This is a genomic window from Acinetobacter sp. DSM 11652 (genome assembly GCF_900109815.1).
Taxonomy (GTDB): Bacteria; Pseudomonadota; Gammaproteobacteria; order Pseudomonadales; family Moraxellaceae; genus Acinetobacter.
This window is the reverse complement of record NZ_FOBK01000010.1, coordinates 57,672-115,342: the sequence shown is the minus strand read 5'-3', so window position 1 is coordinate 115,342 and position 57,671 is coordinate 57,672. Positions and strand designations below refer to the sequence as shown.

Annotated in this window: 48 protein-coding genes (2 of these 48 cut by a window edge); 26 read left to right on the top strand and 22 right to left on the bottom strand. The window is 38.1% G+C overall.

Features of this window, described 5'->3' with window-relative positions:
- From BMW42_RS10875 to BMW42_RS10855, 3 genes are all read left to right on the top strand, one after another.
- A protein-coding gene (locus tag BMW42_RS10875) for a Maf family protein (RefSeq protein ID WP_092767817.1) crosses the window boundary here: on the top strand, positions 1 to 544 show its 3' portion. 68 nt of this gene lie to the left of the window's left edge; only the last 544 of its 612 coding nucleotides appear in the window; its start codon lies beyond the left edge, outside the window; the stop codon is at positions 542 to 544.
- Between the two features lie 1,176 nt (positions 545 to 1,720).
- Positions 1,721 to 2,887, top strand: a complete 1,167-nt coding sequence (locus BMW42_RS10860; RefSeq protein WP_092767811.1) for a ribosomal protein uL16 3-hydroxylase — start codon at positions 1,721 to 1,723, stop codon at positions 2,885 to 2,887.
- Positions 2,888 to 2,997: 110 nt separating this feature from the next.
- Entirely contained in the window at positions 2,998 to 4,668 is a 1,671-nt protein-coding gene (locus tag BMW42_RS10855) for an FMN-binding glutamate synthase family protein (RefSeq protein WP_092767809.1), read from the top strand.
- 36 nt (positions 4,669 to 4,704) lie between these two features.
- Here the strand turns inward: BMW42_RS10855 and BMW42_RS10850 are convergent, their stop codons facing one another.
- The 4 genes from BMW42_RS10850 to BMW42_RS10835 are packed head-to-tail and all read right to left on the bottom strand — an operon-like array spanning position 4,705 to position 8,442.
- Complete coding sequence (locus tag BMW42_RS10850; RefSeq protein WP_035266046.1) at positions 4,705 to 5,733, bottom strand: alpha/beta hydrolase; 1,029 nt, start codon at positions 5,731 to 5,733, stop codon at positions 4,705 to 4,707.
- Positions 5,733 to 6,863 (bottom strand): YdcF family protein, encoded by a 1,131-nt coding sequence (locus BMW42_RS10845; protein ID WP_092767807.1) that lies wholly within the window; start codon positions 6,861 to 6,863, stop codon positions 5,733 to 5,735. The genes BMW42_RS10850 and BMW42_RS10845 overlap by 1 nt, the downstream gene beginning before the upstream one ends.
- Before the next feature lie 10 nt (positions 6,864 to 6,873).
- A complete protein-coding gene (murB, locus tag BMW42_RS10840; protein ID WP_092767856.1) occupies positions 6,874 to 7,908 on the bottom strand; it encodes a UDP-N-acetylmuramate dehydrogenase in 1,035 nt (344 codons plus the stop codon).
- 12 nt (positions 7,909 to 7,920) lie between these two features.
- A complete protein-coding gene (locus BMW42_RS10835; protein WP_092767805.1) occupies positions 7,921 to 8,442 on the bottom strand; it encodes a low molecular weight protein-tyrosine-phosphatase in 522 nt (173 codons plus the stop codon).
- Between the two features lie 113 nt (positions 8,443 to 8,555).
- Here BMW42_RS10835 and BMW42_RS10830 point away from each other — a divergent pair, with 113 nt between their 5' ends.
- The gene (locus BMW42_RS10830) at positions 8,556 to 9,716 is read left to right on the top strand and encodes an iron-containing alcohol dehydrogenase (RefSeq protein WP_092767803.1); all 1,161 of its coding nucleotides are present in this window, start codon (positions 8,556 to 8,558) and stop codon (positions 9,714 to 9,716) included.
- A gap of 37 nt (positions 9,717 to 9,753) precedes the next feature.
- Positions 9,754 to 10,197: an acyl-CoA thioesterase gene (locus BMW42_RS10825; protein WP_092767801.1), complete on the top strand. Its 444-nt coding sequence runs from the start codon at positions 9,754 to 9,756 to the stop codon at positions 10,195 to 10,197.
- Here the strand turns inward: BMW42_RS10825 and dnaX are convergent.
- The 7 genes from dnaX to BMW42_RS10790 all read right to left on the bottom strand — a co-directional run bounded on the left by dnaX (position 10,194) and on the right by BMW42_RS10790 (position 19,132).
- Entirely contained in the window at positions 10,194 to 12,320 is a 2,127-nt protein-coding gene (dnaX, locus tag BMW42_RS10820) for a DNA polymerase III subunit gamma/tau (RefSeq protein WP_092767799.1), read from the bottom strand. The two genes, BMW42_RS10825 and dnaX, sit on opposite strands and share 4 nt — an antisense overlap.
- Positions 12,321 to 12,438: 118 nt before the next feature.
- Positions 12,439 to 12,897 carry a copper resistance protein NlpE N-terminal domain-containing protein gene (locus BMW42_RS10815; RefSeq protein WP_092767797.1) on the bottom strand — a complete coding sequence of 153 codons (459 nt, stop codon included), beginning with the start codon at positions 12,895 to 12,897 and terminating at the stop codon, positions 12,439 to 12,441.
- Positions 12,898 to 12,957: 60 nt separating this feature from the next.
- Positions 12,958 to 13,575, bottom strand: coding sequence for a metalloprotease secretion chaperone CpaB (gene cpaB / locus BMW42_RS10810; RefSeq protein WP_092767795.1), 618 nt, complete (start codon positions 13,573 to 13,575; stop codon positions 12,958 to 12,960).
- A 3-nt stretch (positions 13,576 to 13,578) separates the two neighbouring features.
- Entirely contained in the window at positions 13,579 to 15,309 is a 1,731-nt protein-coding gene (cpaA, locus tag BMW42_RS10805; protein WP_416224325.1) for a metalloendopeptidase CpaA, read from the bottom strand.
- Positions 15,310 to 15,417: 108 nt separating this feature from the next.
- Positions 15,418 to 16,677: a serine hydrolase domain-containing protein gene (locus tag BMW42_RS10800; RefSeq protein WP_228143123.1), complete on the bottom strand. Its 1,260-nt coding sequence runs from the start codon at positions 16,675 to 16,677 to the stop codon at positions 15,418 to 15,420.
- A 68-nt stretch (positions 16,678 to 16,745) separates the two neighbouring features.
- Positions 16,746 to 17,600: a MaoC family dehydratase gene (locus BMW42_RS10795; protein WP_092767854.1), complete on the bottom strand. Its 855-nt coding sequence runs from the start codon at positions 17,598 to 17,600 to the stop codon at positions 16,746 to 16,748.
- 140 nt (positions 17,601 to 17,740) lie between these two features.
- Positions 17,741 to 19,132, bottom strand: coding sequence for a 3-oxoacyl-ACP reductase (locus BMW42_RS10790; protein ID WP_092767789.1), 1,392 nt, complete (start codon positions 19,130 to 19,132; stop codon positions 17,741 to 17,743).
- Between the two features lie 240 nt (positions 19,133 to 19,372).
- Here BMW42_RS10790 and BMW42_RS10785 point away from each other — a divergent pair, with 240 nt between their 5' ends.
- Together BMW42_RS10785 and BMW42_RS10780 are read left to right on the top strand one after the other, a co-directional pair.
- A complete protein-coding gene (locus tag BMW42_RS10785; protein WP_092767787.1) occupies positions 19,373 to 20,902 on the top strand; it encodes an acetyl-CoA C-acetyltransferase in 1,530 nt (509 codons plus the stop codon).
- A 177-nt stretch (positions 20,903 to 21,079) separates the two neighbouring features.
- Positions 21,080 to 22,078: an OmpW/AlkL family protein gene (locus tag BMW42_RS10780; RefSeq protein ID WP_092767785.1), complete on the top strand. Its 999-nt coding sequence runs from the start codon at positions 21,080 to 21,082 to the stop codon at positions 22,076 to 22,078.
- A 43-nt stretch (positions 22,079 to 22,121) separates the two neighbouring features.
- Here the strand turns inward: BMW42_RS10780 and aceI are convergent, their stop codons facing one another.
- Positions 22,122 to 22,553 (bottom strand): chlorhexidine efflux PACE transporter AceI, encoded by a 432-nt coding sequence (gene aceI / locus BMW42_RS10775; RefSeq protein WP_092767850.1) that lies wholly within the window; start codon positions 22,551 to 22,553, stop codon positions 22,122 to 22,124.
- A 97-nt stretch (positions 22,554 to 22,650) separates the two neighbouring features.
- Here aceI and BMW42_RS10770 point away from each other — a divergent pair, with 97 nt between their 5' ends.
- The 4 genes from BMW42_RS10770 (at position 22,651) to BMW42_RS10755 (ending at position 26,566) form a co-directional block, all read left to right on the top strand.
- Positions 22,651 to 23,535, top strand: a complete 885-nt coding sequence (locus tag BMW42_RS10770) for an HTH-type transcriptional regulator AceR (RefSeq protein WP_092767852.1) — start codon at positions 22,651 to 22,653, stop codon at positions 23,533 to 23,535.
- A gap of 94 nt (positions 23,536 to 23,629) precedes the next feature.
- Complete coding sequence (tal, locus tag BMW42_RS10765) at positions 23,630 to 24,616, top strand: transaldolase (protein ID WP_092767783.1); 987 nt, start codon at positions 23,630 to 23,632, stop codon at positions 24,614 to 24,616.
- 67 nt (positions 24,617 to 24,683) lie between these two features.
- The gene (gene leuE / locus BMW42_RS10760) at positions 24,684 to 25,334 is read left to right on the top strand and encodes a leucine efflux protein LeuE (RefSeq protein ID WP_092767781.1); all 651 of its coding nucleotides are present in this window, start codon (positions 24,684 to 24,686) and stop codon (positions 25,332 to 25,334) included.
- A gap of 53 nt (positions 25,335 to 25,387) precedes the next feature.
- Complete coding sequence (locus BMW42_RS10755; protein ID WP_092767848.1) at positions 25,388 to 26,566, top strand: benzoate/H(+) symporter BenE family transporter; 1,179 nt, start codon at positions 25,388 to 25,390, stop codon at positions 26,564 to 26,566.
- Positions 26,567 to 26,585: 19 nt separating this feature from the next.
- On the opposite strand, the gene map is transcribed toward BMW42_RS10755, so the two are convergent.
- A complete protein-coding gene (gene map, locus BMW42_RS10750) occupies positions 26,586 to 27,380 on the bottom strand; it encodes a type I methionyl aminopeptidase (RefSeq protein ID WP_092767779.1) in 795 nt (264 codons plus the stop codon).
- A 344-nt stretch (positions 27,381 to 27,724) separates the two neighbouring features.
- Between map and brnQ the strand changes: the two genes are divergently transcribed.
- Both brnQ and BMW42_RS10740 read left to right on the top strand, forming a co-directional pair.
- On the top strand, positions 27,725 to 29,017 hold the full coding sequence (brnQ, locus tag BMW42_RS10745; protein ID WP_092767777.1) for a branched-chain amino acid transport system II carrier protein: 1,293 nt from the start codon (positions 27,725 to 27,727) through the stop codon (positions 29,015 to 29,017).
- Positions 29,018 to 29,437: 420 nt separating this feature from the next.
- The gene (locus BMW42_RS10740) at positions 29,438 to 29,689 is read left to right on the top strand and encodes a hypothetical protein (protein ID WP_035266079.1); all 252 of its coding nucleotides are present in this window, start codon (positions 29,438 to 29,440) and stop codon (positions 29,687 to 29,689) included.
- Positions 29,690 to 29,780: 91 nt separating this feature from the next.
- On the opposite strand, the gene BMW42_RS10735 is transcribed toward BMW42_RS10740, so the two are convergent.
- Positions 29,781 to 30,236 (bottom strand): hypothetical protein, encoded by a 456-nt coding sequence (locus BMW42_RS10735; protein ID WP_416224324.1) that lies wholly within the window; start codon positions 30,234 to 30,236, stop codon positions 29,781 to 29,783.
- Positions 30,237 to 30,380: 144 nt separating this feature from the next.
- Positions 30,381 to 31,913: a TerC family protein gene (locus tag BMW42_RS10730; RefSeq protein WP_092767773.1), complete on the bottom strand. Its 1,533-nt coding sequence runs from the start codon at positions 31,911 to 31,913 to the stop codon at positions 30,381 to 30,383.
- Positions 31,914 to 32,469: 556 nt separating this feature from the next.
- On the opposite strand from BMW42_RS10730, the gene BMW42_RS10725 reads away from it, so the two are divergent.
- Complete coding sequence (locus tag BMW42_RS10725; RefSeq protein WP_035266085.1) at positions 32,470 to 32,934, top strand: MarR family winged helix-turn-helix transcriptional regulator; 465 nt, start codon at positions 32,470 to 32,472, stop codon at positions 32,932 to 32,934.
- Between the two features lie 17 nt (positions 32,935 to 32,951).
- On the opposite strand, the gene BMW42_RS10720 is transcribed toward BMW42_RS10725, so the two are convergent.
- The 5 genes from BMW42_RS10720 to BMW42_RS10700 all read right to left on the bottom strand — a co-directional run bounded on the left by BMW42_RS10720 (position 32,952) and on the right by BMW42_RS10700 (position 39,987).
- On the bottom strand, positions 32,952 to 33,617 hold the full coding sequence (locus tag BMW42_RS10720; RefSeq protein WP_092767771.1) for an SOS response-associated peptidase: 666 nt from the start codon (positions 33,615 to 33,617) through the stop codon (positions 32,952 to 32,954).
- Between the two features lie 59 nt (positions 33,618 to 33,676).
- Positions 33,677 to 35,125, bottom strand: coding sequence for an aldehyde dehydrogenase family protein (locus BMW42_RS10715; protein ID WP_092767769.1), 1,449 nt, complete (start codon positions 35,123 to 35,125; stop codon positions 33,677 to 33,679).
- Positions 35,126 to 35,216: 91 nt separating this feature from the next.
- Positions 35,217 to 37,379, bottom strand: coding sequence for a malate synthase G (locus tag BMW42_RS10710; protein WP_092767767.1), 2,163 nt, complete (start codon positions 37,377 to 37,379; stop codon positions 35,217 to 35,219).
- A 354-nt stretch (positions 37,380 to 37,733) separates the two neighbouring features.
- Positions 37,734 to 38,876 (bottom strand): cell division protein ZapE, encoded by a 1,143-nt coding sequence (gene zapE / locus BMW42_RS10705; protein ID WP_092767765.1) that lies wholly within the window; start codon positions 38,874 to 38,876, stop codon positions 37,734 to 37,736.
- A 100-nt stretch (positions 38,877 to 38,976) separates the two neighbouring features.
- Positions 38,977 to 39,987 (bottom strand): AraC family transcriptional regulator, encoded by a 1,011-nt coding sequence (locus BMW42_RS10700; protein WP_092767763.1) that lies wholly within the window; start codon positions 39,985 to 39,987, stop codon positions 38,977 to 38,979.
- 155 nt (positions 39,988 to 40,142) lie between these two features.
- Between BMW42_RS10700 and BMW42_RS10695 the strand changes: the two genes are divergently transcribed.
- Entirely contained in the window at positions 40,143 to 41,663 is a 1,521-nt protein-coding gene (locus tag BMW42_RS10695) for a flavin-containing monooxygenase (protein WP_092767761.1), read from the top strand.
- Between the two features lie 38 nt (positions 41,664 to 41,701).
- Here the strand turns inward: BMW42_RS10695 and BMW42_RS10690 are convergent, their stop codons facing one another.
- Positions 41,702 to 42,184, bottom strand: a complete 483-nt coding sequence (locus tag BMW42_RS10690; RefSeq protein ID WP_035266096.1) for a glutathione peroxidase — start codon at positions 42,182 to 42,184, stop codon at positions 41,702 to 41,704.
- A complete protein-coding gene (msrB, locus tag BMW42_RS10685) occupies positions 42,181 to 42,600 on the bottom strand; it encodes a peptide-methionine (R)-S-oxide reductase MsrB (RefSeq protein ID WP_035266138.1) in 420 nt (139 codons plus the stop codon). Before msrB ends, BMW42_RS10690 begins: the two co-directional genes overlap by 4 nt.
- Before the next feature lie 151 nt (positions 42,601 to 42,751).
- On the opposite strand from msrB, the gene BMW42_RS10680 reads away from it, so the two are divergent.
- From BMW42_RS10680 to BMW42_RS10630, 11 genes are all read left to right on the top strand, one after another.
- Entirely contained in the window at positions 42,752 to 43,987 is a 1,236-nt protein-coding gene (locus BMW42_RS10680) for a pyridoxal phosphate-dependent aminotransferase (protein WP_092767759.1), read from the top strand.
- A gap of 186 nt (positions 43,988 to 44,173) precedes the next feature.
- A complete protein-coding gene (locus BMW42_RS10675; protein WP_092767757.1) occupies positions 44,174 to 45,232 on the top strand; it encodes a type II asparaginase in 1,059 nt (352 codons plus the stop codon).
- A gap of 173 nt (positions 45,233 to 45,405) precedes the next feature.
- Positions 45,406 to 48,984 carry a DNA polymerase III subunit alpha gene (dnaE, locus tag BMW42_RS10670; protein ID WP_092767755.1) on the top strand — a complete coding sequence of 1,193 codons (3,579 nt, stop codon included), beginning with the start codon at positions 45,406 to 45,408 and terminating at the stop codon, positions 48,982 to 48,984.
- 13 nt (positions 48,985 to 48,997) lie between these two features.
- Positions 48,998 to 49,840, top strand: coding sequence for an RNA methyltransferase (locus tag BMW42_RS10665; RefSeq protein WP_092767753.1), 843 nt, complete (start codon positions 48,998 to 49,000; stop codon positions 49,838 to 49,840).
- Complete coding sequence (gene cysE / locus BMW42_RS10660) at positions 49,833 to 50,645, top strand: serine O-acetyltransferase (RefSeq protein ID WP_035266113.1); 813 nt, start codon at positions 49,833 to 49,835, stop codon at positions 50,643 to 50,645. Before BMW42_RS10665 ends, cysE begins: the two co-directional genes overlap by 8 nt.
- Positions 50,646 to 50,755: 110 nt before the next feature.
- On the top strand, positions 50,756 to 51,673 hold the full coding sequence (locus tag BMW42_RS10655) for an ABUW_2363 family tetratricopeptide repeat lipoprotein (RefSeq protein WP_092767751.1): 918 nt from the start codon (positions 50,756 to 50,758) through the stop codon (positions 51,671 to 51,673).
- A gap of 112 nt (positions 51,674 to 51,785) precedes the next feature.
- Positions 51,786 to 53,789, top strand: a complete 2,004-nt coding sequence (locus BMW42_RS10650; RefSeq protein WP_092767847.1) for an esterase/lipase family protein — start codon at positions 51,786 to 51,788, stop codon at positions 53,787 to 53,789.
- 230 nt (positions 53,790 to 54,019) lie between these two features.
- Positions 54,020 to 55,456 (top strand): anthranilate 1,2-dioxygenase large subunit, encoded by a 1,437-nt coding sequence (antA, locus tag BMW42_RS10645; protein WP_035266117.1) that lies wholly within the window; start codon positions 54,020 to 54,022, stop codon positions 55,454 to 55,456.
- 2 nt (positions 55,457 to 55,458) lie between these two features.
- Positions 55,459 to 55,950, top strand: coding sequence for an anthranilate 1,2-dioxygenase small subunit (gene antB / locus BMW42_RS10640; protein WP_035266119.1), 492 nt, complete (start codon positions 55,459 to 55,461; stop codon positions 55,948 to 55,950).
- An 11-nt stretch (positions 55,951 to 55,961) separates the two neighbouring features.
- Positions 55,962 to 56,996, top strand: coding sequence for an anthranilate 1,2-dioxygenase electron transfer component AntC (antC, locus tag BMW42_RS10635; protein ID WP_092767749.1), 1,035 nt, complete (start codon positions 55,962 to 55,964; stop codon positions 56,994 to 56,996).
- Positions 56,997 to 57,094: 98 nt separating this feature from the next.
- Positions 57,095 to 57,671, top strand: the 5' end (the start) of a protein-coding gene (locus BMW42_RS10630) for an MFS transporter (RefSeq protein ID WP_092767747.1). 767 nt of this gene lie beyond the right edge of the window; only the first 577 of its 1,344 coding nucleotides appear in the window; its start codon is at positions 57,095 to 57,097; the stop codon falls past the right edge of the window.

Below are 57,671 nucleotides of genomic sequence, written 5' to 3'. Positions count from 1 at the left end.
ACTACTTAATCGATTACATATCGATTTTGAACAAATATCACCCGATATCGATGAAACTCCGCGTGGGGAAAGCCATGCCGATGATCTTGCCTATCGACTCGCATATGAAAAAGCAAAATATTTTGCTGAGAAATATCCAGATGCGATCGTTATTGGTTCTGATCAGGTAGCTTGGCGTGAAGGCGCACCTGACATATTTATTGGAAAACCTTTATCTCCTGAAAAAGCAATCAAACAGCTTCAAGCAAATTCAGGAAAAATTGTTTATTTCAGTACTGCATTGAGTGTTCAACACGCTTCATCTGGGTTTGAAGAAACCATTGTTGAACATTATAAGGTCAAATTTAGGCATTTGAATCTGGAAGAAATTCAGCGTTATGTCGCACTTGAACAACCTTTACAGTGTGCTGGAAGTTTCAAATGCGAAAGTTTGGGCATCAGCTTATTTGAAGAAATGATTGGGCAAGACCAAACCACGTTGATGGGCATGCCGATGATTCAATTGTGTAAAATTTTACGTGAATTGAAAATTCTAGTGCCTTGATACGTTGCTTATTAATCAATAAGACCGAGTTCAATAACTCGGTTTTTTTTTGGAATTATTTGTTACTAGCAACTGATGAATGAAATAAATACCCTATTTTTAGCTCAAATAATTACAACTGAGCTAAATTAATTTATCTACACAAAGCTGTGGAAAATTGATCGATAAGCGATCTCAAAACATAGAAGTTGTAAAAAAGTTCAAATGATCATATTTGGGTTGTTCATTTCAAGTTATGAATATGAATTACATGAACAAGTTAAGAAACTTTGTATAACATCCATTATCTTAGTTTAAGTTTTTTTCAATTTTGGATACTATCTTTAGGGGGATACATATGCATGATAACTTCTGGAATAGATTTCTACATATAGAAAAAAACTAAAAGAATTTAGTACTCACGTAGATTTTGACATTAGAAACAATGAAACTTTTTCTATAGAAATAATGAATTTGTATCTTACAATTTGTTCAGAAATTGAAGCAATTTTTTAAAGCTTGTACATCTAATATTGGTAATTCATTCAACTTTAGAGATTTTCGTGAATACTATAAAGATGAAACACAACTACAAAGTCTATCTCTCTTAAAGTCTGACGTAATAATTAAATATACATCTTTAAAATTCACTCCATTTGATAAGATAGATAGCGATGAAACAATTTTATGGTGGAATCACCATAATAAAATTAAGCATGATCGTGAAATTAATAGAAATCTCGCGAACTTAAAAAATCTATTAGACTCATCTAGCGCACTTTTTTACTTAACTTAGTCTACAGATTTGTAGTTCAAAAAAAAATATACCTTATACCCCCTCCTGAAATTTTCGAAACAAAAGACTTCTTGGTCAGCATTCATTCTTCACGAGGTGGGCTTATATATGCATCCAAAGCCTGTATAAATAGTTTTGGAGTTGAAAGCCCTTTTGATGATGATTAGTTTAGTTAATATTTGATTCAATAAATCTGCCTCATTTAACATAATGGCTTTTATACGATATGAAATTCCCTCAAAGTGTAAATTAATTATTTCTTTAAAACAGCTATATTCATTTTTTTTCATATTCATTTGTATCATCCATAAGCAAGAAAACATGCGCTTTTAAAGCCGTGTCACTTGCAGAACTTGCATCGTTCAAGGGACAATAAGCCAAACTAAATTGTAGTCCTTATTATGTCCCAAACTTTAGACGTTCTCGGCGGTATTAGCGCTGAACAATTCCTTACGGAATATTGGCAAAAAAAACCGCTCCTCGTTCGTAATGCAGTTCCTGAAATTGTGGGTTTACTTGAACCCAATGATGTTATGGAGCTTGCACTCGATGAAAACGTGACTGCACGTTTGATCAAACAAAAAGATCGTGACCCTAATCAATGGAATGTGAAGTCATCGCCACTGCTCAAAGCAGACTTCCAAAAAATGCCAAAATTATGGACACTACTCGTTCAAGCGGTCGATCACTATTCGTTTGATCTTGCTGAGTTATGGAAAAAATTTCCTTTTATTCCTCAATGGCGTCGTGAAGATATTATGGTGTCTTACGCACCACAAGGTGGTTCTGTCGGTAAACACTTCGATTTTTATGATGTATTTTTAGTTCAAGGTTACGGACATCGCCGTTGGCAATTAGGCCAAATGTGTGATGAACAGACAGCACTCGTTGCAGGTCAGCCTTTAAAACTTTTGCAAGAAATGGAAGTTCATTTTGATGAAGTTTTGGCGCCAGGAGATTTACTATATGTCCCACCTGGTCTTTCTCATTATGGCGTAGCTGAAGATGAGTGTTTAACCTATTCTTTCGGTTTCCGCATGCCAAATATCTCAGACATGATGGATAGTCTTGGTGATTATTTTTCAGAACAAGAGCAACTGAAAAAACCATTATTAGATATCACACGCTCTGTCTGCACTGCTGTCGGCGAAATTTCAGATCATGAGCTTAGCTATTTGCGCGAACAACTTTTAGCTCAACTGCAAAATCCTGAGATGCTAAATGAAGCCATCATGTGTCTCGCTTCGCAACCTGGTTATCCTAACAATATTCCAGAAAATGACGAAATTGGAACAGGTGATTTAGAAGAAGCACTTGAAGAAGGTTATTTATTAAACATCGAACCTGCTTCACGTTTGCTGTATAGCAACTTCAATGATGAACTTAACTTTTGGGCAAATGGAGAACGCTTATGCATCTCCGAAGAATTTAAACCCCATTTAAAACGTATCGCTGATGGTGAAATGATCGCTTTGGATGAAAATTTATATGATCAACACATTCTTGAAGATCTCGCGGAACTCTTGAATAATTCGATCATTATGTTGCTTCCTTCGGAAGAAAACTAAACCCATAAATATAAATTGTTAGCTTACAGCTGTAAGCTAACAATTCACTACTTGTCTGATTCCATAGAAGTTCGTATGGTAATTGCAGTAAAGAACGATGGAAAATAAAAATGGCAAGTCCTGCTCAAGCAATAAGACATAAATTACTGAACACTTTTTTTTCAAGACATTCTGTATGGTTCGCATGTATTATCATCGCCCTGAGTATTACATGGCTTAGGCTATTTTACAGCCCCCATTATATTTATTATTTTCTATCCGACAGTGTCATTAATATTATTTGGCTACTGACCAGTTTACTCAGTATCTTAGGCCTATATGATGTACTTCAAAATAAACATTCGATTTTAAAGAACTACCCAATCATGGGGCATTTTCGCTTCTTATTTGAAGATTTCAGACCCGAAATTCGTCAATATTTTATTGAATCAGACCAAGACGCTTTACCCTTTTCAAGAATGCAACGAAGCTTAGTTTATCAGCGTGCAAAGAATGAAAATGCTGATAAGCCTTTTGGTTCAATTATTGATGTATATCAAGATGACTATCGTTTCATTACTCACTCTCTTGCACCGAAACTCCCAGCTGATACCAGCACCTTCCGTATTAAAGTGGGTAATGATCAGTGCGCTCAACCTTATAGTGCATCAATCATGAATATCTCAGCAATGAGTTTTGGGAGTTTAAGTGCTAATGCAATACGCGCACTTAATCTCGGTGCCCACATGGGTCAGTTCTATCATGATACTGGCGAAGGAAGCCTAAGCCCCTACCATCTTGAAAATAATGGAGATATTGTTTGGCAAATCGCCAGTGGATATTTTGGTTGTCGAACTGAAGACGGTCTATTTGATCCTGAAAAATTTAAAGCTCAAGCCAAACATCCCAATATCAAAATGATTGAGCTAAAACTCTCTCAAGGTGCAAAACCAGGTCACGGCGGTATTTTACCCAAACATAAGATTACAGAAGAAATTTCGAAAATTCGTGGTGTTCCTCGTGATCGCGATTGTATTTCCCCGCCAAGCCACCCTAGCTTTAATACACCGATTGAAATGATGCATTTTATTCAAAAGTTACGTGAACTATCAGGTGGTAAACCTGTTGGATTCAAATTATGTATCGGACAGCCTTGGCAATTTATGAGTATTGTCAAAGCGATGCTTGAAACCAATATTGTTCCTGATTTTATCGTCGTAGATGGATCAGAAGGTGGAACCGGTGCTGCACCGATTGAATTTAGCGATAATATCGGAACGCCACTGCGTGAAGCGCTCTTATTTGCACACAATACCTTAGTAGGTGCAGGATTAAGAGATAAAGTAAAAATTGGCGCAAGTGGTAAAATCATCAGTGCTTTTGATATTGCGAGTACCTTTGCCTTAGGTGCAGATTGGGTGAATTCAGCTCGTGGATTTATGTTTGCTGTCGGTTGTATCCAAGCTCAAAGTTGCCATACCAATCAGTGTCCAGTTGGGGTAGCAACACAAGATGCTGAGCGCCAAAAAGCAGTCCATGTACCAACGAAAGCAGAACGTGTTTATAATTTCCACAAAAATACATTGCATGCACTGGCGGAAATGATAGCAGCTGCAGGTTTAAATCATCCGAGCGAAATTAAAGCTCATCATCTCGCGCAACGTATAAATGATCGTGAAATCAAAAATTATGCTCAATTACATTTTTGGTTAGAATCAGGTCAATTATTAAACTGTAAAGATAGAGATGAAGAAAATTTCTATTTCAGAATGTGGAATTTGGCAGATGCCAGCAAATTCTAGTTTCGTCAAAAAGGTGCTGAAATCAGCACCTTTATTTTAAAAGTATCCTTTGTGACTTTGAGCATGCAAGAACGCTGGGATTAAACCCGTTAATGCTGCCCGTATATCCGCACGCTCATTGATCAACTGATGAGATCCCTCCTCTAACATGAGCAAGGTCTGAAGGCGAAACTTTCTGCGTATAAATTCGATATTATAACGCCAGTCTACAGTTTGATCTTGGGCACCTTGAGCGAGCCAAACTGGAATTCGGCATGCAGGTCGATTTTCCATTTCCAACATCCACTTTGACATTGCTAATATCCAATCCATCCCCATCATGCGCGGTTGTAGTGGATCTTTTAGACGTACAAATCTTAAAAATTCAGGATTGTGATTATTGCGTTTAAAATGTCTTGGAACTTCACGTTTGATACGGCGAATGATGCCCAAGCCTACTGGATTATGCCACCATGCTGTTTTTGCAGGTCTGACTAATGGCGACAAGAGTAATACACGTTCTACAATTGGATTTTTACGTTGTTCAGCAAACTCCAACAAATGATGCATCCAAATTGCACCACCAGTACTCTGTCCAATACCTAGCCATGGTTTAGGCAATTGATCAGCTTGTTTTACATATTGGTGAACCGCATGGAGTACTTGCTGATAATGATCAAAGTTCTGAATGCTGGCAGCATTGCCATCACTTAACCCATGTCCTGGCAAATCATAGGTCAAAACACTAAACCCTTGATCCAGCAATTCACCAATAATTGGTTGGTAAATCCCACTGTGTTCCAAATAGCCATGCAATAAGAATACAGTACCTTTCACCTGCTCTATGCGAGGTTGATACACCTGCACATGAAGTTTGAACAAAGGCATTTTGATATAACCCTGCCAATAATTCGCTTCAAGACGATCAAGTGCGTAAAGATGACGATAAGCTTGAATCTCTTTCGAAGGTGAATAAGGTCGATTTAAGTTTAAAGGTTCCAACCTTAATGGTGTTTGTTCTCGATTCGGAATGGGTAAATCGAGTTGTTTCAACACATTTGGATTCAGAAATGGAATATCAGACATTATGGCACCTCCCGACAACCGCTAGAGCCAAACATTACATCTCTGATCGTGGCAAGTAATTCATAATTTGCACGACGACTGTGATCGTAATTTAATTGGCTAGGACGCCATGTTGTCAGCATTGTAGGCATGGGCGCTTCAACAGGAATTGTCTTGATACCGTTCAAAGCAAAAAGACGTCGTGTACGAGTCATATGATAACGATCGGTAATCAGAATCACTGTCGGCGCTCCTCCTTTTTTTTGTAATAATAATGAACTAAAGCGTGTATTCTCACAGGTATTCATGCTGCGTTGCTCTAATAGATTCGCTTCTACCCCACGCGATGCTAACCATGCTTGCATGTACGGTGCTTCAACACCACTCAACACAATAGGTAAATCCGTTTGCTTCTCAATCTCAAGTGTTTTTTCTAGTCTAGAGCGTGTGTAATCATTAACTACGATATCAATTTTATTATCCCCTAGCGTCAACCCACCACCCAACACAACTATCGCATAAGGTTTATCTTTCTGATTTGATAAAGTTTTATTTTCATTTTGAATCAACGCGATATCTTTATAGATTTGCGGATCTAATGTTTGAACCTCATCTTCTTCTAAGGGATGATATCTAAGGAAAAATTCATATTTTTCCATTAAAGCCAAGCGCTGATTTTTTTCTTCATTAATGGATGAGTTTGTTGAATCAGTTTGGCTTATAGCAACATCACTGGCTAAATCAGGCTGATCAATTGCGAAGACAACATCCTCTTTAGTTTCGTTCTTTGTATTTATATCTGTAAGCAATTCATCTTTAATTTTTTGTTTTAATAACACATAGCGAGTTTGAATTTCAGCAAGCTGTTCAGCCCCTTGATCATTCAATTGTTCTTCAATAAGTTTGAGATAAGCTTGTCTTGCAATCCACAGCCTTGAACCAGGCTCCAAATCCTCCTTATCAGTTAACGCTGCCATTTGCTGGCTCTTGGCCGCAATTTCGTCAACTTTGATAGGGACAAATGCGTGAAGTGATTTAACAACAAGTGCTGAATAAAATGGTGTATACCAGAAAACCATGAGACAGCCCAAAAGTGCGAATATGATCGCCATCATACGCACCGTTGCCACCATCCAATGTTTTCTAGACATACTGTCCTTTTTAAACCAAATGAGATTGAATAGAACCTTTTTGATCGAACAAAACAGGCTCAGGTTCTAATAAAATACCAAACTTATTTAACACATCTTGCTGCACAGAGCGATAGGTTGCCTGCACATCTGTGAGAGATGCATCGGCGTAATTGACTAAAACTAAAGCCTGTCGATCAAACATTCCCACTTTTCCTAATTTTTTTCCTTTCCAGCCTGATTGGTCAATCAACCAACCAGCTGCAACTTTTACAGAACCATCTGCTTGAGGATAGTGTGGAATCGTGGGATGAAGCTGTAAAACTTCCTCAAATTTCGTTTTAATTAAAATCGGATTTTTAAAAAAGCTCCCTGCATTTGGATATTCTGCAGGATCTGGGAGTTTACTTTGACGAATTTTGATCACTTGTTGCTGTAAATTATATGGTGTAATGTCATCGCCCATCGCAGCTTTTAAATCGCCATAATTCATTTTGAGTTGTGGCTGTTTAAGTAATTTAAAGATGACCGCAGTAATAACAAACCGCTCAGGCTGATCTTTAAAAATGCTGTGTCGATATGAAAAATGACAATCACTCGCTTGGATTTGAACGATTTCATTTTTAGTACGATCAAAAGCCTCTACAAATTCAATAAATTCACCGACTTCAACGCCATAGGCACCAATGTTCTGAACAGGTGCAGCACCCACCCACCCTGGAATCAATGCGAGATTTTGCAATCCATAGAAACCTTGCTCTGTTGTCCATAGCACGAACTCATGCCAGTGACGTCCAGCACCTACTCGAATTGTTACATTGGTATCATCTTCAGCAAGCAGGACAAGATCATTTAAATGTAATTGAACAACTAAAGCATCTAGATGCTCAGGGAGCAACATATTACTCCCCCCTGAAAGTATCATCATGTTTAATTGAGCTTGCTCAGCAAATTCAATTGCTTCACGCAAATCTTGAAGAGATCGCACAATACAATAATGAGATGCAACAGCATTTAAATTCAACGTATTGAAAGACTGGAGTTGTATATTAGTTTGAATATCAATCATATTTTTATCTTACTCAACGTTTGACTGCTGCAACATTGGTTTTAAGTAACTAATCCATGCTTTACTGTTCGACTCACATTGATCTAAGACCAACTCAAAGCCATCATCTCCACCATAGTAAGGATCTGGTACTGGTTGATTTAAATATGAATGATCCTTGGCACTCATCAGCTCTATTTTTGCTCGCAGTTCATGGTTTTGAAATATTTGCGCTGCTTCAGCTTGCAGTTTCTGAATATTGACTAGATTTTCATGATCCATCGCCAAGATTAAATCAAATTCCTTAAAGTCTTCAATACGAATCTGTCTCGCACGTAATGAAGATAAATCATACCCTCGTTTCAATGCGTGCTTTTGACTTCGATGATCAGGCGCTTTGTTTGGGTGGTAGTTACTGGTTCCAGCTGAATCAACTTCAATATTTAATTTTTCTAAATCCGCAAAGTGTTTCATTACCACTTCTGCTGTTGGGGAACGACAAATATTTCCTAAACATACACATAAAATTTTGTATGGCATTTTCGTCGTCATCTTCGCCTCAAAAATACATATACTTTCGCAGTGCATATGTTAAGTTATTTAAGGAGTGAATCCTATAGAACTGTAAAACAATAATCTTATTTAAAGCGCAAAAAGGATGTGTGATGAGCCAATTTCAATTTCAAACTGTCGGGAATATTATTTCTGGTTTAGGGAGTATTCAACAGCTTGGCTCAATTTTAAAACAACATCGATTTAATAAAGTTCTTCTCGTCACAGATCAAGGAATGATTGATCATCACCTCCACCAACCTATTCTTCACATTTTCAACGCTACTGGGACTGAGTTCAGTATTTTTTCCGATGTCGTTGCAGACCCTCCTGAGGAAGTCATCTTAAATGCAGTAGATGAAGCAAAACGTTTACACATTGATGCAGTCATTGGTTTTGGCGGTGGTAGCTCCTTAGACGTGGCAAAAATTATTGCCGTACTTGCACACCCCAATCAAACCCAAACGATTTCTGAGTTATATGGCGTCAATCAAGCTCAATCGCCACGATTACCACTTATCTTAGTGCCTACAACTGCAGGTACGGGTTCTGAAGTTACACCAATCTCTATTGTCACTACAGGCAAAACAACAAAAACAGGAATTGTTTCACCCGTTCTGTATGCGGATACTGCCATTTTAGATGCAACTTTTACTCAAGGTCTTCCGGCTCACATCACTGCAGCAACAGGAATTGATGCAATGGTGCATGCAATTGAAGCCTACACCTCAAAACTAAAGAAAAATTTCTATTCTGATTTGCTCGCTAAACAAGCATTGGATTTATTGAATCAAAATTTAAAACTTGTTCTAGAGCAACCCCAAAACCTAGAAGCGCGCCAAAAAATGCTCTTAGGCTCTATGTTGGCTGGACAAGCATTTGCAAATGCTCCTGTTGGAGCTGTTCATGCGCTTGCCTATCCTTTGGGCGGGCATTATCACTTATCGCATGGTCATACCAATGCAATCGTGCTTGTTGAAACACTGAAATTCAATGCACCTCAAGCGAAGAAATACTATGCTGAACTGATGCAATGGATTGACCCATATAGCAAAGGCAATACTGATGGCTTATGTGATTTATTTATTGATCATATGGAAAGGCATGTTAGCCAGAGTGGGTTGAGCTTAAAACTCAATGAGCTAGGTGTACAAGAATCAGATTTAGAGATGTTAGCTAATGATGCGATGCAACAAACGCGCCTCTTACAAAACAATCCTAGAGCTCTAAGCTATGCTGATGCTTTAAGCATCTACCAAGCAATTTATCATTAAATGACTCGAAATCTTTAATCAACTTTCTGAATAAAATATGACAACTATTTCAAAAAAAACTAGAGCAGACTATCAATTCTTTTTTCCCATCCAAACCCGTTGGGCTGATAATGACGTGTATGGGCATGTCAATAACGTCACTTATTACAGCTACTTTGACACCGCCGCAAATGCGCTACTTATTCAACACGCACTATTTGACTTTAAAACTTCGCCTATCATTGGACTCGTTGTTGAATCAAAATGTACATATTTTTCTGAACTATCCTACCCCGAAGTGATTGATGTTGCTGTCGCTATCGAAAAGATTGGACGATCTTCAGTGACGTATAGCATTTCAATATTTAAGAAAAATCAATCAGAGCCTGCTGCTCAAGGTTATTTTGTCCATGTATTTGTCGACCGTGACTCTCGTAAAAGTATTGAATTACCAAACTCAATACGCGAAGCCTTAACTACGTTTATGACGAAATCAACTTAAGACTTAAGCTGAATATTATGTAGCTCACCGCCGAAAATTTTTAACAAGTCTTCCACGACGGGTTCTTGATGAATCAATTCTTCAGCACGTCGATATGCCTTTTGCTTACGCTTTTCCTGCAGATCGAAAGGCGTCTCACCGTTTGGTTCGTTGTATTTTACGATTAATTGAGATTTTGAAAATGATTGCTTGAGTACTGCTTCTAAACTCGGAATGAGTGAGTGCAATAAAGCTTCGTATTTTGCAGGGATATAAAATTCACATGTTCCATCAATTTGACCTTGCATAAGACCTTGTTGTGCTAATTCTTGTACCGCAGGTGTTAATGGACTATTTCTGAACCAATATTCCCACTTTTGAGTATCCCATTCACCTACCAATTCGACAGGCTCAAGCCTTAAAATATCTTGAGGCATTAAACCTTTTAAGCCAGCATCTGCGACAACATTTTTATTCTCATCAAGTAGATCTAGACTTGGGCAATGAGTGCCATTCGATGATCCTTCTTCTTGAACTGACAATTCAGCGCTTTCAGCAGAATGTTCACTTGGCTTAGGCTCTAAAAAGAAAATATTGTCTTGATCAACAATAGAAGATTCAACAGGCTCTGAATTAAAGCTTGCTCCAAATGAAGTCAGCTCAATCTCCCCACTGCCTACCACAGAGTTGGTTAAATTCTCTTGTTTCACTTCAACAGATACAGACTGACCGACATCATCCGCATGATTTAATTCTGTTGAATGCAAGCTTTCAGATTCAGATTTTTCAGGATGAACTGACTCCGTAGGAACAGCCTCATCATCAGATGCCATCATCTGCTGAAATAAGATTAGATCCGTATTTTCCTCATCATTTACATCACGACTACGCTGAATCGAACTCGTATTATTCTCAGGCGAACTGATTTTCGATCCTGCTTCTTGATGATCAGCCGATATAGATTCTGAATTCTCTGTCGAAATCTGATTGAAATTTTCAGCTTCTTTTAAGACATTTGATTGTTCTGGAGGTGCTTGAGTGGTCAGCTGCTCATTATTCGCCATCGGGCGGAATGCCAACAACCTGAGCACACACATTTCAAAGCCTTGCTCTTGAGTCACTGCAATTTGTAATTCAGCACGACCTTTACATGCAATTTGATAATACAATTGTAGATCTTGAGCAGAAATCATGCTCGAAAGCTGCATAATTTTCTGATTAATCTCAGCACTATATTTTAAACTCAAGTCTGGTAAGTATTGGAGTAAAGCCAACTCATGTAAAGTTGAAATGAGTTGATCCAACACCAAAGAAACATCAAGTGCTTGTTGACGGAATTGGAGTAATAAAGCACTGACTTTAGCACGTTGATTTTGATGTATCGCCAAAATAAGGTCGAAAATAATCGTGCGATCAATCAAACCCAGCATTTCTTTCACATCTTGGTGGTGAATCGCACCTTGCCCATATGCAATTGCTTGATCTGTTAGCGACAGTGCATCACGTAGAGAACCTTGTGCTGACTCAGCGATCTGCCAAATCGCATCAGCTTCCGCATTAATTGATTCTTTAGTTAAAATTTGTGTGAGATGTGAAGTGATTTCATCAACCGCCAATGGGCGTAAAGTAAATTGCAAACAACGTGAAATAACCGTAATTGGAAGTTTTTGAGGATCTGTCGTCGCAAATAAAAATTTGACATGTTCAGGCGGTTCTTCAAGTGTCTTGAGTAAAGCATTGAAAGAATGTGTGGACAGCATGTGTACTTCATCAATGAGATACACTTTAAAACGACCTTGCGTTGGTGCATAAGGTACGTTATCCAATAATTCTCGTGTATCCTCAACTTTGGTTCGGGATGCTGCGTCAATTTCAATTAAGTCTATAAATCGACCTTCATTGACTGCGGTACACGTTGGGCATACTTCACACGGTGTAGATGTTACACCTGTTACACAGTTCAGACATTTAGCAAGAATCCTTGCAATCGTTGTTTTACCAACGCCACGCGTCCCCGTAAAAAGATAAGCATGATGCAGTCGACCACGCTCTAAAGCACTGGTTAATGCACGCGACACATGGTTTTGACCAACCAATTCTAAAAAATTACGTGGACGATATTTACGCGCAAGAACCTGATACATGAATGCTCCCTAATTACAGGACTAAGCATACTGTTTTTTTTGGCAAGAGTGAATGCGTTACAGATCATTCATACATTCAAAAAACAATTTAAACCCAACTCTTTTTTCTTGGGAAAATTTAACCTGTTAAATTCAAACTAAAATCATCAAAATTTTCGTATTCCTCACCAGTCCCATCGATACGAATTTCTAGCATTTTGTTGACCAAATCGACAAGAATGATATTTCTGGTTGGAACACCGTTTAATTGAATCAAAGACTTCTCAGTATTAATGAATTTGAACTGACCTTTGATTTCTTCTGCTTGGTTATGACCGCTTAGACTTAATCGTGACAACACATACGTTTGGTCTGCGTTAAGTTGTAAATCAACAGCCATACCAGGACAATCATCACAACGCGAAAAACACCCCATACATGGCGTAGTACCTTGATATAAACCAATATATTGAGGTGTTACTTGATTTTTTATTGAATCATTCTGTTTCAAGAGTTGATTTGATTGCGTGGACTGATCGCAAGAAGCCATATGAATCGACGATATCAAAACGAATGGGATGACAGTACTACGGCGCATAATCACAAATCAATTTTAACAATTTTGTGAAAATTACCATATCTCAAGTCTGTATATGAATCAATGCGTATGTTGGTGCACGTGAACCCCATCATCATGTAAAACTTGATCAGGGTAAGCGAGTCCAATCCCTTTAATTACTTCAGCAAAATATGACCCTTTATCTGTATAAACTTTAATAATTGCATATTGATCTTCAATACTTTGAGTAATCGTAAAATAGTTTAGATCAGCAGGATAATCCTCAAATTGCCCCTTATATCTCACAATTCCATCCTCAACTTGTTCAATCTCAGTAATTTCGGCCACACGATTGATACCAAATTGCAAAAGTTTCAAGGGAAATTTACTGCCCTCTTTCATGCTCGCCACTTGATCAGGGCTAAACTTAAATAAATAACCCGTGTCAGCCCGATGCTGAAAACTTTCTGGAAGAATCATATGCCGTTCAACATTTTGTTCTAGTACAGGCATAAGCTCAGGCATCAGATGAGAACTCGATGACTCATTCTTATTTTTAAGGCGTTCGTCATGAGCATAAACATTTTGACCCAGTTCATTTTCAACTTGATGCTGCTGTAAGCTTGCAGATGGTTTGTCTTTTTCGGGTTTTAGATATAACGTAAATGTAGCAGTCACAAAAACTGCTACACCCAATAAAATATAAATTACTTTCATAAATTATTTGAATAGCGACACTGCTTTAGCATTTTTATTAATCATAGTGACAGCATCACGATCATTAGTACCCCCTAATTGGTATCCATACTTTGGATGGAATAAATCTGGGCTTGAGAAATAAGAGATACTATTACCTCCCATAATCGTACTACCCAAAGGATGCTCCAAACCACGTGCTGGTCCAGCGGTATCATGATGATCCACCCCCATATTATGACCGAATTCATGTCGTAAAACCGTGATTCCACAGTTAATACTTCCACTACCGATCATATAATTGGAGTTAGGGTTTACAAGTAAGTACGCTAAACCACAGCCCTCTTCATCACCTTCATAATATATAGCATCAGCTTTTAAGCGATTACGCTCATTCTGAATAACTTTGTCCACACGACCAATATCAAGGACATTGTTTAATGTTTTAGAACCTGGTGTTTTATATTGCAGATAACCAACGTTGCGTAGATAAAACTTGGCATTTGAATTCTCTGCAGACACATTGGTTAGGTCAAAGCCTTCAATCAATCTAATTTTCGCTGCATTTGCACCTAATTTCTCTGCAACAGCAGGACTACTCACCAAAAGCATGTCAATCGTTGAACTATCAGCTTGCCATCCTTGAGATGTATAGACAAAACGTTGTGTTTCACCAGTTTGAATCGTTTGTCGTAAATTATTGGATGCCTGAATTGTGCTGCTCCACGCCGCTCCAGAACTTATGATTATCTTGTCATTGATTTGAGCACGATCAGGTAAATTAATTACTGATTGCCAATTTCCATTTGCCAACTTAACACGTGTCACTGGTTGTTTAGGATCAGGAACTTTTTGATTATTTAAATCTTTCGCTTGTATCACACGTTCTGGTGCAGAAACTAAAATCCACTTCGCTAATTCTTTTACAAACATAAATTCATATCGATCACCTCTATTTAGTTTTAAAGTTGCTGAGGTATTGATATTCTGATTTGAAATAGTAGCTTCCCATGTTGCAGTCGACTTCACGATCACACGATCACGGTCATATGCTGAACTTGGTAACGTGAATTGTGACACCCAGTTTCCATCACCAAAAATAATTTCAGTTAAAGGGCTATCGGTTTTATTTAACTGAGTACCCACTGAACTAACATTTATTTGCCTCGGCTTGATATATTCAGGAACCCATTTTTTTAGTTTTTGATTAAATACAAACCAATAGCGATCTCCTTTTTTTAAATTAAAATTACTCGAAAAAAGAAGATTTGTTGTATCAATTGATGAATCCCAGCCTGCATCAGATTCAATCAACATTACCGTATTGTTAGTTACATCGCTCGGCAATACTATTTTCTTTGCCCAAGCGCCATCTTTTAGATGAACTCGCTGTATTATTTGTTGATTAGATATAATATTTTGTACACTTGAATTATCGACAATGGCACTAGGTGTACTGTTGATTCGCCATTTTTTTAAAGATTCACTATAAATAAAGTCGAATGTGTTTCCTCTATTGATTTGAATTGATTCAAGTGGAATATCTATATTGGAAGTATCTAGATATGCCGTATATCCCGCCGATGAAGAAATTCTAATCTTGTCATTATTTTTTGGATTGTTTGGCAGATAGATTTGCTTCGTCCAATTTCCATCACCTAATTTAAATTCTAATTCAGCATAACCGCTCGGAATCTGACCACTTTGCTGATTTTGGTTTGGTGTAAGTACTGTACTTGCCACAACACCACTCATCAAACAACCCATTAGTAAAAAGGTAATTTTTTTATTCATCATGTCACTATTTGTTTATTTTAGTTAAAGTTAGTGTACATTATAAATACAAATTCCCCTTTGTAAATGTTAAAACCATCCCTTTTTACCATTATTAATGTGATCCACACATCTCAATGCCTCTTGCGATAAACTCCACAAACGATAATCCCCTGTAATTGACCCAACAGGATAATTATGGGTATAGGCAAAACTTAATTTTCTTTCAGGATCACACCAAGCTCCTGATCCGTTGTAGCCCATATGACCAAAACCATTTTTTGCACTTTTACCCAGCGTGATAACTCTGTGATAACCCAAACGCCAATGCATAGGTATTGGCATCACCTTGTCTCGATCATAACTTTGAATTTGCGAAAGTTGTTTGAATACAAGTGGCTTGATAAATTGTCTTGATTCGAACTGACCATAGTGCGCCATCATGGCATAGATTTTCGCTAAACTTCTGGCTGTAAATACACCATTAGCAGCAGGAATGGGTTGAGTCAGAACACGATCATCAAAAAAGCTAAAACCCTTCATTCCCTTTGGAATCATTGCATCTATAAAATCATCAGGATTTTGACCAGAATATTGGATGATACGATCCGAAAATGAAACTTTCTGTTTTTTCTTCTTTTGTTGTGCAACTTGAGTAGTTGATGACTTTCTTTCAATATTTGTTTTTTCTAGAGGTTTGGCTATTCTTGAAAGTTGATCCTGAGGGACACCAAAATAGGCACCATCTAATTGAAGTGGTTCTACTAAATATTGATTCATCAGCTCAGAAAGATTTTGCTGAGTCGCTTTTTCAATCAGCCCTCCTAATAACCAGCCATACGTAAGTGCTTGATATGCATAATTTGAATTGGGTTTAAAACGTGGTGTCGCGCTAGCCATCACATTGAGCATGTGATCCCAGTCTGCCATTTCAGATGCTTGAGCAATGACATTTCTAACATCATATAAACCACTACGGTGACTCAATACGTCAGCCAAAGTAATATTAGATTTTCCATGTTCAGCAAATTCTGGCCAATAATCAGCTATGGGTTGACGATAGTCTAATTTCCCTTCACTCACTAGAATATGCGACAAAGTCGCTAAGATCCCTTTTCCGGTGGAATAGCACATCGCCATCGTGTCTTCTGACCACTCTTCACTCGAAGACTTTTTTCCAACATAAATATCAACCACTTTTTCTTGACCATAATATACAGCCAATGATGCACCACCTTGTTCAGTACGAGAGTCTTGTAAACGACTAAATAAATGTGCCAAATCTGCAAACTGATGGTGAACGATACCCTTATAATTATGTGTGTCAGCGTAAATTAAATCTTTTAGAATTTTCATCTTCTATCCTTGATTTATAGTTATAAAAAAGCCTAACAAACATGTTAGGCCTAGAGCATCTATTAAAGTGGTTTCACAACACCAGAAACATGAGGTTTTTGTGATTTTGCATTACGAACTAACAAATATGTCGCTTGATCTCGCTCACCCGTTAAAAATTCAACCTCAGATGGTAAAAACATAGGCAACTTAAAATAAACATCAGCATCATAAGCATCCGGTAAACTAATACTTGCTAATGCTTTAGCTTTACTCCACATGCCATGCGCAATCGCTTGTTTAAAACCAAATGCTTTCGCTGTAACTGCATGAATATGAATGAGGTTAAAATCACCTGAAACGAGCGCATAGCGACGCCCCGTGTTTTCAGCGACTTTCCAATTACCCTGTGATTTAAATTCAGGCAACTGATCTTCTTTCGCCTTTGAAGCGGATGAAGTATTTGTTTTTTGACGAGAAAGATAGGTCGTTAAACCTTCCATCACTACATCATTTCCTACTTTTGCAGTCGTAATGAAGTCAAATTGCAAACCTTTGTCATGTGGTTTTAACTCACCAAATTTGCATGATAGCGTGATAGTTTCATTCACTCCAATTTTGCGATACTGCTTAACTTGATTACGAATATGAACCAAACCCAGCAAAGCAAATGGGAAAGGTTCTTGTGTCATCATTTGCATCTGCAAACTTTGAGAAATGACTGCCAAGTAAGTCGATGGTACATATCCATTATTCTTATAACCACAAATTTCGTTATAAGATTTTAAATGGTCATGATCAACACGATATTCATCAACGATGTAATCCACTTGTGGAAGTGTCTTTTCGCCTTTCGGTTTTTTAAAAATTAAACCTTTAATGACTTTAGGATAAGCTAAATAAGCTTTTGGCAATTGACTAAAGTGACGTGTTTTCATGTTAAAAATTCCCATTTATCTTTATAAAAAATTTACAGTTTGCAGCTCAACAAAACGATCATAACAAATCATACGAGCAATAAAGAGAGCAATGCCTGAACATTACTCTCTTTCATTTAACAATCTATGACCACTAAAGCTTAAGCACCTAATAAACTTTGACCGCACACACGTACAATGTTTCCATTCAGCCCCGTTGAAGCAGATGAAGCAAATAATGCGATTGTTTCAGCCACATCAACTGGTTGACCACCTTGACTCATCGAATTCATACGGCGACCCGCTTCACGAATTGCGAATGGAATCGCTGCTGTCATTTGAGTTTCAATAAATCCAGGAGCAACAGCATTAATCGTTACACCATTTTTCAAAATTGGTGCTGTAAATTTCACTAAACCAATCACACCAGCTTTAGAAGCTGCGTAGTTCGTTTGACCGAGGTTACCCGCAATACCTGAAATCGAAGATACGCAAACGATGCGACCATTTTCATTGATGCCTTCATTAGACAACAAATATTCATTCACACGCTCAATCGCAGATAAGTTAATGTTAATCACAAGATCCCAAAGCTCTGGCTTCATATTAGCAAGCGTTTTATCACGTGTAATACCGGCATTATGGACAATCACATCTAGCCCGCCTTGAGCAGCCGCTGCAGCTTTGATTTTTTCTCCAGCATCTGGTGCAGTGATATCAATCGCTAAAGTCGATCCACCAATTTCACTCGCAACACGATCAAGATCTGCTTGTTGTTGTGGTACATCTAAGCAAATGACATGAGCACCATCACGCGACAAAACATGCGCAATCGCTTCACCAATACCACGACTTGCACCTGTGACCACTGCAGTTTTGCCCGCAAGTGGTTTAGTCCAATCAACATCAACAACATTTGCTTTTGAAACACGAATGACTTGACCTGATACATACGCTGAGCGCGGAGAAAGTACAAAACGAAGTGTAGATTCAAGATTTAAAGCAGCATCTTGATCTACATAAACCAATTGTGCAGCAATACCTTTCTTAAATTCTTTACCTACAGATTTCACGAAACCTTCTAATGCACGTTGAGCAATCGCTTGTTTCACTGTAGGTGCTGATTCTGGTGTCAAGCCAACGACGACTACACGACCTGAAGTTTGAATTTGGCGAGCAATTGGATTAAAGAATTTATACAATTCAATTAACTGTTCAGAGTCCTGAATACCCGAAGCATCAAACACAACTGCTTTGAATTTCGACTCTTTATCGCCTTCATTAAACGCACCTAAGTTCAACCCTACTTTAGCTGCAGCTTGTTGTAACTCAGCATTATTTCCCGCATAGCTGTTGGCATGAATATTACTCAGAACTTGCGCAATTTCACCATTAAAAAGACTTTTAGACGCAGAACCGAATAAAACAGCGCCTTGAACAACAGGCGTTGCTGATTCAAAGCGATCTAAGTGAATTGGAGATGGTAAACCTAAATTTTTGATGACAAATTTACCAATTGGAGATTTTGCAAAAGCTTGATATTGGTCAGTCATGAATATGATCTCTCGATAGAATAATTTTTTGAAGGATCTATGATGTAGATGAAGTTCAGTTCAAACTCTGATACTTAGTAAATTAATCGATCCCTGCGTTTCAGTTAAATAATACTTGAGTTACTCTATGTATGTCTTGACCTGAAAGCATTGCTAAATGTCATTTTAGTCAATACGACCTCTTAGCGATTATGCTAATGTAGCACTCAAGAATATCCCAAATATGCTTGGAAAAGCCTTATGAGCAAAACAACTCAAGAAAATCCAACAACTGAGAATTCTGCGAAAGCGGCTGTGTCAAATACATCAAAAGCTCGTTCAAATGCGAGTAGTGGTAATGCAAACAGTGCCAACAACGCAAATACTCCAAAAGCGACTCGCCCTCGTACGTCGACGACTCGCAAAAAAACAGCAGCAACAAATAAAACTAAAGCTGAAAATCAAACTTCAGCAACTACGACTCAATCTTCCGCTGAACAGGAAAAAACTATGACTCAAAATACTGTACGCCGTGTTGCAATTATCGGTGGTAATCGTATTCCTTTCGCACGTTCTAATGGTGCTTATTTCACAGCTACAAATACGGATATGCTTACAGCAGCATTGAATGGTCTAGTTGAGCGTTTTAATCTTCAAGGTCAACGTCTGGGTGAAGTCGTTGCTGGTGCTGTACTAAAACACAGCCGTGATTTCAATATGACGCGTGAATGTGTGTTAAGCACAGAGCTTGCACCTGAGACTCCAGCTTACGATATACAACAAGCTTGTGGTACTGGGCTTCAAGCTGCTTTCCTCGTAGCGAACAAAATTGCATTAGGTCAAATTGAGGTGGGTATTGCAGGTGGTGTAGATACCACTTCAGATGCTCCTATCGCATTTGGTGATGGATTACGTAAAGCCCTCTTAGAACTCAACGTTGCAAAAACAGGTAAAGATCGTCTTAAAGCGTTAACTAAAATTAACGTAAAAGATTTGCTAGATGCTCCTAAAAATGGTGAACCTCGTACTGGCTTATCTATGGGCGATCACCAAGCGATCACAACACTTGAGTGGGGCATTTCTCGTGAAGCTCAAGATGAACTTGCTGCATCGTCTCATCAGAAAATGGCTGCAGCTTATGAAGCAGGATTCTTTGACGATTTAATGACGCCATTCCTTGGCCTTGAGCGCGACAACAACTTACGTCCTGATTCAACTGTAGAAAAGCTTGCAAAACTTAAGCCAGCGTTTGGTAAAGGTGATGCTCGTACAATGACTGCTGGTAACTCTACTCCACTTACCGATGGTGCTTCTTGTGTATTATTAGCATCAGAAGAATGGGCTAAAGCAAATGGTCACGAAATTTTAGCGTATTTAAGTTTCTCTGAAACTGCTGCTGTAGATTTCATTGGTAAAAAAGAAGGTTTGTTAATGGCTCCTGCTTACGCAGTTCCACGTATGCTCGAGCGTGCTAATTTAAAACTTCAAGATTTTGACTACTATGAAATTCATGAAGCATTTGCATCTCAAGTTCTTTCTACATTAAAAGCTTGGGAAGATCCTAAATTCTGTAAAGAACGTCTAGGCTTAGATGCGCCTTTAGGTTCAATTGATCGTGCGAAGTTAAACGTTAAAGGCTCTTCGTTGGCTGCGGGTCACCCATTTGCCGCAACGGGTGGTCGTATTATCGCAACTGCTGCAAAAATTTTAAATGAAAAAGGTTCAGGTCGTGTACTTGTCTCGATCTGTGCTGCAGGTGGTCAAGGTGTAACGGCTATTATTGAAAAATAATTCGATGTTCATAACAAAAAAGCCCCTCGATTGAGGGGCTTTTTTTATTTTCATAAAAAAGATTGACAGAGTATTTATTTTTTTTAGATGAATGACTGACATTAAACTTTAAAAATTAGCATTTTATTACATAATTAAAGAGCTAAAAATGGATTTTAGCCAATTAAAGGAAAAAAAATGAAAAAGATACAAAAAATATACTCAGTAATTCTATTATGTTGCATCAGTACCACAATTATGGCGAACTCAGTTGAGCCTAAATATAAATGGTCTGTTAGTACTGGATGGCTACATATAATGCCTCAGGGGAAATATGGAAATACGTCGATTAATACAGCCGTTGATCCTGATTATGAGTATGACCTATTAAAAAATATAGGCATAACCTCAAAAATGGAGGGATTAAGCAATTGGACAGAAAATGCTGGCTTAAAACCTAAGGATGGGGATACTTTGGGCTTAATGATTAATTATTATGTCAATGATAACATTTCACTTCAAATGATTGGAGGTGTTCCACCCAAAATTGATATTAAGGGGAAAGGTCAGATTAATGCAAAACCTATTGCACTTAACCCAATGATTGATGCTGCTATTATTGATATATTAGGACCTGATCGAAATTTGTTTATAACTGATCTTGGGAGCAGATCAAAGTTGGCAGAAGCAACAGCTTGGACTCCAGCTGCAACCGCACAGTACCACTTTGGTACTACAGGTATAAATAAATTTAGACCTTATGTAGGGGCAGGAATAATGTATGCAACATTTACTGGGCTAAAAATTGATAAAGGTCTTGAGGAAGAACTAATAACTGCTGGACATCGTATCGGTCATATTACAAATATTGTTAGAGATGATGACCCGATGAAGGATATCAATGGAAATCTATTAGATGCTATTGTAGATCCTATAGGAGTAAGAATTAATTCTCCAGTAGATCCAAAGGTTAAAGTGAAAGCCACTGATGCTTTAGGAGCAGTATTTACTTTAGGTGCAAATTACGACATTTCAAATAGAATCTATATTACCGGATCACTAACCTATGTAGATTTATCGAATAAGTCGAAAATTACAGTTTATGACCAAATATCAGGGCGTCAATTAGTTTCATCATCAACAAAAATCAATCTTAATCCTTTAATCAGCTATATTGGAATTGGTTATAAATTTTAATTAAAAAAAGCATCTCAATAGAGATGCTTTTTTATTTTGAGTTTTAGTGATTTAAAGCCTCAGGTGCATAACCCAGTTTAGCTTCGATCCCATCATAGAACCATTGAAATATAAACGTATACACCAGAATACTAAGCGTCAAAGCTAAGTCGACGATAAAAGCTTGTATGAGCGTCATATCCATCATATATGCAACAATTGGAATGGTCACTAACATCAAGCCACCTTCAAATCCTAGCGCATGCAATATACGAACTTTTACAGTACGCTTCCACTGATTGCGCGCTTCAATTTTTTCGAAATAATGATTGAAAATCATATTCCAGATCACTGAAAGTACAGCCATAATCACACCTAATGAACCTGCAATTTCCAGTGGAACTTCAAAAATAAAACTCAAAGAAATTGCGATGATCACCAATAGAATGATTTCATAGCTTATTGCGTGAATAATTCTTCTCTTTGAAAAAAACATGCGTTCACTCATCAACATTGTTATTCATGAGCGCATTTTATTTTCATAATATTGAATGATCGAGTTAGAATCTATCAAAATTTTTGAAAGAATAAACATGAATATTAATCAAGAACAATTGGTCGTTTTTAAAACGGTGATGGAAACAGGTTCTTTTTCCGCAGCCGCACGTCAGTTAGGCAAGGTCCCCTCTGCTGTCAGTATGGCGATTTCCAATTTAGAGATTGATCTGAATCTTCAACTGTTTGAAAGAGTAGGACGTGAACCACAGCCAACACTTCAAGCCAAAGTTTTGTATGAACGTACTAATCATTTATTGATTGAAATGAATCAATGGAAACAACATGCATTTGGTTTGAGTAGCGGCATCGAAACCGAATTAAATATTGTGGTGGTATCTGAGTTACTGCATAGTAGATGGACTGATTATATTGTTTTATTAGAACAACAATTTCCTCAACTACAAATCAATATATTCAGCGCACCACAAGAAGATGCTCAACAAATGATTTTAACGGGTAAAGCACATTTAGCATTGATGTTTGAGCGTGAACATATTGAGGCGAATGAACAATTCGTGGAATTAATGAAAGAAAGTTTAATTCCAGTTGCATCTGTTCATCATCCGCTGTGCCAAAATCAAAAAGTGAGCTATGAAGAAATTTTTCAAAGTCGTCAGATTGTAGTCGCTAGTCGCGATCGGAACATTAAGCCTGAATTACTCTTCTCCAAAGATGCATGGCGTACAGACAATCACCATTCTGCATGTAGATTAATTTCACAAGGACTTGGATGGGGAGTTTTACCCACTGAAATGCTTATCGAACAACCAACATTAAAGAAAAAACTTAAAGTTCTACGATTTTCAGATTTCACTCCAAAATTTGATTATTTTATCGATCTGGTTTGGAGTAAAGAGCAACCATTGGGCAAAGCTGCTCAATTTTTAATTCATCACATCAGAAATAAAAGAAAAATGTAGGAAAATAACTTGATTTAAAACTTTTGTAGCATGTTTCAAAATAATCATGTGTTATAAAGATGGTATAAGTAATGAAACAAAGAATTAGATCGCAATGACTGAAACAGCTTTATCTCAATTAAAAAACTTCACTACAATTGTTGCAGACACAGGTGACTTAAACGCTATAAAAAAATTTAAGCCATTGGATGCTACCACTAACCCTTCACTCATCACGGCAGCAGCTTCATTCCCTGAAAACAAAGAACTGATTGAAGCTGCATTTGATCAAGCAAAGTCAGAGGGTTATCAGTCAGATGAGTTAATCGATAGAACAATTGATATCCTGACTGTCAAATTAGGTGTGGAAATTCTAAAAGTAGTTGAAGGTCGAGTATCAACAGAAGTTGATGCAGCACTTTCATACGATACAGCCGCGACAATTGCTAAAGCTAAAGAATTACTCGCTCTCTATGCGACTTATGGTGTTGATCAAAACCGAATTTTAATTAAAATCGCCTCAACATGGGAAGGTATTCAAGCTGCTAAGGTTCTTGAAGCAGAAGGCATTCATTGCAACTTAACTTTGTTGTTTGGCTTACATCAAGCAAAAGCATGTGCGGATGCTCAGGTCACATTAATTTCACCATTTGTAGGTCGTATTCTCGATTGGTATAAAAAAGCTGAAAATGTGGATCACTATCCAATTGAACAAGATCCTGGTGTGCAATCCGTTAAACAAATTTACGAGTTCTACAAACAAAATCAGGTGAAAACTGAAGTTATGGGCGCAAGCTTTCGTAGCATAGAACAGGTTCTCGGACTTGCTGGATGCGACCTCTTAACTGTATCACCGAATTTACTTGACGAATTGGCTCAAGATCATCGCCAAGTTGAAATTCAGTTAAATGCAAATGCACACAGCTCAAATATCGAATCGCTTAGTCCAATCACTGAAATAGATTTTAAAGCGCAAATTCAGAAAGATCTTATGGCATCGCAATTATTGCAAGGCGGTATTGATGGCTTCATTAAGGCAAGAGATCAACTCAGCTCTCTGTTAAAACAATCATTTGGCATAGATGCAGATATTAAAGTTTAATTGCACTACCCATCATTCTTTCAATCGAGCTCTTAGGGGCTCGATTATTTTTTTAAGAGATAAATGAGTGTTTGGTATTACTGATCTTCCAACCTATTTAATTGGTACATTACTTATTATTTTATTACCTGGACCTAACTCACTCTATGTCATGTCTATTGCGACTCGCTTTGGCATAAAAGTGGGCTATCAAGGTGCATTCGGTATTTTGTGTGGAGATAGCATCCTTATTTTACTAACAGTCTTAGGCGCCGCAACGTTATTGCATCAATTTCCCTGGATTTTTTTCGCCCTGAAAATTATTGGTGCTTTATATCTCAGTTATTTAGGTATACGATTAATATATGCAGCCTATTTAACTTGGAAACGCCCAAGTAAAAATCAAGTAAATGTTTCTATTGAACAAAAACAAGAAAAATTTCATCCTTTTCGTACCGCATTACTCATCAGTCTGATTAACCCAAAGGCAATACTGTTCTTTTTATCTTTTTTTGTTCAATTTGTAGATCCAGCTTATCCTTATCCAGCTCAAAGCTTTTTAATGCTTGCTGTAATTTTACAATTGATGAGTATAGCTTACTTAAGTATGTTGATCTTTACAGGTATCAAAATTTCAAATTACTTCAACACACATTATAAAGTAGCTGCTGCTTCTGTTGCCGCTATTGGTATTTTATTTGGATTGTTCGGGATCAAACTTGCGACATCAACAATGTAATCTGAAGATCATAGACTCATTAGGGAAATAATATAAAAATGCTCATAGACGTGATAACAAGAATAAAAAAAGATTTAAGTCTACCTGCTGTTTTCGCTGGCTTTATTACATTTTTAATTGGCATTAGCGTTTCATCTGTACTGGTTATTCAAGCTGGACAAGTATTAGGTGCAAATCAAGCACAGATTAGCTCATGGTTTTGGGCACTGGGTTTGAGTATAGGATTATCAGGACTGATCTTAAGCTGGAAGTTTAAATATCCAGTTGCAACATCATGGTCAACAGCAGGACTAGCACTGATTATCGCTACAGGCTCAGGATACAATTTGAATGAGGCGATAGGGGCATTTTTAATATGCGGAATTATGACTGCTGTATTGGGCTTTTTTGGAATATTTCAAAGAATTCTTGAATTTTTACCGCAATCTCTTACAAGCGCCATGTTAGCTGGAGTGTTATTAAAATTTGGCATTTCATTATTTACGGTCATGCAAGACCAATTGATCTATGTTTTAATCTTGATCAGTACATATTTTATAAGTAAAAAAGCATTACCCCGTCAGTCCATTGTCATTACATTGTTAGCTTGCATTATCGCCACACCTTTTTTCTTTGAATATACAGCAACCAAAATTCACTACGGAATGACGTATCCAGTATGGATTCAGCCTGAATTTCACTGGTCAAGTATTCTGGGTTTAGCTATTCCCCTCTTGATTATCAATATGGCTTCACAATATTTACCTGGTTTAGCAATGATCAGATCCTATGGTTACAAACCTCATGTCAACCAATTAGTAAGTTGGACAGGAATTGCTCAAGCAATATTCGCTCCGTTCGGGGCATTTTCAACCAATATCGCAGCAATTAGTGCAGCTGTGAGCCTTGATGAACAAGTTCATCAAGACCCTGCTAAACGCTATATTGCAGGTATGGCTTGTGGAGTGTTCTATATTTTTATGGGCATTTTTGCAGCGACACTAACGGGAATATTACTGTCATTCCCTAGAGAAATGATCACCACTTTGGCGGCGATCGTACTTTTTGCAACGATTGGACATAACATCAGTATCGCATTTAAAGAAGATTTAGATCGTGATGCTGCTTTAATCACTTTTTTAATGTCTGCATCTGGAGTTCAGTTTTTGGGCATTGGATCTGCTTTTTGGGGATTGGTTATTGGATTTATTATTTATCATTTGATGCGTATACAAATTAAAAAGCCTATTTAAAAAAATAGGCTTTTGGGAATTAAATTACAGGATATTCACCCGTACCTTCAGGCCAAGGTGTCAATAATTCATATCCTTCATCAGTCACAGCAACCATATGTTCCCATTGTGAAGACCAAGATTTATCTGCTGTAACTACTGTCCATCCGTCTTTTAATTCTTTAACTTTGGCTTTGCCTGCATTCACCATAGGCTCAATGGTAAACACCATTCCTTTTCTTAATACTAATCCCTGACCAGGCTGTCCGTAATGCAATACATTCGGTTGCTCATGGTAGGTTTTTCCAATACCGTGACCACAATATTCACGTACAATCGTAAAACCTTCGCGTTGCGCAACTTGTTGAATAGCATGACCCACGTCACCTAGTGTCGCGCCAGGTTTAACCGTTTTAATACCTGCAAGCATCGCTTCATAAGTCGTATCGACTAATTTTTTTGCTTCAGGTTTAATTGTACCTACATAGTACATTCGACTGGTATCACCAAAATAACCATCCTTGATGATTGCAACATCAATATTAATGATGTCTCCATCCTCTAAGATAATATTGGAAGCAGGGATACCATGACATACAACTTCATTTTTCGAAATACAGGTTGTTTTTGTATATCCGTAATAACCCACATTTGCTGGCGTCACCTTGAGTGTATTGACGATGTAATCATTACAGATATCATCAAGATACTCAGTACTCACACCTGGCTTCACATAATCACCAATCATTGCAAGCACTTGTGCCGCAAGCCGACCCGATATTCTTAGTTTTTCAATATCTTGTTCAGTTTTAATGGTGACAGCTGTTGCCTTCATGATGAACCCCTTTTTAATTCAGGATTCATTATAGGACTTTCATTTGTCGATCACAAACGCTATAGACTATCTGTAACTTAATCATTTTCGACTATTATTTAACCATTCAGTACATTATTTTATTTTGCGAATCAAGATCTATGCTCTGCTTGATTTCAATTCAATTAATAAATTTATTTTATTAGTTTTATAAATACATAGACTTAATTTAACTCATAATTTCCCATCCAATAAAATTATTCGCTTCTTGCTTTTTTACTATTCCATTCGATGGATGACCGCCCTCCCTATTTACTGACATTTGCTCTAAAATCGCTTTCTTTTTTCTTGAACCGATCTCCCTTATGACCAATTTGCGTACACGGGACATTATTGCCTTAGGTTTTATGACCTTTGCACTATTTATCGGTGCAGGCAATATTATCTTCCCACCTATTGTTGCTCAACAAGCGGGTGAACATGTTTGGTTAGCTGCTTTTGGCTTCTTAATTACTGCTGTTGGCCTTCCTGTTATCACGATCATTGCGCTATCGCGTGTTGAAGGCTCTATTCAACTTTTAAGCTCTCCACTGGGTAAGATTGCAAGTTTAATCTTAACCGTAGCATGCTATCTTGCTGTTGGACCACTTTTCGCGACACCTCGGACAGCTACAGTTTCTTTTGAAATTGGTTTTTCGAGTTATTTTGGAACGTCTTCATCGACCTTGTTGATCTACAGTGCAATTTATTTTGCATTTGTAACGTTAATCTCACTTTATCCGAATAAAATTTTGGATACTGTCGGCTATGTTTTATCTCCACTCAAAATTCTCTCTTTGATCATTTTAGGTGGTAGTGCCTTTTTAGTTGCTGCAGATTATATCCCTGCACCTATTGGAAACTATATCAATAGTCCTGTTTCAGAAGGATTTGTTAATGGTTATTTAACCATGGACACTTTAGGAGCTTTAGTATTTGGTATTGTCATTATTAATGCGATACGTTCACGTGGTGTAAATGATCAAAAATTAATTACCAAATATGCAGTGATCGCAAGTTTAATTTCAGGTATTGGCCTTACACTGGTTTACATTAGCCTATTTAAACTTGGACTGAGTAGTCACGAGGCTGCACCTAACGCTGCAAATGGTGCCATTATTCTCCATGGCTATGTTCAGCATGCCTTTGGTGACTTTGGCTCATATTTTCTAGGGGCGATGATTTTTATCGCATGCATGGTTACGGCAATTGGTTTGACTTGTGCATGTGCAGAATATTTCTCACAAATCACGAAGATTACTTACAAAAAATGGGTTTTCATTCTTGTTGGTTTCTCATTTGTCATTTCCAACTTAGGTTTAACCAAGTTAATCGCCTTCTCTGTACCTATATTAAGTGCAATCTACCCACCAGCGATTGTGGTGATCATGATGGGATTTATGTGGAAGTTCTTTAATTCCGCTCCACGCGTCATTGCGCCTGTTACAGCGGTTGCTTTCATATTCGGTATTATTGATGGACTTAAGGTTGCAGAATTAGATCATTTCTTGCCAGCATTTATGAACAATCTACCATTGGCTGAACAAAATTTAGCATGGTTGATTCCTTCTTTAGTTGTATTTGTCATTGTCTACACACTGGATAGACTGAAGAAGTAAATTCAGGTGATTTATCAATAAATATTGTTTTACCCAAGCCGTATTTGTTCTGTAATCAATAATTGTCTCGTTTATCCAACAGACTATTATTGCTTACCCACCTTAACTTTGACCTCATCAGTCAGATTTGGAATGACTTTTGCTACTATTTATTTGTTTTGCAAGATGCTAAAAAGTAAATAGATTAAAGAATTACAAGAAACTCTATTCATCTCATCACGATTTATCGAAATAATTCTAGCACTTAGCTCACGTAGTATCTTAATTTCAAATATTTCGACTTTTGTCATATTAATGTCATAATTTATTTACATAATAGAGTGTTAAAAACTTGCTTTATTCTTCAATCCCCTGTACAAGTATGTAAACAAAGTCGACTAAATCATTCAGATTTGTCATGAATTATCAGGAGGGATGGAGATGTTATCATTACATTTCAACAAGCAAGTCTTCATTAATACTCTTAAAGCGAACAACAATGCTGTCGTTTTTTTAAGCACAATGTTTGCTCTCATGCTGACACTTGTTGTGCAAGGTACAATTCAAGGCACGTTGAAGCTTGAATATTTTGCTTATGCACTTGCTGCGACGCTAGCATTTTACGTGTGGGCCTTTATTGACACGAAATATCGTACTCAAAAGCTTTCTGATCAAGAAGCACATTTAGACTAAGAGATGGATGCCAAAGCATCCATCTTAAAGTCAATGTCATCATTTAAAGCACTCTATCAAAATAACAAGTTTTTCAATTCTGCTCTACTTATTAGAATAACCCAACATATAAACCATAAAGCAAACCTAAGGTCGCCCCAACCTCACCTACGACCAATAGTACCATCGCACCTCTCATGAGCAATTTTGGTAATTCAATACGCCCTAATTGATGTGGTTCTTTGAACTGATTTGTCGTATCTTTCAATAAGCCATGCAAAATATAACTTAAAATTGAAAATGCAAAAAAGAAAATATTAATCAAAATAAAGAGCAAATTTGTCGATTCATTCAACGCTGAAAAATATGCCATAACCGCTAGAATTAACGTTGCAGGTGCATATAGCAAACTACTCCTATGCGCAATATCAACATAATAATGTGCTCGAGCTTGTTTAGATAAGCTGATTTGCACATACTTCCAAACACCAGTAAGCATACCGGTCAATAAAAAAATACCACTAAAAAAAATAGCAAGTCTTACCGATAATTCCATTTGATCGATCATGATCTGACATTCCTTCGCTATAAAACAGATTGCAATATGTTTAGCATCTTATCTCATATTTCGTACTACGACTTCGCTAACTCCATACCTTATATAGAAATTTAAGCAAAAAAAAGCTCCAATAAGGAGCTTTTTTATTAGAGTTTAAAGCGTGATTTTAACGGTTTTAATTCGATTATCTTCCATTTCTAGAATTTCGAAATTAACCCCTTGGTGTTCAATCAACATACCAACTTCAACCGCCCCACTCGTTTTATCTAAAATCAGTCCTGCAACACTAAAGTAACCTGAGTCTTCTTGCACCAGATCTAAATCTAATATATCGAGCGCCAGCTCTAATTGATATAAATCTAACATACCAGACGCCTTCCAAGTGGTATCATCGATTTTAACCAATTCAAGCTGTTCATCAGCATCTGGGAATTCACCAGCAATTGCTTCAAAAACATCTAATGGTGAGATTAAGCCTTGAATATTGCCATATTCATTTGTAACAAGTACCAATGAACCTTTAGAAGTTCTTAATGTATTAATTGCATCAATCACTTTCATTTTTTCATAAATGAAAATAGGACGGACACGTTTCATCAAATCTTTTAGTTGATCTGGATCATCTAATGCATCAATCAATTCTTTTGCACGTACAATCGTGATGACTTTATCCAATTGTCCACGACAAACTGGGAAAAGACTATGAGGTACAGCTAATACCTGTTCACGAATTGCTTCGGCATCGTCCTCAATATTAACCCAAGAAATTTGATTTCGAGGTGTCATAATTGAAGCAACTGAACGTTCAGCAAGTGATAGCACACCACCAACCATATAACGCTCTTCATCACCAAAAGCTTGTTGAATTTCTTCAACTTCTTTGGATGTTGCAATATCGGCATCCAATTTACTGCCCATCAATTTCAAAATTGAATCTGCAGTTCGATGACGTAACGGGATCTTCGCTTGATTTTTTTCAAGATTACGATTCGAAAATTGATTGAATGCTTCAATTAGAATTGCAACACCAATACCTGAATAAATATAACCTTTAGGGATATGGAATCCAAAACCTTCAGCGATTAGACTTACACCGATCAATAACAAGAAACTTAAACAAAGGATAACCACCGTAGGATGACGGTTAACAAACGTAGTTAACGGTTTTGATGCAATTAACATGACAACCATCGCCACAATCATCGCAGCCATCATCACGTAAATATTATCCACCATACCAATCGCAGTGATCACTGAGTCGAGTGAAAATACCGCATCAAGCACGACGATCTGAGCCACAACTGCAGCAAAACCAGCGTATACGACATTGTTATTCGTTTTAATCTCGGGTTTACCCTCCATTTTTTCATGGAGTTCATTGACAGCCTTATACACAAGGAATAGACCACCAAACAGTAATATCAAATCCCGACCTGAGAATGTTTTTCCAAAAATTTCAATCAATGGTTGAGTTAAAGTGACTAACCACGAGATCGCAAAAAGTAGACCTAGACGCATTAATAATGCGAGGGATAAACCGATTACACGGGCTTTATCACGTTGTTCTGGAGGAAGTTTTTCTGCAAGTATCGCAATAAATACTAAGTTATCAATACCTAAAACGATTTCAAGAATGATAAGGGTAATTAACCCTATCCAAATGCCAGGATCCAATAAAAATTCCATATTAGATCTCCTGGTTCTTATTATTTAAGATAATGTAAGAAGCTAAATTAGGCCAACACGGCGACGGGTCCATATATAAAGTTACCTTTTCAGAAATGATGAAACTATTATGCATAAGAATTTTATTTTGTAATTACTTTTTTTATGTTCAAAACAATTTTTTATGTAAATTTAGATCATATCTTTAGTCGTAATTGCCATCCTTGAATAGTCTTTGACATTTTCGACACAAAAAAAAATATCAGTGCCAAGTTATAGTTCCTCTATTTTTCAATAGAATTTGGTCAGCGTGGAATTGACATAAAGATATAATCATGAAGATCAGAATAGCTGTATTTTTCGAATCTTCTGTTTTGATACACATAAAGATATTTACAGATCATTGAAATATGTTTTATAAAACTGAAGTCAATAGGTGTCATACCTTTTGTCTGATTTAAGGTAAGCGCTTGAACATAAGTTGATTATTTGAACATAGTTCTTTTAATATAGGTTATGCTTCATGTAATATTTAAATTAATAAAAACAATTAAGTTACACTGACAAGGACGTAGCGATGTCAAAAAAATATGCAAAATTTTTACCTTCATCTGAAAATTTTGAACTCGAAAATTTTCCATTCTATTGGATCACTCAAGTCCATTCTCAGTATGTACTGAATGTTGACCATGTGCTCAAAAAGTATGGCGTTGATAATTCTCGTCGACGTTTGCTTGTCGCATTGTCTACTAAACCAGATGCAAGTGTTTCAGAACTCTCTGACATGATTGTGTCAAAAATGTCGACGACTACAAAAATCGTTTACCGTTTAAAAGATGAAGGAATGGTTGACACTTACTCGTGTGAAAACGATGCCCGTATTACGCGTGTGGTACTAACACCAAAAGGTTTAGAAATGACAAAAAAAATTAATGACCTGATGAGTGTGGTTCTTGAACAAACATTTGAGGGATTAACCCCACTTCAAATTGAAAAACTAATGGAAAGCTTAAAGCATATTTTCAAAAATTTAGCGCACTAATTTCCCTAAACTTTAGATTAAAGCCCATCATCAAACATATTGAGTTGGGCTGTATTGTTCTGCCGTGGTTTTGGACAATAAAAACATTCAAATTCCTCTACTGGAAAGCCCTCTACAAAGTTCTGAATGTCGGGGGATTTTAAACTCAGCCACTGATCTAATTTATAGTGCGGAATAATAATTACTGACCGTTTAACATCTCCAGGCTCATGAAAATCCTTCATCATTTCGTGATGAATAGCATCCATGGTAATCATCGTTGCTGAACGATAAATAATTTGATCAATTTTCGTGATTTCATACAACGCTGCGATAAAAAATGCCTGACCATCTTTTCTTCTCACACCCCATCGTTGCGGTCGTCCATTAATATATTTTGCTTCATAAAACTCAGTGACTGGGATTACACCAAATTTACATTTCTCAAATGCTTCTTGGAAGCTTCTTTTTGCGCTTAATGTTTCACTACGTGCATTATAGGTTTTCTTTGCTATTTCTGTATCAGTTGCCCATTTTGGTATAAAACCAAAATTAACTAACCTCCACTCGTATCCATGAACACCTTTAAATAACAATGGGGTTTCGTAGCTTGGATAAACCTCTTCCACATATTCAAATGGAATATGTGGAAGTTCTAATGTTTGAATTTGATGCGCTTGTATTGGCTTAAAGTTGGCACACATAGCATAATTTTCAATACTATAAAAAACTTAGGCTATTATAACCGATCCAATTCACATCATTATGAAGATATTGGTACTGTCATCCAATGTGAACGCGTGAATTCATCCATAATCCAATGTCCATTAAAGCGCCCTAATCCAGAGTTCTTTTCTCCACCGAATGGTGCATTAGCATGGTCCGCGACACTTATACCATTAATATGTGTCATTCCAATATCGAGTTTTGAAGCGATTTCTACTCCGCGCTCAATATCAGATGTACATACAGCACCAGATAAACCAAACGGTGTGTCATTGGCGATTTGAATTGCATGTGCCTCATCATCTGCTCTGATGATCGGCAGAATTGGTCCGAAGCTTTCCTCTTGAGCAATTGCATATGTCGGCAATACATCGATAAACACATGAGGTGAAACCAAATTATTCTCAATACCCCCAGCATAGACTAACTTAGCACCTTCTATTTGAGCCTGATCAATGATTCGTTGATGCTGTTTCACTTGTGTATTATTAATAATAGGTCCTATAAGCGTCTCATCAAGATTAGGATCACCCACAGGAATATCTTTTACTTTGTTTAAAAGCTTTTCAACATATTCATTGTGAATCGATTGATCTACGATGACACGATTAGTGCTCATACAGATTTGACCTTGGTGAAGGAAGCGCCCCTTGATCGTCAAATCGACTGCCAAATCTAAATCTGCATCTTTAAGAATTAATAATGGCGCATTCCCCCCAAGCTCTAAAGCAAGTCGTTTGATTCTAGAGCTGGCCATCGCTTTAGCACCAACATTTTGTCCTACTTCTGTAGAGCCAGTGAATGAAATCATCTTCGGGATAGGATGCTCGACAAAATAATCCCCTATTTCACTACCACTACCCACAATGACATTCAGTACACCAGCGGGCACACCCGCCTCTTCAAACAATTTCCCTAATAATGTTCCACCTGTAACAGGTGTATCACTCGCAGGTTTAAGTACCACTGTATTTCCACATGCGATTGCGCAAACAACCGATCGCATTGACAAATGAAATGGAAAATTCCAAGGGCTAATGACAGCAATAACACCCAACGCTTTGCGTTGATAAAAACTTTTTCTCGCAGGATCTTTACTTTCTAGCTGAACAGTTTGGATTTGATCAGGAAAAGTGAATGTTTCTGAGATAATACCAAGCGCAGCACCCACTTCAATATTTGCTTTGAGACGCGTACTTCCAGACTCGGTAATCAGCCAATCTATAATTTCGTCTTTACGTAATTGTATAATGTCATGCAGCTTCTGAATGATTTTCTTGCGATCTACAGCAGAGGTAATTAAGCCAAAATCAAATGCTTGTTGTGCTGCAGAAAAAGCGAGATCAACATCAGACTGATTCGCCGCTTGAATTTGGTGTATTTCTTTTAAATCAAATGGATTTAAATTTTGTATGACACGCTCTGAAGAGCCTTTTAACCAAGAACCGTTAATGAACTGTTGATTTAAATTTGAATATTGCGTCATTTTATGTCCCTCTACATGCCACTTTTTACCCAATGGTCAACTATTTTACACAATCGTAAAAAAAGCCTCCGGAGAGGCTTTTTTATTTTAATTAGTCACCAGTATAACCTTTAAGCTTCAAGCGGTAAGCATGAAGTAATGGTTCTGTATAACCTGATGGTTGTTCAGCACCTTTAAACACTAAATCATATGCTGCTTGGTAAGCATAACCGTCAAACCCAGGCGCCATTGGTGTGTACGCTGGATCGTTCGCATTTTGCTCATCTACAATTTTAGCCATACGTTGCATTACTTCTTCAACTTGCTCTTTAGTCACGATACCGTGACGTAACCAGTTAGCAACGTGTTGAGATGAAATACGTAAAGTTGCACGGTCTTCCATCAAACCAACGTTGTTGATGTCTGGAACTTTAGAACAACCAACACCCAAATCAACCCAACGAACAACATAACCAAGAATACCCTGAAGGTTATTTTCTAACTCTTTGGTTTTCTCTTCATCAGTCCAATTCGTATCAGTAGCTAATGGTGGAGTTAATAAATCATCCAAAGGTAATGCTTCAGTTTTTAACAACTCTTGTTGACGCGCTGAAACATTACATTGGTGATAGTGAATCGCATGAATTACAGCACCAGATGGTGATGGAACCCAAGCACAGCTCGCACCAGCTTCAGGATGCTCAATTTTGGTTTTATACATATCTAAAAGCATATCTGGTTTAGGCCACATGCCTTTACCAATTTGTGCTTTGCCACGTAAGCCTGCTTGTAAACCAACCATCACGTTACGGTTTTCATATGCAGGGAACCAAATTTGAGATTTAACTTCACCCTTACGAACGAATGGACCTGCTTCCATAAAGGTATGGATTTCGTCACCTGTACGGTCCATGAATCCTGTGTTAATGAAGATGGTACGATCTTTCGCTTGAGCAATACAGTTTTTCAAGTTTACAGAAGTACGGCGCTCTTCATCCATGATCCCGATTTTAAGCGTTTTTGCTGGCAAACCTAGAGCTTGTTCTGCACGCTCAAATAGTTCAACTGCAAATGCAACTTCTTCAGGGCCATGCATCTTAGGTTTAACGATATACATAGAACCTTTACGAGAGTTCTTGATTTCATTTTGACCTTTGATGTCAGCAAACGTTAACAACGGTGTGATCAATGCATCCATGATACCTTCATAGATTTCTTGACCATCCACTAGGATCGCCGGGTTCGTCATCAAATGACCAACGTTACGAAGAAGCATCAATGAACGACCGTGTAAAGTTGTTTCGCCACCGATCAGATTTTTGTGGGTACGGTCTTTGTTTAAAGCACGAGTAATGGTTTTACCATTTTTCTCGATTTTCTCTTCCAAAGTACCCTTCATCAAACCTAACCAGTTACGGTAGCCTTCAACTTTTTCTTCAGCATCAACCGCAGCAATTGAGTCTTCCAAATCTTGGATCGTTGTTACCGCAGATTCTAAAACAAGATCTTTTACGCCAGCAGCATCCGTTTGACCAATTGGGCTTGTCGCATCGATTTCAATGATGACATGCAAACCATTATTTAATAAAACGATTTCTGTCGGCGCAGACTCTTCACCATTAAAACCTACAAATTGAGCTTCTTTAGCCAAATTCGTTGTGCTGCCATCTTTAAGCGTTACCACTAATTTTTTTGCTTCAACAGCGTATTTCGTAGCATCCGCATGTGATCCATTTGCTAAAGGGAAAGTTTCATTTAAGAAATTTTTAGCAAAAGCGATAACTTTTTCGCCACGAACAGGGTTATACCCCTTACCTTTTTCCGCACCGCCTTCTTCCGAGATGACATCGAAACCATACAATGCGTCATATAAAGAGCCCCAACGAGCATTTGCAGCGTTCAAGCAGTAACGTGCATTACGTACAGGCACAACCAATTGTGCACCCGCCAATAGTGCGATTTCTTCATCTACATTTTCAGTTGTAATTTGAAAATCTTCTACTTCTGGTAATAAGTAGCCAATTTCTGTCAGGAAAGCTTTGTAAGCTCCTAATTCAAATTTATTATTGCGGTGCCATTCATCAATTTTCGCTTGAATGTCATCACGCTTAGCCAAGAGTGCTTTATTTTTTGGGCTAAGATCAACAACGACTTGTTCAAAGTTTTTCCAGTAAGTTTCACTGTCTAAACCAGAACCTGGTAGTGCTTCATTTTCGATGAAATCGTAGAGTTCTTTAGCAATCGCTAACTTGCCTTTCTGAATACGTGCAGTCATTGTCTTTCCTGATATTGCTACTTTTTATACAAGAGAATCTAGTATACCCATTTATAAATTGCTGAATAGTAATATCACATTGCTAAATAGTGATCATTTATTATAGACACCAATCAGATGAGACTTTTGATCTATTACTTATTGAGTCGTTTTAATTCAACAATCTAATTATAGTGTATAAAGTTTTATAAAGGTAGAAATTAGACTTAAGTGCCAATTTCCATCAAATCTGATTTAATTTAAACCAATATGTCTATTTTCTCTACGCTTTTAAGGAACGATTTCAAATTTATTCCACTCTAAATAAAAAAACCCAAACATCATCTGTTTGGGTTCATTTGTGAATTCTCACATTTATTCAGCGGGCTTATCAATTTGTCGATGCGCAGATTGTAAATAGTCATCTGATTGCATTTCAAGTAAACGTGAACGTGTACGTTCGATTTCAAACGCTAATTTTTCGCCACTATATATATCAATGATACTGGCATGTGAGGTCAGTAATAATTTAACACCACGATCATAGAACTCGTCGACTAAATAAATGAATCGGCGTGTTCCTTCTGATAAATAATCATTCAGATCGGGAACATTACTGACTAGGACAGTGTTATAAGTGTTCGCAATTTCGATAAAGTCCGCAGGACTTCGTGGCTTCATACAGAGTTCAGAAAACTCACACCACAATACATCTTCAGTATGACCAATCGTATCGACATTACGTCCATTAATGATAATCGGTTCTTCACTCACATTTTGAGCACTGGTTAATGCTGAAAAACGTTGTGCCATCCATACCTGATTATCATGGCTTAAAGGTGATTTGAACAATTGCGCTTGTTTCAGTACACGCAAACGATAGTCAACACCTGCATCCACATTCAAAATGACACAGTTCTTTTTTACCATTTCAATCGTTGGAATAAAGCGGTCGCGATGTATGCCGTTCTTGTATAAACCATCTGGTGCAATGTTTGATGTTGCAACAAGTGTAATTCCACGTACAAATAGCTTTTGGAATAAATCACTTAAAATCATCGCATCCGTGACATTTGATACAAAGAATTCATCAAAACAGATCACAACCGCATCTTTGTAAATTTGATCAGCAACGATGTCGAGTGGATTTTGCTGTCCTGAATTTTTATTTAACTCTTTATGCACATATTGCATAAAATGATGGAAATGCATACGCGTCTTACGACGGAATGGTATCGCATCATAAAACTGGTCCATCAACCAAGTTTTTCCACGCCCAACACCACCCCACATATAAACACCCTTAGGGGCAGTTTGACGGCGAAAACGTCGAAACGCTTTTTTAGAAGCTTTATATCGTAAGATCAGTTCTTCCCAAACACGATTAAGTTCATGTACAGCTTGAGCTTGAGCATCATCAGGCATAAATTGTCCTGACGAAATTGCGTGAGCATAACGTTCTGCAGGTGATTGCGGAGTGTGACTTAAACTATTTTGCGAAGAATGAGAATGGAACATAGATATTGATTACTTTTTTAGGCCGTCGGAAGTATAACGAATATTTAAAAAAATGATAAATAACACTTTGGCATATACTATTTGAGCATACATGCTGAGGTCATTTTCCATACTGTCGTGGACTTTGTCCAAACCATCTTTTAAAAGCATGGTTAAATGCTGCAGGTTCTGAATATCCAAGCATTTCAGCTATTACTTCGATCGAATACTCTTTGTACTCAATTAATCGAAGCGCTTTCTCTCGAATGAGTTGCTCCCGTATTTGCTTATAGCTTGTATTCAATTGGTTAAGCTGATGTCGCAAAGTACGCTCTGGAATATTCAAAGCTTGAGCAGTTTCTGCCATTGTTGGAATCTGCCCCGTTTGTAAATCCAAATAATCGTGAATTCTTTGAATCAACTGGTGTTGATTCAATTGTTGCGCATTTAATCTTTCGATCTCAGCATTACATCTTTGTTGGTGGACATTAAATGTGATTTGATCAGCTGAAGGCAACTTCAATTCTAAAATTTCTGCATCAAAAATCAGTCGAAATTTATCATGTTCAAACCGAACTTGCGCACCGAAATAATTCAAATACTTGTTCAAAAAAATGGATTCTTTCGGTCGTGAAAACGGCAATTCAATCTGCACTTCAGGAAAAGGCAATCCTATCATTTTGTAGATATCTTGCACGAATTTAACCGTACCTGAAATTTCACATTGAGCCCTGAACTCATCAACTTCACTTTGTAAATTGAGAGGCTCATAACATAAAGCCGCATAGACACTCGTCTGCTCTAATGTAAGTCTACCCGATAAATGGGTAAGCGCTTGATAGCGTATTCCATTTGTGAGAGCCGCACCGACATTCGGGCTTGTGACCAACAGCATGAGAAGCGGACCATAGCCTGCGAGCGCATAATGTTGGCCGACATCTAAACCGAGCAGCGGGTTAACCCCTTTAGCAATAATTCTTTGAATGATTTGTTCTAATTCAGGTTGAATCGTTGAACTCGGATCTAAGGCATCCACCTTTAAACCGACAGCTTCCAATCTTTCGTCCACATTTATTCCGACCTGTCGCATACCCTGTATGAGATACAACAAACCGAGAATCGACCTTTTCATAAAACAGAATTTTAAAATTAAAGTTGCATATGTTTTACCCTAAAAAAAAGGGAAATAATATTGCCGAAAATATCAATATTAAATGTCAATGAAATCATGTCAGTTTTAGTCCAGACTGCTTATGATAGCTTCAAATAATATGAACGAGTATTAAAATGGAAGTTACATCAGATCAGCTAGATACGAATTCAGTCGACTTAACTAAAACGCAATTCATCAAGAAAAATACTAAAATTGCGATTATCGGCGCCGGATTTGGAGGATTAGCTACAGCGATTCAACTTCTTAAACGCGGTATCAAAGATTTTGTTATTCTTGAAAAAGCTACAGATGTAGGTGGTACTTGGCGCGAAAATCAATATCCGGGTGCTGCATGTGATGTGCAGTCTCATATGTATTCGTTATCTTTTGCCCCCAAATCTGATTGGACAAAACGATATGCTGAAGCACCTGAAATTTTCCAATATATTCAAGATCTTATTCAAGAATATGATTTAAAAAAATTTATTCAATTTGATACCGAAGTCATTTCGACACGCTTCGATGAGCAAGCTCATACGTGGGAAATCTCCATCAAGAATCAAAGTGCTCTACACAGTCAATTCCTTATTTTTGCCTCTGGTCCATTGCATATTCCTCAAATTCCAAATATTAAAGGAATCGAAAAATTTAAAGGCGAAGTATTCCACTCCTCATCTTGGAATCATGCTTATGACCTGAATGGTAAACGTGTAGCCAGTATCGGCACAGGTGGAAGTGCAATTCAATATATTCCTGAGATTGCACCAAAAACCAAACAGTTATACGTGTTTCAAAGAACGGCTGCATGGGTAATACCGCGCGATGAACGAGCTTATAATGCTTTAGACAAAAAACTATTTGCCCAATACGACTGGTTTAGAAAATTGCATCGAGCACGCTTATATTGGTCTAACGAATCACGCGTAGTTCCGATTGTAAAACCTCAAATGATGCGACTGGGTCAAAAACTTGCAGAAGCTTTCATTCGCTTCCAAGTCAAAGATAAAGAAATAGCAAAAAAACTGACACCAGATTACACCATGGGGTGTAAAAGAATTTTAGTATCAAATCGATATTTCCCAACATTTAATCGCAAGAATGTAGAGCTCGTGACGGACAGCATTCAAGAAATTACTGAAAATGCGATTGTTACCAAAGATGGGCAAGTACGAGAAATAGATTGCTTAATTTACGGTACTGGTTTTATTACTGATCCACGAATTTATTTAAAAGATTTTAAATGTTATGGTGAAAATGGTATTGAGTTGAAAGAAGCATGGAAAGAGGGTGCTGAAAGCTACTATGGAATTTCTACCAAAGGATTTCCAAATCTCTTTCAACTTTTAGGCCCGAATACTGTTTTAGGTCATAACTCTGTAATTTTTATGATCGAATCTCAAGTGAATTACATTCTACAACTGATTGAAGCTGTCGAAAAATCCAAGACTAAAGCAATTGTGGTCAAAGATGTAGTCCAAGAAGAATTCAACCGTAAAATCCAAGAAAAATTTGCAGGCACAGTTTGGCAATCTGGCTGTGTGAGTTGGTATCAGCAAGAAGGCGGAAAGAATTTTTCACTTTGGCCGAGTTATACATGGAAGTATTGGCTAGAAACCAAAAATGCAAATCTAGCCGATTATCGTTTCTTAAATTAAATGAATAAAAAAAATCAGCTCAATTGAGCTGATTTTTTTTACTGAGCCAGCGCTTTTTGAATATCATCTTCAATGCTCTCTGGTTTAGTTGTAGGTGCATATCGATTAAGCACTTTGCCATCTTTTCCAATCAAAAATTTGGTAAAGTTCCACTTAATTCCACTTCCTAAAATGCCTTTGCTGTTGTTGGTGAGATACCGAAAAATCACATGGGCTTCAGGACCTTTTACATCCACTTTAGCGAACATCGGAAAGGATACACCGTAATTTCTCTGGCAAAAACTACCAATTTCTTCGTGCGTACCCGGATCTTGCCCACCAAATTGATTACACGGAAATCCTAATACCTCAAAACCTTGATCTTTATACTTTTCATACAGCGCTTCCAACCCTGCAAATTGTGGCGTAAATCCACATTTGCTGGCTGTGTTGACTATCAATAGCACTTTACCTTCATAATCCGAAAATTGCTTATTTTCCCCTTCTAGCAATTCTGCCTCAAATTGATAAATATTGGTCATGGATAGGTTTCCTCATCATTTTTTTCTTGGGTTTTTAATTCTAATGAAGCTGAGTTTACACAATAACGAAGACCTGTAGGTTCAGGTCCATCCTCAAAAACATGACCCAGATGTGCGTCACAATGATGACAAACAATCTCAGTACGAATCATGCCATGTGAGTGATCGTCATGTTCTTCAATGACTGTTTGGTTGATTGGACGATAAAAACTAGGCCATCCACAACCACTGTCATATTTGGTTTCTGAAGTAAATAAAGGTTCGCCACAGCAACGACAAACATAAGTTCCTTCTTGTTTGGTATTCCAATATCGCCCTGTGAAAGCAGGCTCAGTTCCCTTTTGACGGGTAATGCGATACTCCTCTGGTGATAACTCTCTTTGCCATTCTCGGTCTGTTTTATTGAGTTTTCCCATGATTAACTCCTTTAAATCTTTGACATTCAATGTCATGCTTCAGTACCTTCATATTTACGCTAGAGCTTGAAAAATTTCTAGCTAAATTTCTACATAGATTGTGATATTTAGTAATCTATTTTTATTCACTCAAAAATAATTGGATGGGAATATGTCCGTTTTAGGTAACACTACTCCACGCGAAATTAAGAAATCGTCTAAGCTCGAGCATGTATGCTATGACATTCGTGGACCTGTGTTACGCGCCGCCAACGAAATGGAAGAAGCCGGACATAAGATAATTAAACTCAATATCGGCAACCCAGCGCCCTTCGGTTTTGAAGCACCTCAAGAAATTATCAATGATGTTGCGTTGAACTTACCAAATGCAATCGGCTATACAGACTCAAAAGGGATTTTCCCTGCCCGCAAAGCGGTTTGTCAGTATTATCAACAAAAAGGTATTTTCAATATGCATGTCAATGACGTGTATATTGGGAATGGTGTTTCTGAGCTGATTGTAATGGCTATGCAAGGCCTGTTAGATGACGGCGATGAAATGCTGGTACCAATGCCAGATTATCCATTATGGACTGCTGCCGTTAATCTTTCTGGTGGTACAGCAATTCATTATAAATGTGATGAAGAAGATAATTGGTATCCTGATATTCAGGATATGGAAAACAAAATTACGCCTAATACTCGTGGGATCGTGATTATCAATCCGAACAACCCAACGGGTGCTGTTTATCCACGCCATGTCTTAGAAAAAATTGTCGCTCTTGCAAAAAAATATGACCTGATTTTATTTGCTGATGAGATCTACGATAAGATCGTTTACGATGGAATCGAACATGTATCGGTCGCTGCCCTTGCGGGTAATCAACTGTGTATTTCATTTAACGGATTATCTAAATCCTATCGAATTGCTGGATACCGTTCAGGCTGGATGGCAATTACGGGTGATAAGACTCGTGCGGCAGATTATATTGAAGGTCTAGATATGCTCGCGTCAATGCGCCTGTGTGCTAACCATCAAGCTCAATACGCTATTCAAACTGCATTGGGTGGCTACCAGTCTATCAACGATTTAATTCGTCCAGGTGGTCGTTTGTATGAGCAACGCAATATTGCTTGGCAAATGTTGAATGAAATCCCAGGTGTAAGCTGCGTTAAACCTGAAGGTGCAATGTATTGTTTCCCTAAACTTGATCCTGTAATTTATCCGATTCAGGATGATGAACAGTTTATGCTTGACTTCCTCAAAGCAGAAAAAGTGTTATTGGTTCAAGGTACAGGATTCAACTGGCCTACCCCTGATCATTTCCGTGTGGTGTTCTTACCTGCCGAAAATGAATTACGTGAAGCAATCAATCGTTTAGGAAGATTCTTAGCAAAAATGCGTTAATTCGGTCGTTTTATGTGAATGATGTATTTTAAACCCCCAGATTTCAATCTGGGGGTTTTATATTTAATATTTTGATTATTTCATGATATTAATTTCATTTTGATTATATACAAACACCCTTCTTTTCCTTTATCGTGATTAAGCATTATCCATGCACAATACTATAAAAAACATTTAGGAAAAAAGATGAAAAAGACGCTAACCGCACTGACTCTATCGATTGGCTTGTTATTACCCCTAGCGAGCTTTGCTAAAAATAACGTTGTCGTCGTTGCAACTGGGGGAACGATTGCTGGTGCTGGTGCTAGTTCAACCAACAGCGCCACTTACACTGCCGCAAAAGTTCCAGTGGATGACTTACTGAATGCCGTCCCTCAAATTAAAAATTTAGCCAATGTGAGTGGCGTACAAGCAATGCAAGTTGCTTCTGAAAGTATTACGGACAAAGAATTACTTTCCCTTGCCCGCCAAGTCAATGATTTGGTTAAAAAGTCAGATGTAAATGGTGTTGTGATTACACATGGCACAGATACTTTAGAAGAAACCGCTTTTTTTCTTAATCTAGTCGTACAAACGGAAAAACCTATTGTTGTTGTCGGCTCAATGCGCCCATCGACGGCTTTATCTGCGGATGGCCCACTAAATTTATATAGTGCAGTTGCTCTGGCAGCAGACCCGAGTGCAAAAAATAAGGGGGTGTTCGTCCTTATGAACGATAGTATTTTTGCAGCTCGAGATGTGACTAAAGGCATTAATATTCATACCAATGCCTTTGTAAGCCAATGGGGAGCTTTAGGGACGTTGGTAGAATCTAAACCTTATTGGTTCCGAAGTTCTGTTAAGCGATTTAATCAGCGGTCAGAATTTAATATCGAGAATATTAAGGGTGATACACTCCCATTAGTTCAAATTGTCTATGGCTCTGGCAACATGATTCCTGATGCTTATCAAGCGTATGCCAAGGCTGGGGTTAAAGCCATTGTCCATGCAGGCACAGGAAACGGCTCAGTCGCGAAAAATATTGTTCCCACGCTGAATCAACTTCAGCAAAGTGGTATACAAATTGTACGTTCTTCACGAGTGCCACAAGGATTCGTTCTCCGTAATGCCGAACAGCCAGATGACAAATATGGTTGGGTAGTTGCACATGACTTCAACCCTCAAAAAGCTAAAATTTTAACCGCGCTTGCTTTAACCAAAACCAAAGATGCAAAAGAAATACAACGCATGTTCTGGGAATATTAAGCCCAATTTTCATGTTATAAAAAAGTGCCGAATGGCACTTTTTTTGATTGATATAAAATCACCTTTATTCAAATCGAAGATAATTTGTGCGAATCATATAAAATATCGTGGATTCTCAGCTCTAAATCACTTTGCATGATAAAATACGCTCTGCTCTTGTAAAGGACTCATCTATGCAGTTTGTTCATCTCGGTGTTCATACAGAATTTTCTATTACTGAATCAATCGTACGTATACCTGATCTAATGAAGTCTGCTGTACAGGATTCTATGCCTGCACTCGCGATGACAGATTTATCGAACTTACATGCAGCAGTGAAGTTTTATACCTCGTGTCTTAAAAAAGGGATTAAACCTATTTTAGGAAGTGTGATTCGTTTGAATGATGAATCACATCGTATGACTTTACTGGCGATGAATAATGAGGGTTGGCGTAGTTTAACTGAAGTAGTATCGCGCGGCTTTATTGAAGGACAACAACTCAGTATCCCGTGTGTAAAAAAAGAATGGGTGTTAGAACAAGCGCCGGGCATGATTGCACTTTTAGGGATTAAAAGTGATGTTGGAGAAATGCTGTGTTCAAGTAGCCCTGAAAAAGCTGAACCCTTACTTGAAGCTTGGATAGAAAAATTTGGCAATCGTGTCTATTTAGCACTCACGCGCACCAATCGCCCACAAGAAGAAGATTTTATTATTGAAGCTGTTAAATTAGCCGCAAAATATCAAATCGGTGTTGTCGCTCATAATGATGTTCATTTTATTAGAGAAGAAGACTTTGAAGCCCATGAAGCGCGCGTCTGCATCGCAGATGGCTATGTTTTAGGTGATAATCGTCGTCCACGTACTTACAGCCCTGAGCAATATTTCAAAACAACAGCGCAAATGGTGGAGTTATTTGCTGATATCCCCAGTGCTATTCAAAATACAGTTGAAATTGCTAAACGCTGTAATGTGACACTTCGCTTAGGTAAATACTTTTTACCTGACTATCCAATTCCTGAAGGTCATACAATTGATACCTTCTTTGCCCATTTGTCTAAAGAAGGATTAGAAGAACGTCTTAATCACCTCTATCCTGTGGAGAAACGTGGAGAAGACTGGCCTGAAATTCGCAAAGAATATGACGATCGATTAGATTTCGAAATCAAGATCATTAACTCGATGGGATTCCCAGGTTACTTCTTGATTGTCATGGACTTCATTCAGTGGTCCAAGAACAATGGCGTACCTGTAGGCCCGGGCCGTGGTTCAGGTGCAGGCTCATTAGTTGCATACAGTTTAAAAATTACAGATTTAGATCCACTGCCATACGGACTTCTTTTCGAACGTTTCTTAAACCCTGAACGTGTTTCGATGCCAGACTTTGACGTGGATTTTTGTATCGCAGGTCGTGATCGTGTAATTGATTATGTCGCACGAACTTATGGGCGTGACGCTGTATCTCAAATTGCAACATTTGGTACGATGGCAGCGAAAGGTGCAATTCGAGATGTTGCACGAGTTTTAGGTAAGTCTTACGGCTTAGCAGATCGTATTTCTAAAATGATCCCGACTAAACCTTTAGGTTTAAGTTTAGAAGAATCTTTAGAAGCAGAACCACAACTTAAAGATATTGTAACCAACCCATCCAACCCAGATTATGAAGATGCTTCAGAAATCTGGGAAATGGCGCTTAAACTTGAAGGAATAACGCGTAACACTGGTAAGCACGCAGGTGGTGTTGTAATCGCACCGACCAAGATTACGGACTTCTCAGCTGTACTGTGTGACGAAGATGGTACTGGTCGTGTCGCTCAATTTGATAAAGACGATGTTGAAGCGGCAGGACTTGTTAAATTTGACTTCTTGGGGTTGCGAAATCTTACTGTAATTGAAGATGCTATTCAGCACATTAACCAACGATTAAAGTTTGATATACCTCTAAAGATTGAAAATATTCCGCTGAATGACAAAGCAGCGTATTCAATATTTGCCGAAGCAAATACCACTGCGGTATTCCAATTTGAATCCGTGGGCATGAAAAAAATGCTCAAGGAAGCACGCCCAAGTAAATTTGAAGAAATTATTGCCTTCGTGTCATTGTACCGCCCGGGCCCAATGGATCTAATTCCAGACTTTATTCATCGTATGCATGGTGGAGAGTTCGAATACTTACATCCCCTATTAGAAGGTGTCTTAGAACCTACCTATGGGATTATGGTATATCAAGAACAGGTTATGCAAGCAGCTCAGTATTGTGCAGGATATAGTCTAGGTGGTGCGGACTTACTTCGTCGTGCGATGGGTAAAAAGAAACCTGAAGAGATGGTTAAACAACGCCAAATCTTTATTGAAGGTGCTGCAAAAAAAGATATCGATGAGCAAACGGCGAACCATATCTTTGACTATATGGAAAAATTTGCAGGCTATGGTTTCAACAAGTCACATGCTGCAGCCTATGCATTGGTGGCTTATCAGACGGCTTGGTTAAAAGCACACTATCCTTCTGAGTTTATGTCCGCTGTACTGACTTCGGAAATGCAAAACACAGACAGTATTGTATTTTTGATTGATGACTGTCGTAACAATGGTCTCGATGTGTTACCACCTTCCGTCAATATGTCGATTTATCAATTCCATGCAATTGATGAAAAAACCATTGTATATGGTCTAGGTGCAATCAAGGGTGTTGGTGAAGCAGCAATGCAATCTGTCATTGATTCACGTAAGCAACTTGGACCTTATAAAGATTTATTTGATTTCTGCCATCGCATTGATCTGAAGAAAATCAATAAACGTACACTTGAAGCTTTGATTCGCTCAGGTGCATTAGATTGTCTCGGACTTGAACGCGCGACTTTAATGGCTCAATTGCCTGAAGCTGTACAAGCTGCCGAACAAGCTCGTTCAAACCGCGAAACTGGCATTATGGATTTATTTGGTGAAGTTGAAGAAGTTCAACGTAAACCTACTAAACCTGTAAAACCTTGGTCTGATGAAGTCCGTTTAAAAGGTGAAAAAGACACCTTAGGTTTATATTTAACGGGACACCCGATCGATGTATATCGCCCTGAATTAAAAGCGTTTATTTCTAACAAAATTAATGAGCTGACTCCAACACGTCGTGGTGTGACTACAGTATTTGCCGGCTTGGTTGTGGATGTCGCAAATTTCCCTAACCGCATGATGATCACACTCGATGATGGTACTGCTCGAATTGAAGTCTCAGCAAATCATGAACGCTTCCAACGTTTTAAAGACATTATTGTGAATGAAAGAGTGATTGTGATTGAAGGAGAAATATATGAACGTGAAGGCTTCGATCGTCCGATGGGACGCCTTACTAAGGCGTTTACATTAAACGAAATTCGTCAAAAACGTGCGAATCACATCCTCATCAAATTACAACCTGAGCATATTCAGCCAAATCTTGGTCAAGAGCTTTCACAGATCATTCAACCATTTTGTGATGTAGATATGTGTCAGCATGTGCCATTACAAGTACAACTCGACTTTCCATATGCAACGGCTGATTTTCATTTACCACCACAATGGAATGTCGCACCACTCGATGACTTATTGTTCAAACTGCGCGACTATTTTGGTAAAGAGGCCTTACATGTGGAGTATCATGTCAAGTCAAAAGCTGCACGTTCCCACGCCGCAGAACCAAAATCAGAACCAGTCATCACATCACAGGCCTCTCCACCTGACCAGATCAGTATGGATGAAGCAATGGATCAATACATGACGGAAGTCAGTCAATACTCTTAATTTTGGAAGATTTATGAATTTAATTGATAATGCTGCTGTCTCAGCGCATTTGTCTCATGTGCGTATTGTCATGGTGAATACTACCCTGCCTGCGAATATCGGTAGCGCACTTAGAGCAATGAAAACCATGGGGCTTTCAAAATTGGTTTTAGTTGCACCTAAAACTTATCCTCATCCTGATATTGATGCACTTGCAGCCGGTGCAACCGATTTAATTGATCAAATTCAGATTGTAGAAACGCTTGAAGAAGCCATCGCAGATTGTCATTTAGTCTTTGGTACAAGTGCTCGTAGCCGAACTATTCCATGGCCTTTATTAGATGCTCGACCTGCTGCTGATAAATCGATGCAAGCGGTGATCAAAGAACAACAAGAAATTGCCGTAATATTTGGGCGTGAAGATCGCGGATTAACCAATGAAGAGTTGGCCTTGGCGAATTACCATGTGACCATCCCTGTGAATACAGACTATGGGGTACTCAATGTCGCTCAAGCCATTCAAATTATTTGCTATGAAATGCGAATGGCGACCACGGCTCTCATGGAACAAGTTGAAGATCCTCAAGCAGTTATGAAAGTGACTGATGAAGATTCTATGCATTGGGATGAGCCGTTGGTAACACATCAACAGATGGAACAATTTTATCCTCATTTTGAAAAAATGTTGCACGAAATCGAGTTTTTAGACCCAGAAAACCCACGATTATTGCCTTTACGCTTGCGTCGCTTATTCGGACGTATACAATTAGATCGTATGGAGTACCATCTACTTAGAGGTATTTTCAGTCGTGTTCAGGCATTGAACAATGGCACATGGAAAAAGTCAGATTCTAAAGAGAAATCAAAAGATGCTTAAACAGCTTAAAGAAGATATTCAAGCTGTGTTTGCCCGCGATCCTGCGGCGCGCAACACATTTGAAGTTTTAACCACTTATCCAGGAATTCACGCACTGATTATGCATCGTGTTGCGCATGAGCTTTGGAAAAAAGAGTGTAAAACTTCAGCCCGCATGCTGTCTTCTTTTAGTCGTTTTGCAACTGGTATCGAAATTCACCCAGGTGCCAAAATTGGCAAACGTTTTTTTATTGATCACGGTATGGGTGTGGTCATTGGGGAAACAGCTGAAATTGGTGATGATGTGACGCTCTATCATGGCGTGACATTAGGTGGCACCACTTGGAATAAAGGCAAACGTCACCCAACTTTAGAAGATGGTGTAGTCGTTGGCGCAGGTGCGAAAATTTTAGGACCATTTACCGTGCATAAGAATGCGAAGGTGGGTTCGAATGCTGTGGTCACCAAAGAAGTCCCTGAAGGTGCTACTGCCGTAGGTAACCCAGCGCGATTTATTATTAAAAATCAGCAAAAAGATTTGGACAAAGAATCCGAACGACGCAATTATGCAGAAAGCATCGGTTTTCAGCCTTATGCGACAACCCAAGATCAATCAGATCCTATGTTAGAAGGTATGCGAGTATTATTGGATCGTATACAGCACAATGAAAAGCGCATGAACACTCTATGTCAGCGACTTTCATTACTTGATCCAACATTTAATAACGCTCAAAGTAATGGACAACCATTTAGTGCTGAAGAGTTAAAAATTATTGACGAAGTTCGTCGTGAGTGCGAAGCTCAAACTGCACAATCAAAAGCTTAATGTATAAGTTTGACTAAGTTAGGTGAATCTGAGTTGCATGTTGTTTCGTCTTTTCATAGACTCAGATACAACCTGAACTAGAATTTAAAAACATAATATTGGAAGAAAATATGACGATTAAGCCCCTTATTGCCACCATGATCGCTGTTTCATTATTGAGTGCTTGTAGCTCTCCAGCAGTAAAAAAACAATCTAAAACAAACGATCCAATCGTCTTTTCTGAGCCTGATTTAAGTGCGCCATTTTATGCATTAAATCCTTTTAATTATAGCCAACCACCAGTATTCGAGCTTGAACTAAAAAAAGCTGCTGCTGCACCACTTCAAAAACTTGAGGTGACTGATCCAAATAATCCAAACAGAAAGATGATCCTCGACCAAAACAAATTAATCGTACCGACTGTGAATAGTTCACAACGTGCGATGAAATACACGGTTTTAGCGGGTCAAAATGAAATCGATATTACAGAAATTGATGACTTCCTCCAGATGGTTGAAGGTAAAGCACGTCACTATCCTCCTCGCTTTACAGATCGTCAAGAACGTCGTGGTTTTGAAGCCAAATTACGTGAAGTTTCAGCTCAACTAGATACTTTAGCAGCGAAAGATAACGCGTCATTCGATATCCTAATTCGTGCATTTAAAGCAAGTATATTGGGTCGTAACCTTGATCTTGGTTCTGCTTACACCACTAAATCTTTAAAATATGCACAACAAATCCTGAAGATCAACAAAGAAGACGCTGAAGCGAACTTCTGGTTTGGTTTCTCTTTGTCTGAAGGTGGTGGTCAAAAAGAAGCTATTCCATATATCGATAAGGCCATCAAAGCGGGTGTTCAAGAAGCTTATCTCGTAGCTGTTAATAACTACCTCGCATTGAGCCAAAAGAAAAATGCAATCACAACTTTAAAAAATTACAAAGTGAAATATCCTGAAGAAACTGAAGTTGCTGACCGCTTGATTCAAGAAATTGAGAAACAAGGTCGTTACAATGTTTGGCAAATTTTAAACAATCCAGCGAAATCATAATCTTATTAAAAAAAATAGACTGATCATTCAGTCTATTTTTTTAGCACTTATTTTTATCTCCCTAAAAATAACGTATGCTCAGCGTTAATGATTCATGCTGACAGTTGAAAATATGTTTATGATGAACAATAAATACATCGGCGTCCTACTGCTCGCAACACCACTATTTATGACAGGCTGCCAAGTCGTCAGTGTAAAAAATCAAGCGCTTAATGTTTCGATCGCGAATGAACGAGATAGCATATTAACGCGTAAAAAAATGAGTGAAGCGAGTCTGAATGTCCTCTCCATGACAGGCAGTGAGGCTGAAAGTTGCTCTAATGATCCAGATAAATGCGTATCTGATCTAAAAAAAATAAAACAAATTCAAGATGAACAACTTTATTCAACTGCAAGTGAAGCATATTTGACACGGGCATTAACCCTCAGTAATTCTTCTGATTGTAATACCAGTTTAATTAATAAATATCAGTCAGAAGAAAAGCAAAAACTTCATCAAGAAAACTATAGTCAATGTCTTGACCAACAGTTAGCAATGCTTGATAAAAGTATTCGTTATAGTTATGCCTATCTATTCAAGACAAAACGCCAACCAAGCGACCGTATTTTCGATAATAGACAAGTTCAAATACGAGATTTCTACAATCAAGCCTTGGCGAAAATGGTGATGACCTATGGTATGCGCTATACGGATGAAAAAGTTCCCAAACAAATAAAAATTGGTCAAAGCATTTATACCGTCAACTATGACCATTACCCTCAGATTGCTAATCGAAAATTAGATAGCCTGCTTTCAAGCTACAATCTCAATTTTAGCGGATTGCGTTCGATTAACCGTCGAGATGGTTTCGGTGCGGAATTTGTCGCAACGCTTCCAGCGCCAGAGCGAAATAGCGATTCGGGTAAATATATTGTAGATCCATTAAATCACGCTTATAAAAATGGTCGTAATCCTAACATTCATCCACCACGTTATCTTTCAGTCACGATGACCGCTGAGCCTGCGAGTCAAAGTAATGTAGAGGATATTCTGAATGACCCGCATTTCACCCTGAATATTTATGATCCTTATGGATTAGATCAATTAAAAGTAGGTGGAAAAGTTTATCCCTTAGCTGCGAATTACTCTGCACCTTATGGTTTGTGGCTTGCCGAAAATAACTTAGGTGCTGCCGCATATTTGAGTTTGATTGATCGTGACAATACAATCACAATGCCTCATCTCTTTATGCTCGAACCCTATAATCCAAACAAAAAAATTATTGTTTTGGTGCATGGACTTGCAAGCAGTCCAGAAGCTTGGATTGCATTAACCAATGACATTATGGGAGATAATGTTCTAAGAGAGCATTATCAAGTTTGGCAAGTATTTTACTCAACCAATATGCCAATTTTAGAAAGTCGCTTTCAGGTGAATGCGATCATTCAACAAGCATTTAATTCACTTGATCAATCTACAGCATCAGCTAAAGATGCAGTTCTGATTGGACATAGTATGGGTGGTATTATTTCAAGATTATTGGTGAGCCAAGCTGATTTAACACAACCTGCATTGTCTCAATTAAAAAATTCTCAAATTAGCCGCTTTAAGAATGAACCTTTATTTAAAGCTCGTTTACAAATCAAACCTGTGCCACAGTTCAATCGTGCTATTTTCTTAGCAGCACCTCATCGAGGGACAGATTATGCTGATCGTTGGTTTACACGAGCTGCGCGTAAAGTGATCAAGTTGCCAGGTGCATTTTTGGGTGCATTTGCTGAATCGCTCTCAGATAAAGATATTAATATTAAACATTTTGTCAAAGACTTAGGTCATGGATTGATTCAAAATGGTCCGAGTGATCTGAGTCACAACTCTCCTTTCACCAAATTAACCTCACCTGTGACGCCAATTAAAGGATTTAAATTTCACTCCATCATGGGGAATGTGACTGAGAGTAAAGATCCTACTGTTATGTCAGATGGGATCGTGCCTTATCAGAGTGCTCATCTTAAAGGGGCACAATCTGAGATTATTATCAAAGGTGGTCACTCAATTCAGGAAACGCCTGAAGCTGTTTTGGAATTAAGACGAATCCTAAGACTTCATTTGACAGAGCTTGGAATTGCCAAATAACGATTTCCTTTAGCTTTTATCAGCCGATGTATCAAAGATGCATCGGCTTTTTGTTTTTATAGTCCCAAAGGACGACTTTTGAATCCCACTCATATTTTTAACTACCTTCTCCATAAAATATTTGAGAAAAAATGGATAACGATTAGAACAAACTGGATAGCCTGACTCCGTTAATCACTGTTCAATAGATTCAAAGATAAATGAAATCAAGTGATATAAGGAGTTAGACCATGGGATCTCGTAGCAGCATCGAATGGCATGATTTTATTGAAGGATGTATCGATTTTCGACCAGAGGATGGCGTCTATCGTATCGCACGTGACATGTTTACTGAACCAGAACTTTTTGATCTAGAAATGGAAATGATCTTTGAAAAGGTGTGGATCTACGCGTGTCATGAAAGTGAAATTCCAAAACCAAATGACTTTGTCACTGTTCAAATTGGTCGCCAACCGCTCATCATTAACCGTGATGGTCAAGGTAATTTAAATGCAATGGTCAATGCCTGCGAGCACCGTGGTGCTACATTGACCCGAGTTGCTAAAGGTAATCAATCCACATTTACCTGCCCGTTCCATGCTTGGTGTTACAAATCGGATGGTCGCCTCGTAAAAGTTAAAGCTCCTGGTGAGTATTGTGATGACTTTGATAAATCATCACGAGGTCTAAAAAAAGCACGTATTGCAAGTTATAAAGGATTTGTCTTCGTTAGTTTAGATACAACAGCTACAGACACCTTAGAAGATTATTTAGGTGATACACGTGTTTTCCTTGATCTTATGGTTGAACAATCACCTACAGGTGAATTAGAAGTTTTACCGGGTAAATCAGCATATACCTTTGCTGGAAACTGGAAGCTACAAAATGAAAATGGTGTAGATGGCTACCACGTAAGTACTGTTCACTATAACTATGTCTCTACAGTTCAATATCGTCAGCAACTGAATGCACAAAAAGGGACAGGACCAAAGGACACACTTGATTACAGTAAATTAGGTGCTGGTGATGACACAACTGATGATGGTTGGTTCTCATTTAAAAATGGTCATAACGTTTTGTTTAGTGACATGCCTAACCCAACTGTACGTCCTGGTTACGCAACTGTGATGCCATATCTGGTTGAAAAATATGGTCAAAAACGTGCTGAATGGGCAATGCATCGTCTCAGAAACTTGAACTTATACCCAAGCCTTTTCTTTATGGATCAAATCAGTTCGCAACTTCGTATTATTCGTCCAGTTGCGTGGAATAAAACTGAAGTCATTAGCCAGTGTATTGGTGTTAAAGGTGAGTCGGCTGAAGCACGTCGTAACCGTATTCGTCAATTCGAAGATTTCTTCAACGTATCGGGCTTAGGCACACCTGACGATTTAGTCGAATTCCGTGAACAACAGCGTGGTTTCCAAGCTCGTTTAGAACGCTGGAGTGACATTTCGCGCGGTTATCACAAGTGGAATTATGGCGACAGCCCGAATGCTCAAACATTAGGGATCAAACCAGTCATCACGGGTACTGAAATCACTCAAGAAGGTTTATATGTCAATCAACACCAAGTTTGGCGCGATCTCATGTTAAAAGGCTTAAAAAATAAAGCACTTAAACTCACTGAAGATACTTCTGAACCACACGAATGCCCTGCATCACAAGCGACAACTGAGGAGGCTTAATCATGACACAAGCTCTTGTACATCAAGTTTCTCAATTTTTATATGAAAAATCTGCGCTTTGTGACAACTATGAATGGGACGCATATCTAGAACTCTATGACGAGGACAGCGAATACCACATTCCACAATGGATTAGTGACCATGAATACGTCACTGATCCAAACCAAGGGCTTTCATATATCTATTATGAAAACCGTGCTGGCCTTGAAGATCGCGTATTCCGTATAGGAACTGGTAAAGCTGCATCAGCTACGCCCCTTCCGCGTCTCATGCATGCGATTCACAACATCCGTGTAAAAACACTTGAAGACGGATTATTAGAAGTTAAAGCGGGTTGGTCGACATTCTATAACCGCCAAGGTTTAGAAGGCTATTTTTACGGGCATGTCACTTATATCCTTCGTCAACATGAAGACACTTTCCGCATTCGTAAACAGCACACCATTTTGTTGAATGACAAAATTGATTCTGTGCTCGACTTCTATCACGTTTAAGGAGTAAAAGAATGAGTCATTCTGTTGCACTCAACTTTGCAGATGGTAAAACGTTCTTTATCTCTGTGAATAATGATGAGCTTTTACTTGATGCTGCGTTCCGTCAAGGTATCACATTGCCTTTAGACTGCCGTGAAGGCGTTTGCGCAACCTGTCAAGGGCAATGTGAAAGTGGCAATTACACTCAAGATTATGTCGATGAAGAAGCATTAACCGAACGTGATCTGGCAGAGCGTAAAATTTTAGCTTGTCAAACACGAGTGCAATCGAATGCTGCATTCTATTTCGATCATGACTCAAGTTTCTGTAATGCTGGTGAAACACTTCAACTCGAAACCAAAGTGACTCACGTAGAATTAGTCTCTGAAACTACGGCAATCATTCATGTAGATGCCAGTCAACATACGCAGAAAATTGATTATTTACCGGGTCAATATGCTCGATTAAAAATTCCTGATGCAAATGATTGGCGTTCTTATTCCTTTGCCAATTTACCCAATGAAGGTAATCAATTACAGTTTTTAATTCGCTTACTCCCGCAAGGTCTCATGAGTGACTATCTGCGAGATCGAGCAAAAGTTGGGGATACAATTTTACTCGAAGCACCTTTAGGAAGTTTTTATCTTCGCGAAGTGGAAAAAGAAAAGCCATTAGTCTTTGTCGCAGGAGGTACTGGATTGTCAGCATTTTTAGGAATGCTAGATCAAATTGTGAAACAACCTCAAATTCCACCAGTACATCTGTATTATGGTGTAAACAAAGAGCAAGATTTGTGTGAACAAGAAAGGTTAAAAGCATACTCAGCTAAGATTCCACACTTTGAGTATCATCCCGTAATCGGACAACCTTCTAATGATTGGACTGGAAAAAAAGGATTTATCCACGAACATTTAGATCAATCGCAATTAAGCGAATCAGCATTCGATATGTATTTGTGTGGTCCGCCACCAATGATCGATGCTGTCAAAAATTGGTTAGCTGATCACCAGATAGACAACGGACGTGTTTACAGTGAGAAGTTTATTCAAAGTCATAGCTCTAGATAATTAAATGAGCTGATGACAATCACTAAGGACTATCGTTAATATTCTTTGCAAACGATAGTCCTTTTTTGTTCTAACGTTTGAATATATGGAAATTTTAAATGCAAAAAATAATTGTAAATGACGTTATTGATCGGGAAAAAATGTCCCCTTTACAATGGACAGTTTTCTTTCTGGGGTTTTTGGTTTTTTTCTGTGATGGATTAGACACTGGCATCTTAGGCTTTATTGCACCAGCATTGTTAGATGATTGGGGGATTTCAAAACCAGATCTAGCACCTGTGCTGAGTGCGGCCTTAGTAGGCATGTCGATCGGCGCCATTATCTCAGGACCATTATCAGATAAATTTGGACGCAAGGGTGTCATCGTAATGACGACTTTGTTGTTTTCAATTTTCACCATCATGTGTGGATTTGCTTCTAACACACAAGAACTTATGATCTATCGTTTTATTACAGGGGTCGGACTTGGTGCGGCTATGCCGAATATCAGCACAATGGTATCCGAATACATGCCTCTAAAACGTAAAGCATTCCTGACCGGATTAGCAGGTTGCGGATTTATGTTAGGGATCTCAAGTGGCGGTGTCTTATCTGCGTTCTTATTAGAGAATCAAGGGTGGGCAAATGTCATTATTATTGGCGGTGTAATCCCACTCATTGTATTGGTATTTTTGA

Excerpts from the sequence above, each read along its gene's own strand:
- BMW42_RS10860 (WP_092767811.1), top strand. The coding sequence starts at position 1,721 with ATGTCCCAAACTTTAGACGTTCTCGGCGGTATTAGCGCTGAACAATTC.
- BMW42_RS10855 (WP_092767809.1), top strand. The coding sequence starts at position 2,998 with ATGGCAAGTCCTGCTCAAGCAATAAGACATAAATTACTGAACACTTTT.
- BMW42_RS10850 (WP_035266046.1), bottom strand. The coding sequence starts at position 5,733 with ATGTCTGATATTCCATTTCTGAATCCAAATGTGTTGAAACAACTCGAT.
- BMW42_RS10845 (WP_092767807.1), bottom strand. The coding sequence starts at position 6,863 with ATGTCTAGAAAACATTGGATGGTGGCAACGGTGCGTATGATGGCGATC.
- BMW42_RS10835 (WP_092767805.1), bottom strand. The coding sequence starts at position 8,442 with ATGACGACGAAAATGCCATACAAAATTTTATGTGTATGTTTAGGAAAT.
- BMW42_RS10830 (WP_092767803.1), top strand. The coding sequence starts at position 8,556 with ATGAGCCAATTTCAATTTCAAACTGTCGGGAATATTATTTCTGGTTTA.
- BMW42_RS10825 (WP_092767801.1), top strand. The coding sequence starts at position 9,754 with ATGACAACTATTTCAAAAAAAACTAGAGCAGACTATCAATTCTTTTTT.
- dnaX (WP_092767799.1), bottom strand. The coding sequence starts at position 12,320 with ATGTATCAGGTTCTTGCGCGTAAATATCGTCCACGTAATTTTTTAGAA.
- BMW42_RS10815 (WP_092767797.1), bottom strand. The coding sequence starts at position 12,897 with ATGCGCCGTAGTACTGTCATCCCATTCGTTTTGATATCGTCGATTCAT.
- cpaB (WP_092767795.1), bottom strand. The coding sequence starts at position 13,575 with ATGAAAGTAATTTATATTTTATTGGGTGTAGCAGTTTTTGTGACTGCT.
- cpaA (WP_416224325.1), bottom strand. The coding sequence starts at position 15,309 with ATGAGTGGTGTTGTGGCAAGTACAGTACTTACACCAAACCAAAATCAG.
- BMW42_RS10795 (WP_092767854.1), bottom strand. The coding sequence starts at position 17,600 with ATGAAAACACGTCACTTTAGTCAATTGCCAAAAGCTTATTTAGCTTAT.
- BMW42_RS10790 (WP_092767789.1), bottom strand. The coding sequence starts at position 19,132 with ATGACTGACCAATATCAAGCTTTTGCAAAATCTCCAATTGGTAAATTT.
- BMW42_RS10785 (WP_092767787.1), top strand. The coding sequence starts at position 19,373 with ATGAGCAAAACAACTCAAGAAAATCCAACAACTGAGAATTCTGCGAAA.
- BMW42_RS10780 (WP_092767785.1), top strand. The coding sequence starts at position 21,080 with ATGAAAAAGATACAAAAAATATACTCAGTAATTCTATTATGTTGCATC.
- aceI (WP_092767850.1), bottom strand. The coding sequence starts at position 22,553 with ATGTTTTTTTCAAAGAGAAGAATTATTCACGCAATAAGCTATGAAATC.
- BMW42_RS10770 (WP_092767852.1), top strand. The coding sequence starts at position 22,651 with ATGAATATTAATCAAGAACAATTGGTCGTTTTTAAAACGGTGATGGAA.
- tal (WP_092767783.1), top strand. The coding sequence starts at position 23,630 with ATGACTGAAACAGCTTTATCTCAATTAAAAAACTTCACTACAATTGTT.
- map (WP_092767779.1), bottom strand. The coding sequence starts at position 27,380 with ATGAAGGCAACAGCTGTCACCATTAAAACTGAACAAGATATTGAAAAA.
- brnQ (WP_092767777.1), top strand. The coding sequence starts at position 27,725 with ATGACCAATTTGCGTACACGGGACATTATTGCCTTAGGTTTTATGACC.
- BMW42_RS10740 (WP_035266079.1), top strand. The coding sequence starts at position 29,438 with ATGTTATCATTACATTTCAACAAGCAAGTCTTCATTAATACTCTTAAA.
- BMW42_RS10735 (WP_416224324.1), bottom strand. The coding sequence starts at position 30,236 with ATGATCGATCAAATGGAATTATCGGTAAGACTTGCTATTTTTTTTAGT.
- BMW42_RS10730 (WP_092767773.1), bottom strand. The coding sequence starts at position 31,913 with ATGGAATTTTTATTGGATCCTGGCATTTGGATAGGGTTAATTACCCTT.
- BMW42_RS10725 (WP_035266085.1), top strand. The coding sequence starts at position 32,470 with ATGTCAAAAAAATATGCAAAATTTTTACCTTCATCTGAAAATTTTGAA.
- BMW42_RS10720 (WP_092767771.1), bottom strand. The coding sequence starts at position 33,617 with ATGTGTGCCAACTTTAAGCCAATACAAGCGCATCAAATTCAAACATTA.
- BMW42_RS10715 (WP_092767769.1), bottom strand. The coding sequence starts at position 35,125 with ATGACGCAATATTCAAATTTAAATCAACAGTTCATTAACGGTTCTTGG.
- BMW42_RS10710 (WP_092767767.1), bottom strand. The coding sequence starts at position 37,379 with ATGACTGCACGTATTCAGAAAGGCAAGTTAGCGATTGCTAAAGAACTC.
- zapE (WP_092767765.1), bottom strand. The coding sequence starts at position 38,876 with ATGTTCCATTCTCATTCTTCGCAAAATAGTTTAAGTCACACTCCGCAA.
- BMW42_RS10700 (WP_092767763.1), bottom strand. The coding sequence starts at position 39,987 with ATGAAAAGGTCGATTCTCGGTTTGTTGTATCTCATACAGGGTATGCGA.
- BMW42_RS10695 (WP_092767761.1), top strand. The coding sequence starts at position 40,143 with ATGGAAGTTACATCAGATCAGCTAGATACGAATTCAGTCGACTTAACT.
- BMW42_RS10690 (WP_035266096.1), bottom strand. The coding sequence starts at position 42,184 with ATGACCAATATTTATCAATTTGAGGCAGAATTGCTAGAAGGGGAAAAT.
- msrB (WP_035266138.1), bottom strand. The coding sequence starts at position 42,600 with ATGGGAAAACTCAATAAAACAGACCGAGAATGGCAAAGAGAGTTATCA.
- BMW42_RS10680 (WP_092767759.1), top strand. The coding sequence starts at position 42,752 with ATGTCCGTTTTAGGTAACACTACTCCACGCGAAATTAAGAAATCGTCT.
- BMW42_RS10675 (WP_092767757.1), top strand. The coding sequence starts at position 44,174 with ATGAAAAAGACGCTAACCGCACTGACTCTATCGATTGGCTTGTTATTA.
- dnaE (WP_092767755.1), top strand. The coding sequence starts at position 45,406 with ATGCAGTTTGTTCATCTCGGTGTTCATACAGAATTTTCTATTACTGAA.
- BMW42_RS10665 (WP_092767753.1), top strand. The coding sequence starts at position 48,998 with ATGAATTTAATTGATAATGCTGCTGTCTCAGCGCATTTGTCTCATGTG.
- cysE (WP_035266113.1), top strand. The coding sequence starts at position 49,833 with ATGCTTAAACAGCTTAAAGAAGATATTCAAGCTGTGTTTGCCCGCGAT.
- BMW42_RS10655 (WP_092767751.1), top strand. The coding sequence starts at position 50,756 with ATGACGATTAAGCCCCTTATTGCCACCATGATCGCTGTTTCATTATTG.
- BMW42_RS10650 (WP_092767847.1), top strand. The coding sequence starts at position 51,786 with ATGTTTATGATGAACAATAAATACATCGGCGTCCTACTGCTCGCAACA.
- antA (WP_035266117.1), top strand. The coding sequence starts at position 54,020 with ATGGGATCTCGTAGCAGCATCGAATGGCATGATTTTATTGAAGGATGT.
- antB (WP_035266119.1), top strand. The coding sequence starts at position 55,459 with ATGACACAAGCTCTTGTACATCAAGTTTCTCAATTTTTATATGAAAAA.
- antC (WP_092767749.1), top strand. The coding sequence starts at position 55,962 with ATGAGTCATTCTGTTGCACTCAACTTTGCAGATGGTAAAACGTTCTTT.